Origin of the sequence: Bradyrhizobium huanghuaihaiense, from assembly GCF_007830635.1 — a bacterium.
Classification (GTDB): domain Bacteria; phylum Pseudomonadota; class Alphaproteobacteria; order Rhizobiales; family Xanthobacteraceae; genus Bradyrhizobium; species Bradyrhizobium huanghuaihaiense.
In genome coordinates, this window is the sequence record NZ_VLLA01000009.1 from 1 (window position 1) to 54,172 (window position 54,172).

Consider the following 54,172-nt stretch of genomic DNA (forward strand, 5'->3'; position numbering starts at 1 on the left):
GTTGCCGAGACACAGCGCAGACCTCCCGAGGTAAGACCGACCGCCTTCACCGCACGCCCGCCGAATTTACCACCCCGACCTTTGATGACCTTGGACTTCGCGATCAATTGCTCGCTCGTCCGGCCGGGTAGGCCTCGTTATCCGGTGTTTGTCCATCGGGCCGCGGCTTTGCTCCACGCTTTCTTCAGACCCCACCTCACGATGACGCCCTTGCGCTTCGCTAATCCTTCGCCGCCATCAGGCTGGATAGAGGACTTCCACCTCCAAGCTGTCGCTCATACTCGGCACACAACAAAAAGGCCGGCGCGAGGCCGGCCTTTCGTAACGCAAGAGCGTCGGAGACGAAGCTTAGTACTTCGCGACGATCGGGCCGCCGAAGTGATAGTTCACGCCGACCTGCACGGTGTGGAAGTTGAGCGTGCCGGACGCCAGCGGAGCGCCGAGGTTCGAGAAGTAGTTCTCGCTGCCGAGGCTGCGATAGAGGTACTCGCCCTTGACCGACCACTGCGGAGCAAAGAACGCCTCGACGCCGGCGCCGACGGTCCAACCGGAGTGGAACTTGCTGTCCGACACTGAAACGCCCAGCGCGGAGACGGTGATCTTGTTGTCGATCCAGGCGTAACCACCGGTGCCGTAGAACAGGACGTTGTTGACGGCCCAGCCGATGCGGCCACGGACGGTGCCGAGCGCGTCGGTCTTGGACGACACGGTGACGCCGAGAGCGGTCGCCGAGGCGCTGACGTCAGCCCAGGAACCATCGGCCTCGATACCGAACACGACGTTGCCGGTCTGCCAGTTGTAGCCGGCGGTGCCGCCGACGAAGCCACCCTGCATGCGGGGGCTATTGGCGTCTTCCCAAGCGCCGCCGCCGACGATACCGAGGTAGAAGCCGGTCCAGTTGTAGACCGAAGCCACAGCCACCGGAGCCTTGGTGTACGGGCGGGCCGCGAGATCAGCCGCCGACGCGGGGGCAGCCAGAGCGAACAAACAGGCCGAAGCCAACAAAACCTTCTTCATTTTCAACCTAATCCCAGTCCCAGTTTCTGTTGTTGCCTTCCGTGAACGGAAGGGCATCGGACGCCGTGGTCCAACTGGCGTCGTGCTTACACCAGCGAAGCCGCAAGTTGTGTACCCAAAAAGCCACAACAGTCACAAAACGTCATAATCGCTGACTGATTGTTTCCTTCGCTCGCACGCAGCAAAAAGGCCGGCACAAGGCCGGCCTTTCGTCAGATAAAGACTATGCTCGCGATCAGTACCTGGCGATCGCCGGGCCGCCCCAACGGTAGTTCAAGCGGATAAGGGCGAGATCGACGTCCTGACGGACGCGTTCGGTCTGAACGAAGACTCCGCCCAAGGTGAAGTCGACGTTTCGAGTGCCGAGGAAGATGTGATCGTACTCGAAGCCCACCGACCAGTTCGGAGCGAAGCCAAATTCGACGCCCGCGCCGACCGTTCCGCCCCAGCGTGTTCCGCTGGCCGAACCGAACGTCGTGCCAGCACCCACAAAGCCCGGCGCGATGCGGAGATCGTATCTGTCGTCCACGACGGCGCCGCCGCCCTTTACGTAGACCAAAACGTTATTCCAGGCATAACCGATCTGACCGGTAATCAAGCCGAAGGCATCGACCCGCGTACGGTTCTCCTGACCTGGCGCGGTCGGGCTGGTGTTTCTTCCGCTAAAATCGGCCCAGTTGCCCTGGCCTTCCACGCCAAACACCCAATTGGCCGACTGCCAGCGATAGCCGACCTGACCACCGATTGTGCCGCCCGTTGCGTTATGGCAGCCGTCGTTGATCAGCGTACCGGTGACTGGGGTCACGAAGTCCCAGCAATTGCGGCTGGAGCCCCAGCCCCCGTTGATGCCGATGTAGAAGCCGCTCCAGTCGTAGATGGTCGCGACCATCGGGGGCGGAGCCTTGGTGTAAGGACGCGCCGCCAGATCCGCCGCGCTCGCGGGAGCCGACAGGCCCAACGCCACAGCACCGATTGTACCAATTAAAATCTTATTCATTGCAGTCTCCCCGGGTAAGGTCCGCTTCTTGAGGGTCCCCCGAAGCGGCCGATCAGGCGCGACGCCCATTTGAACTCAATTCCGAGGCAACCGTAGCTTAAGCGGGAGGCAGAGTCCGTCTCCGAAATGCAACAGTCACAGGGCAAGTGCGAGGCAGCTAACATGATGAATGTTAAGTAGTTTTCGCCGATTTAGGGAACCCGAAAAAGTTCCATCCGGAGCGCATCATTTGATAGGCATGCAGGCACCGTCCGGGGCGAATATTCCGCAGCCACCCGGAAAGAACAAATCTGGAACAGACCGGCAGGCGATGCTATATGTGGGGATAACCCGAGCGCTGATGGGCTGATCGGTCCGCGCAAGCGTATAGGGTCGCGTCAAACAGGTTGCAGAGGACCGCGGGGCGCGGTGCGGCCTTGCGAATGCAGCCTTACGAATTCAGTGCATTTGGAGTGGAGAGCGGCGATGGCGGGAAGCGTCAACAAGGTCATTCTGGTTGGAAATCTCGGCAAGGATCCTGAAATCCGCCGCACCCAGGACGGGCGGCCGATCGCGAATCTGAGCATCGCGACCTCGGAAACCTGGCGCGACAAGAACAGCGGCGAGCGCAAGGAAAAGACCGAGTGGCACCGCGTCGTGATCTTCAATGAAGGGCTCTGCAAGGTCGCCGAGCAGTATCTGAAGAAGGGCGCGAAGGTTTACATCGAGGGCGCGCTCCAGACCCGCAAATGGACCGACCAGAGCGGCGTCGAGAAGTACTCGACCGAGGTCGTGCTCCAGGGCTTCAACTCGACGCTGACGATGCTCGATGGCCGTGGTGGCGGCGGCGGAGGCGGCAGCTTCGGCGACGAGCCGGGCGGCGATTTCGGCTCTTCTGGTCCGGTCAGCAGCGCGCCGCGCCGTCCCGTTGCCGCCGGCGGCGGCCGCAACAGCGACATGGACGACGACATCCCGTTCTGAGGGCTGCGGGAGAGCCGGCTAATCCCGGCGCAGATAACGGCCAACTCGGTTTTCAAGGATCCGGACCAGGGCAGGATCCATGAATTCGTAGTCGTCCGGAATGTCGAGGCAGATGACCCGCTTGTTGTTCAAGCTGGATCGGAATTTCCGGTTCAGCTTGTTGCGGTGGGTCTTCTCCATGACGAAGATGATGTCGGCCCATTCGACCTGCTCGGCGGACAGCAGCACGTCAGCGCCGTTTGCAATGCCGGCCGAGTCGGTCTCGATTCCCGGCCAAGTCGAAAACACCTGTTCGGCGGTAGGGCTGCGGAGGCGATTGGCGCTGCAGACGAAAAGGACGTTGGTCACTTACCGCTCTTGGTGATGATCGATCAGGTGTCCGTAGGAATGTCCGGCCGGTGCTTTGCGGGCAGGCTCCCCGAGTTCCTACATAAATACCCCTTGTTGGTCGATGGAATCGATGACGTCCGCTCTGACGCTGGTCGGGAACGCTCCTGTATCGCGTTGCCCGCTCGCGTGAAGTGGCAGGATTTCTTATCAATCAGCAGGCAAGGCTCGGGTTTTCCGCGCTTGCCTCACGTGCAACCTCAAGTCTTTGACGGGGTGCGATGTGAATGATATTAACTTCATGTTAATCCCATTCACATCGGTCGCCGTGCGACCTGAGGGAGCTCCGCATGAGCCTTGCGCCGCTGCTTGAGGCCGCGCCAGCGATCCCGCTGCATGCCTTTGCCGCCATGGCCGCCTTCGTGCTCGGCCTCGTCCAATTCTCCGCCCCCAAGGGCACGCTGCCGCACCGGACGATCGGCTGGATCTGGGTGGTCCTGATGCTGGTCGTGGCCGCCTCGTCGTTCTGGATCCACCAGATCCGTCTGGTCGGGCCGTTCAGCCCGATCCATCTCTTGTCGATCTTCACCTTGGTGGTTCTGCCGCTCGCGGTGTGGCGGGCGCGCACGCACCGTGTCGCCGACCACCGGCGGATGATGATCCTCATCTTCGCCGGAGCGCTGGTGGTGGCGGGCCTGTTCACGCTGGTGCCCGGGCGCGTCATGCACCGGGTGATTTTCGGCGCGTAAGGGGTGGTTCCGTCCGGTCTGTTCCGGCGCCGTCCGGGACAGTGTTGGGAGGGGCGTAAGTCTCTGGAAAAACAGTCGGAAAAAGCGCTTCCCGAGACCCGGCAAGGGTGGTTATCAGGGGTGTGATGCGCTATATGATTCCCAGACAAAAACTCACCGGATTCCCCCTTGGCTGACGACGACAACAAGCCCGGCGACCAGCCGGTGCATCCCTCGGACATTCGCCCCGTTTCCATCTACGAGGAGATGAAGAAGTCCTATCTCGATTACGCCATGAGCGTGATCGTGGCGCGTGCGCTGCCCGATGCGCGCGACGGGTTGAAGCCGGTCCACCGCCGCATCCTGTTCGCGATGCACAATCGCGGCGACACACCGGACAAGAAGCACAAGAAGTCCGCCGGTGCCGTCGGCGAGGTCATGGGTAAGTACCACCCGCATGGCGACCAGGCGATCTACGACGCCTTGGTGCGCATGGCGCAGGACTTCTCGATGCGCGCGCCGCTGATCGACGGGCAGGGCAATTTCGGCTCGGTCGACGGCGATCCGCCGGCGGCAATGCGCTACACCGAGTCCCGCCTGACCAAGATCGCGCTGAAGCTGCTCGAGGACATCGACGACGACACCGTCGACTTCCAGGACAATTACGACGGCTCCGAAAGAGAGCCGGTGGTTCTGCCGGCGCGGTTCCCGAACCTGCTGGTCAACGGCGCCGGCGGCATCGCGGTCGGCATGGCCACCAACATCCCGCCGCATAATCTCGGCGAGGTGATCGACGCCTGCGTCGCGCTGATCGACAATCCGTCGCTGACCATCGACGAGCTCATCAACATCATCCCGGGCCCGGATTTCCCGACCGGCGGCATCATCCTCGGGCGCCAGGGCATCCGCAGCGCCTACCATCTCGGCCGCGGCTCGATCGTGATGCGCGGCAAGGTCACCTTCGAGACGGTCCGGAAAGAACGCGAGGCGATCGTCATCACCGAGATCCCGTATCAGGTGAACAAGGCGACGATGGTCGAGCGCATCGCCGAGCTCTACAAGGAAAAGAAGATCGAGGGCATCTCTGACCTGCGCGACGAGTCCGACCGCGACGGCTATCGCGTCGTCGTCGAGCTCAAGCGCGATGCCGTGCCCGACGTCGTGCTGAACCAGCTCTACAAGTTCACGCCGCTGCAGACGAGCTTCGGCGTCAACGCCGTCGCGCTCGATTCCGGCCGTCCGCAGACCATGACCCTGAAGGACATGCTGACGATCTTCGTCGGCTTCCGCGAGCAGGTCGTCACCCGCCGGACCAAATACAAGCTGCGCAAGGCGCGCGAGCGCGCGCATGAGCAGGTCGGCCTCGCCATCGCGGTCGCCAACATCGACGAGATCATTCGCGTGATCCGGACCTCACCCACGCCGGCTGCAGCGCGCGAGACCCTGATGACGCGCGACTGGCCCGCCCGCGACGTCGAGGACATCATCACGCTGATCGACGATCCGCGCCACCGCATCAATGCCGACGGGACGATCCGCCTTTCGCTGGAGCAGGCGAGGGCGATCCTGGAGCTGCGCCTGGCGCGCCTCACCGCGCTCGGCCGCGACGAGATCGGCGACGAGCTCTCCAAGCTCGCCGGCGAGATCAGCGACTATCTCGAGATCCTGCGCTCGCGCGCGCGCATCCTCGACATCATCAAGAGCGAGCTTGCCGAGGTGAAGGCGGAGTTCGCGACGCCCCGCCGCACCGTGATCATGGAGCAGGAAGGCGAGGTCGAGGACGAGGACCTGATCCAGCGCGAGGACATGGTCGTCACCGTCTCGCACGCCGGCTACGTCAAGCGCGTGCCGCTGTCGGCCTACCGGGCGCAGCGCCGCGGCGGCAAGGGCCGCTCCGGCATGCAGACCCGCGACGAGGATTTCGTCAGCCGCCTGTTCGTGGCCTCCACGCACACGCCGGTGCTGTTCTTCTCCTCGCGCGGCCAGGTCTACAAGGAAAAGGTCTGGCGGCTGCCGATGGCCGCGCCGAATGCGCGCGGCAAGGCCATGATCAACATCCTGCCGCTGGAGCAGGGTGAGCGCATCACCACCATCATGCCGCTGCCGGAGGATGAATCGACCTGGGGCCAGCTCGACGTGATGTTCGCCACCACGGGCGGCAACGTCCGCCGCAACAAGCTGTCCGACTTCGTCGACGTCCGCCGCTCCGGCATCATCGCCATGAAGCTCGACGACAACGAGGCGATCGTCGACGTGCAGATCTGCACCGAGCGCGACGACGTGCTGCTGACGGCTGCCGGCGGCCAGTGCATCCGCTTCCCCGTCACCGACGTGCGGGTGTTCACCGGGCGCACCTCGATGGGTGTGCGCGGCATCGCGCTCGGCGAGGGCGACAAGGTGATTTCGCTGGCGATCCTGCGCCACGTCGAGACCACCTCGGACGAGCGCTCGGCGTATTTGAAGATGCGCCGCGCGGTCGCGGGTGAGGCCGCCTCGGAAGAGGCAGCCGCGGATGCCGAGGCCGAGGAGACCTCAGGCAGCTTCCAGCTTCCGCAGGAGCGCTATGTCGAGATGTCGGCGCAGGAGCAGGTCGTGCTGACGGTCTCCGTCAACGGCTATGGCAAGCGGACCTCGTCCTACGAGTACCGCACCACGGGCCGCGGCGGCAAAGGCATCGTCGCCATGAGCGTCAACAACCGCAACGGCAATCTCGTGGCGTCCTTCCCCGTGGAGGAGGCCGACCAGATCATGCTGGTGACCGACAAGGGCCAGCTGATCCGCTGTCCGGTCGAAGGCATCCGCATCGCCGGCCGCTCGACCCAGGGCGTGATCGTGTTCGATACAGCCGAGGACGAGCACGTCGTCTCGGTGGAGCACATCACGGAAGAGGCAGAGAGTGGCAACGGCGAGGGCGGGAACGGGGCGTGATGCCCTGTTCTATGCAGCGCTCGCGAGCTTCGTGGTAAGATCGGCAAGCATCTCTCGCTTGCCGATCTGGGCCATCCAGCACCAGAGCTCCAACGTGCAATACATGTGGTAGAGCGCGAGCGTCTGCTCCCAGTCGGGGTGCGCGATCGTGCCGTAGCCGGCGAGCAATCCGTCGCGCTTCGGCGCATCCTTCGGCGTGAAATAGTACAGCGCTTTCGCGATATCCATCAGCGGATCGCCGGATGTCGCATTCTCGAAATCGACGATACCCGTCAGATGCGGTTCGCCCTCCGGCGTCACCAGCACGTTGCCGGCATGGAAATCGTAGTGGCACAGGCGAGGGGTGACGGCTGCCTCGAACAGATGTTGCCGTGCTGCAACGCTGCCTCGCAGGCGCGCGGCCAGCGCGGGATCACCGCCGCGCGTGCAGAACTCCGTCAGCTTCCTCTCGAACTGCGCGGACATGTAGGCGTGGTTGCTCGGATACGCCGTCCACACACCGTTCGGGCCGATATAGCCAAAGCTGTCGAGGGCGACGTCGTTGATCCGGCGCAGCGCCGCGCCCATCTCGGCATAGATCGCAAACAACTCGGCCTCCGACAGCGTCGCCTCGCGCCGGCCGAGTATCGCGCCGTCGAGCCTGGTCATGAGCACGTAGTTGAGGTCGATCGCCGTTCGCGTGTCGTCGGCAAGCAGGATTTTGGGAATGGACGTGCTGAGGTCTCGCAGGAGTCCCAGGACGTAAACCTCCTTCGCCATCTTCCACTGCAGCGATGCAGGGTAGACCTTGAGGATGCAGGCGGGCGCATCCGCCAGCGTGATCTCGAGCACGGTGCTGATCTCCCCGCCATGCAGCTCGGTGATGCCGAGCACCGACGCGTGCGGAGCCATCCGACGGACGATCGATTGCGCCTGATCGACCGTGATTGCCAGCCGAGGTTTCAGTTGCAAGGGCGCATCGTTGGACATTTGGATTTACTTCGCGGGGGCCGCGGCGCCTAGATCTCCAGCTCCGTGCCGAACTCGACGACCTGCCTGGTCGGCACGCCGAAGAACGCGGCGGAGCGTTCGGCGTTGCGCTGGAGGAAGGCGAATACGCCTTCGCGCCAGACCCACATGCCCGGGACGTCCTCGCGCGGGATGATGGTCTCGCGGCCGACGTAGTAGGTGATGTCGGCGAGATCGATGCCGGGCAGCTTGCCCTGCCGGCACGTGAGAGTCAGCCCTTCGTAGATGGTCGGGTTCTGCATGAATCCGTAGCGCAGAACCACGCGGGTGATGCCCGGGATGATTTCAATCACCTCGGCGCGTTCCTCGTCGGGAATGTGCGGGGATTCCTCGATCAGCACGGTGACCAGCAGCACGCGTTCGTGCAGCACGCGATTGTGCTTGACGAACTGGGTCAGCGCGAGCGGCACTCCGCGCGCCGCCGACGCCAGGAACACGGCGGTGCCGGGGAGCCTTGCGCTGCATTTGTTGACCGCGGTCTCGATCAGGTCCTCCTCGGGCTGGCGCAGCCGGCCGCGTGCCGCTTCGACCAGCTTCACGCCGGCACGCCAGGTCAGCATCAGGAAGGCGACGAGGCCGGCGAGCAGCAGCGGAAACCAGCCGCCCTCGAACAGCTTGATCGAGTTGGCGGAGAAGAAGATCACGTCGATCACGAAGAAGAAGCCGTTGACCGCAACCACGAGCCACGGCGAATAGCCCCACTGGATCGCAACGAGGGCGGCAAGCAGCGTCGTGATCGCCATCAGCAGCGACACCGCGATGCCATAGGCGCCGGCGAGCGCGTCCGAGGTGCCGAAGCTCAAGACCGCCCCGAGCGTTGCCGCGGCGAGCAGCCAGTTCACCAGCGGCACGTAGATCTGGCCGATCGCGTGGCTGGTGGTATGCCGGATCTGCATGCGTGGCAGGAAACCGAGCTGGATCGATTGCTGGGTCAGCGAGAACACGCCGGAGATGATCGCCTGCGAGGCGATCACGGTCGCGACCGCCGAGAAGGCGACCAGCGGATAGTGCAGGGCGTCGGGGCAGAGCTGGAAGAACGGATTCTCGATCATCGAGGGATCGGTGATCAGCAGCGCGGCCTGGCCGAAATAATTCAGGACCAATGCGGGCAGGCAGATCGCGAACCAGGCCAGCCGGATCGGCATGCGGCCGAAATGCCCCATGTCGGCATACATGGCTTCGCCGCCGGTCACCGCGAGGAAGGCCGCGCCGAGGATTCCGAACGAGATGTGGAAGTCCTGGTGGATCAGGAAGTTGAAGGCATAGAACGGGCTGAGCGCGGCCAGCACCGCCGGCGCCTTGACGATGCCGTGGATGCCGAGGGCGGCGAGCACGACGAACCAGGCCAGCATGACCGGTCCGAAGATGCGGCCGATGAAGCCGGTGCCCTGCTTCTGCATCATGAACAGGCCGATCAGGATGACGACGGTCACCGGCACGACCACCGGCGCCAGCGAAGGCGCGTCGACCTTGAGGCCCTCAATGGCGCTGAGCACGGAGATCGCCGGCGTGATCGCGCCGTCGCCATAGAGCAGGGCGGCACCGACGAGGCCGACCACCAGGAGATGCGCCCGCCAGGTGCCAGGTTGGGCGTTGCGCGCGTGGAGCAGGGCCAGCAAGGCAACGATGCCGCCTTCGCCGCGGTTGTCCGCGCGCAGGATCAGCAGCGCATATTTCAGCGAGATGATCAGCAGCAGCGCCCAGAGGATCAGCGAGGCAACCCCCAGGACAGCGTCGTGACTCAGCGTGCCGCCATGGGCAGCCGCCTTGGCGGCTTCCTTCAGGGCGTAAAGGGGGCTGGTGCCGATATCGCCATAGACCACCCCGAGGGCGCCCATGGTCATGGCAAGCGGCAGCGGATCAGGGTGATGGCCGGAGGCGACTGCAGGCGTACTGGACAAAGGCACCCCCCGATGGGATCGCGCCCGCCGGGCCATTCCGACGGGCGCGAGCATCACGCAGTCTGCGACGAGACGTCGCAAATATCCATGGGGTTTATCCTGAGGGGCTTTCCTGACGCGAAACTGACAGGGCCGACTACGGCGTGCGGTCGGCGGTCACGAGGCGGGCCTCGCGGACATTGGCCTTGCTGCCGGCGCGGCGCAGGCAGGACGCCTCGAAATTCGGCCAGGCCTGCTGCGAGCAGTCACGGCCGATGGTGCGGATATCGAGCCGGTCGCTCTTGGCGAGCGGCTGCGGCACGCTGGCTTCGACCGTCGGGGCAAAGCCGGGCAGGAGGGTGAGGGCTGCGGCAACACACGCAGAGAGTGCGATCGCTGAAAGCGCCTTGATCATTGACTGTCCCCTGTGATGCGGCCGCCTACGCCCAGTCTGCGGCCCGTCGTTCGTTGGCCGGATTAGTAACCATGGCCAGTTTCCGGACGTCTTCGCGGAGGCTGGAAATGGTTTCGTTCGCACTCTGTTTTGTTTCGTGACCGCCCCCAGGACGAAACAAACCGGCCCCCGCCGACACCTCCAGCTGACATTTTTCGGCAAACGGGCAGAAACGGAGAAGGAACCTGCCCGGCTTGCCGGGCCGGGCCGGGCGCGGTAGGAGGGGGCCATGCCGCGCATCGCCTTCTATCCGGGTTCCTTCGACCCCATCACCAACGGCCATCTGGACGTGGTTCGCCATGCCGTTCCGCTGTGCGACAGGCTGGTGGTCGCGATCGGCGTCCATCCCGGCAAGAAGCCGCTGTTCTCGACCGAGGAGCGCCTGAAGATGCTCCAGGACGTCTGCGGCCCGATCGCGGCCCAGGCCGGCTGCGTGCTCGAAGCCGTGACGTTTGACGATCTGTCGGTGACCGCGGCGCGCAAGCACGGCGCCACCATCATGATTCGGGGCCTGCGCGACGGCACCGACCTCGATTACGAGATGCAGCTTGCCGGCATGAACGAGGCCATGGCGCCCGAGGTGCACACGGTCTTCCTGCCGGCCTCTCCCATGGTCCGCCCGATCACCGCCACTTTGGTGCGCCAGATCGCAGGGATGGGCGGAGATGTCTCGACCTTCGTGCCGCCGCTCGTTGACACCCTGCTCAAGGCCAAATTCGCCGGATAACGGCGCGCTTCCTCAATTCATCAGATCCGGAGTTTTCATGATCCGTCGTCTCGCAATTCTTGCAACGATCTTTGCCGCGCTCATTGGCGCGGCGCCGGCGATGGCGCAGCAGCTGCCGGCGAACCTCGACAAGGCCAATGCGCTGGTCATCGACACCACCAAGGGCCGCATCGTCATCAAGCTCAGGACCGATCTGGCGCCGCAGCACGCCGAGCGCCTCAAGACGCTTGCGCGCGAGGGCTATTACAACAACGTGCCGTTCCACCGCGTCATGGACGGCTTCATGGCGCAGACCGGCGACGGCGAGAAATTCAACGGCACCGGCGGCTCGAAATATCCGAACCTGAAGCAGGAATTCTCCAAGGTGCATTTTGCCCGCGGCATTGTCGGCATGGCCCGGCGCGGCGACAGCGTCGACACCGCCAATTCGCAGTTCTTCATCATGTTCGCGGATGGCGGCAGCCTCGATGGCCAGTACACCGTGATCGGCGAGGTCGTGCAGGGCATGGACGTCGTCGACAAGCTGAAGAAGGCGCCTCCCGGATCAGGCAGCGGCACCGTCACCGATCCCGACAAGATGGTGAAGGTGCAGGTCGCTTCCGACATCAAGTAGGGACACGCGATGGCGCGCTGCGGCAACAGGCTTCTGGTCGCTGCCGCGGTGCTGCTGCTCGGTGTCTCAGGCGCGAAGGCCGAGGGCGCACAGGTCAACACCATCCAGGACGTCTTCCGGCATCTGCACACCTGCTGGAAGCCGCCGCCGCCCGCCAGGGCCCGCCCACTCGACATCACCGTCGTCGTGAGCTTTAACCGGGACGGAAACATTCTGGGCCATCCGCGGATTACCTATGAATCCGCGGAGGCCTCCGACAATGACCGGCTGCAATACCGGATCGCGGTGATGGAGGCGTTGCAACGCTGCACGCCGATGCCATTTACCGATGCAATGGCCGGCGCCGCGGCGGGGCGTCCATTCGCGATCCAGTTCCGTAACCGCAAGACTTCACCCCCAACGCAAGAGAGACGAGTATGAGCGTCACCGAAAACACCTTGATCCTCGAAACCACGCAGGGCCCCGTCACCATCGAGATGCGGCCCGACCTTGCGCCCGGCCATGTCGCGCGCATCAAGGAACTGGTCCGCGAGGGCTTCTACGACGGCATCGTGTTCCACCGCGTGATCGAGGGCTTCATGGCCCAGACCGGCTGCCCGCACGGCACCGGCACCGGCGGCTCCGGCAAGAAGCTGAAGGCCGAGTTCAACAAGGAGCCGCATGTGCGCGGCACCGCCTCGATGGCGCGCGCCGCCAATCCCGATTCCGGCGACAGCCAGTTCTTCATCTGCTTCGACGACGCCCGCTTCCTCGACAACCAGTACACGGTGTGGGGCAAGGTCACCGAGGGCATGGAGAACGTCGACAAGATCAAGCGCGGCGAGCCGGTGCAGAACCCGGACAAGATCGTCAAGGCGCGGATGGCAGCGGACAAGGAATAGTCACCCGTCATTCCGGGGCGCGCGAAGCGCGAACCCGGAATCTCGCACCCCCATCTCGGGATTCCGGATCGCCGCGCTCGAGGCGCGGCGTCCGGAATGACGGTGCTAGTGAGACATGCGCACCGATCTCTTCGATTTCGACCTGCCCGCCGAGCGCATCGCGTTGCGCCCGGCGAGTCCGCGCGACTCCGCGAAGATGCTGGTCGTCGAGAACGGCGCGCTGCGCGATCAGGTCATTGCCGACCTGCCGCAATGGCTGAGGCGTGGTGACCAGCTCGTCGTCAACGACACCAAGGTGATCGCGGCGCAATTGAAGGGCCGCCGCATCGGCCGCGAGACCGAGCCGAAGATCGAGGCGACGCTGATCAAGCGGCTCGACGGCTCGCGCTGGCAGGCGTTGGTAAAACCCGCCAAGAAGCTCACAGCCGGCGACCGCATCCGCTTCGGCAATGAGGGCAAGGTCTGCCTGCTCGGCCATCTCGATGCCGAAGTCGAGGCCAAGGGCGTCGAGGGCGAGGTGACGCTGTCGTTCTCATTCCACGGCCCGGCGCTCGACCAGGCCATCGCCGATCTCGGCAACCCGCCGCTGCCACCCTACATCGCCTCCAAGCGCACGCCTGACGATCAGGATCTTGCGGATTATCAGACAATGTTCGCGGCGAACGAAGGCGCGGTTGCTGCCCCAACCGCGGGGCTGCATTTCACGCCCGCGCTGGAGCAGGCGCTGCGCGCGCGCGAGGTCGGCATCAACCGCGTCACACTGCATGTCGGGGCAGGGACCTTCCTGCCGGTCAAGGTCGACGACACCGAAGGCCACAAGATGCACGCCGAGTGGGGCACCATCCCGGCCGAGGTGGCCGAGCGGCTCAACAGCGCGAAAAGGAATGGCGGCCGCATCGTCGCGGTCGGCACCACGTCATTGCGTCTGCTCGAAAGCGCAGCGAGCGAAGACGGCACGATCCAGCCGTTCGCAGCCGAGACCTCGATCTTCATCACCCCCGGCTATCGCTTCCGCGCCGTCGATATCCTGATGACGAATTTCCACCTGCCGAAGTCGACGCTGTTCATGCTGGTGTCGGCCTTCTCGGGGCTCGAGACGATGAAGCAGGCCTACGCGCACGCGATCGCGAGCGGATACCGGTTTTATTCGTACGGCGATGCGTGCCTGCTGTTTCGGTCCTAGAAGCTGGCAGCAATCGCAAATCCATCACCGTCACCCTGAGGTGCTCGCCTCTTCGGCGAGCCTCGAAGGGCGACGGCCCGGCTGCTGCATCTCGGACGTACATCCTTCGAGGCTCCCCGTGCAGCGCCTCGCGCTGCACGGCTCGCACCTCAGGATGACGGGTCGAGAGCGCGTTACGCCATCACCCGCTGCGGCAAGAGCTCGGCGATCTGCACCGCGTTCAGCGCGGCGCCCTTGAGCAGCTGATCGGCCGCCACGAACATCGAGATCGAATGCCCTGAGGGATCGCTGAGGTCCTTGCGGATGCGGCCGACCAGGACGTCGTCCTGGCCCGAGGCGTCGATCGGCATCGGGAAGTAGTTCTTGACGCGGTCATCGACCACCTTCACGCCGGGGGCCTGCGCCATGATGGCGCGGACCTGGTCCTCCGTGATGGGCTTCTCGCATTCGAAGGTGATGGCCTCGCAATGGGCGCGCAGCACCGGCACGCGTACGCAGGTCACGCCGACCGCGATGCTCTCGTCCTCGAAGATCTTGCGGGTTTCCTTGATGACCTTGGTCTCTTCGTCGTTGTAGCCGGTCTCAGGATCGACCGCGGTGTTGTGGTTGAAGAGATTGAAGGCGTAGGGGTGCGGCATCACCTTCGGCGTATAGACCTGCCCGTTGAGATTGGCGCGGGTGGATTCGACGAGCTCCTCCATCGCGGCAGCACCGGCGCCGCTAGCCGCCTGGTAGGTCGAGATGATCACGCGCTTGATGCGGTTCTTCTGGTGGATCGGCCAGAGCGGCACCAGCGCGGTGATCGCGGCGCAGTTCGGGTTGGCGATGATGCCCTTGTGGTCGCGGATGCGGTTCGCGTTGATCTCGGGGATCACCAGCGGCACGTTGGGATCCATGCGGAAGGCGGAGGAATTGTCGACCACGACGGCGCCCGACTTGACCGCGATCGGTGCGAACTTCTTGGAGATGCTGCCGCCGGCGGAGAACAGGGCGATGTCGACGCCCTCGAAGGCGCGTTCGGTCAACTCCTCGATGACGACATCCTTGCCGCGGAACGACACCGTCTTGCCGGCCGAGCGGGCGCTCGCGAGCGCCTTGAGCTTGCCGACGCGAAAGCCGCGCTTGTCCATGGTGGCGATGAATTCGGCGCCCACCGCACCGGTGACGCCGACAATCGCGACGACGGGATCGTTACTCACTTTGTCCTCCATTGCATTTGAGATTCAGACAACAAAAAAGCCCCGGACCATCGAGGGCGGGGCTTCGGTAGAGCTGATGCGTTTAAGTCGACGACCTACGCGCGCACGCCTCCCCGGGCCCCTGGGGCCGTGGTGGTTTTGGTCGTGCGTTTGGTGGTCGTGAACATGGCGGCGACTTATGCGGGAGAGTTTTGCGCCCGTCAATGGCTTTTCGGCAGGAATGTGGCCGGCGACGGACCTGCCGCTATTTGGCGCGCGCGCCCGGCGGCTCCAGGATGACCTCCTTGAGGTCGTCGCCGCTGATCACGACGATCGCAAAACTAAGCCGGCCGCGCTCGCGCACGAGGCCGCCGCTGATGGCCTTGCCCGAGGCTGCGCGCTCGGCGACGCGCACAGCATCGGAAAGGCGGTGCCTGATCGCACCGAGCGCTGCGAGGTTGCTGCGATCGTCGTGGTCGAGCTCGGCGAGCGGCAGGGCGGCTTCGCCGCCGACGAGCTCGCCGGTCGCGGCGTTGATGGTGTGGCGCCAGATCCGGTCGTTGTGCAGGGTCTTCACCCGGTAGACCGGCACGCGGGCAGCCCCGTCGAAACTCACATCCGCCGTCGTGGCGCCGGCGTGGCGGGCCTCGGCAATCGCCATGGCCTGACTGATCGAAATCGACGAGCTGCGGAAGCGCTCGATCTCGCGGCTGACTGCTTGGCGGTCGGCCTCGGCATCACCATCTGTCTCGCTGTGAAGGGCGGTGGGTGTACTTCCGGCCGAGACGATCGCCTGCGCCGGCGCTGCGACGAGCAACGCCGACAGGGCGGTCGCGAAAAACGTCCAGGCGTATTGTCGTGCTGCCTTCATGCTCGAAACCCTCGGCACAGCGAGTGTGCCGGATGATCGTAAAGATTTCGCGGCCGACCTTGGGCAAGGCCGGCCGCGGAGCGTCGTAGCAGGTTGTGCCCGCCGCGGCGTTCGAAACAGCACGAACCTCTTTGGGGCTGGTGAAAAAGCGGTCAGTGCTGCTATAACTAAACCATACCGTATCGTTTTATTTTGGTCAATGCCGTCGCGCCGGCCCCCTTGGGGAAAGACCGCCAGCTCACGGAATTGTCAGCGGGAGGAACGGCGCCGCGGCGTGCCCTTGGCGGCCTCCTTGACGCGATCGGCGGGGCCCAGCGCACCGGCTAGGAACAGCTTGATCGCGGTGCGCATCCGCTTTTCCGCGGATTTCATCTCGAGCGCCGTTCCGAACGTCGCCATGCGGTGGGTGTGGCCGACGACGACGTCGAGAAACACCTCGGCTGCGATGGTGGTGTCTTCGATGTCCAGCGCGCCTTGCGCCACCAGATGGTCGAAGAAGCGCGCCGTGGTGGCGACGGCCTTGAGCCAGCCTTCCTCCTTGCCGAGCTTGGCGACGTCGGGGAAGTTGATGGCCTGCGACGTCATCATGCGGCTGAAGGCGACGGCATCGGGCCCGCAGGTGAAGGTCAGCATCTCGCGCCCGATCTCGACCAGCCGCTGCTCGACCGAAATGTCCGAGGCGCTGGAGAGCTGCGTTTCCGCGGCAGCCGACAGCGGCGCAAGCCAGCGTTCGATCTCGCGCCTCAGCACGGCCGCAAACAGGCCGCGCTTGTCGCCGTAGCGGGAATAGACGGTGGGCTTGCTGACCCGCGCCGCCTCCGCGACCGCATCGAGCGAGGTCGCGTCAAAGCCGCGGTCCAGGAACAGGCGGGTGGCGACCTCGATCAGCCGCTGGTCGCGCTCGATCGCGGCGGTCTTGGTCGGCCGCCCGCCGCGCGATTTCGGCACCTCGCGCCGCGGCGATGCCGATCGTGATTTGGTCGCAGTCAATCCCATGCCCAATGATTCCTGCGCGTTGCCTGTCATTCGCTCTATATCGCGCAGGAGCGGGGGCGTCATCGCGAATCTGGCCGAATTGGCCGTATCCTCAACGGTTTCGATAGGACCTCGTTCCGTCACGACGGGCTCATGGGAGCGCCGAGGTCCAGGCCTGGCCGGAGGCGGCCTTCTCATATCCGTACTGATAGAGCGCCCGCATATAGGCGGTGTCGAATCCTTCCGAGGGAGCCGCGGGATAGTCGCGCGCGATGTAGGAGAGATGGAAGCCCAGGCGGTTGCGTTTGGCGAAATCGTAGGTGGAGAAGATGATCGAGCGGGTCTGCGACTGCGTGATCGCCGACAAGCTGCGCGAGGCGACGTCGATCGTGCTGTTGGACACCAGCTCGAAATTGCGCTCGATCTTCTTGTTGACGAGGATGTAGATGTCCATCTTCGCGGTGCCCGGCAGGCGGCTGCCCTGGAACAGCAATGCTTCCGGAAGCGTCAGCACCGGTGCCGTCACGCCGCCATCGACATGCATCTCCTGGAATCTGCGGCCCTGGCCTTCGGCATCGATCATGATGGGCGGAAACACCAGCGGAATGCTGGCGGAGGCCGCCATCACGTCGCGAAACAGCTTGAGCGCCTCGGGCGTGCCGACGGCCGCGATCTTGCCCATGTCCCAAATGGCGGTCCGCTGGGTGTCGAGATCGGTCGTCACGATCAGCAGCCTGCGGCCCCTGGCGTTCTCGCGCGCGACCTGCGCCATGATTTCAGGCCCGACATAGCGGGCGACCAGCTCGCGCAGCCGCGTATTGCCGAACAGGCCGGAGCCGAACAGCACGCGCATGATGCTGGGATCGTTCAGGAGGCTCTCCGCGATTCCGCTGGTGTAGACCTCCTTCAGCGTGTCGTCATATTGGAAGCCGAGAAATGCAAACGGCGCGATCAGGCCGCCGGTGCTGACGCCCGAGACGACCGAGAAGGTGGGGCGAGTCCTGGCTGCGGTCCAGCCGTTGAGCACGCCGACACCGTAGGCGCCGTCGGCGCCGCCGCCGGACAGCGCCAGATAGGTCTTCGTCGCCGTACTGGTGTCTTTCTCGAAGCTGAACTTCGTGACCGGCTCGTCGGCGTAGCGGCGGAGGCCGTCGATATCGAGCACGCGCGATGCGCTGGCCTCGGCGGCGGTATAGGGCGTGCGGGGCAGGGAGGTGCAGCCGGCCAGGGCCAGACTTAAGGCCAGGACCAGAAGTCCGGTCAGGCGGGCGGCGGTCTGCCATATCCGGTCATGCGAAGGGCCGGACATTTCGGTCGAACATGAAGCGGAGGGCATTGTCGGCGGCTGGCGATCACACAAATACGGCCGCCGGCAGATTCACCGCGGCATCTCGTCCAGGCCCCACGGTAAAACTACACTGTATCGTTTTATTTGGCAAGCCGTGCGGAACATGAAAGTCCGCGTCAAATCTGTCCCAGTCTGACGCATCCTGTGGTTCGGGCGGGTTGATCGGCCTCGCCCGGCACGCAATAAGCACGCCATGAATCTCCCCGACACCAATCTTCCCAATCATTTCGAGCTGCTCGCCACCGATGGTGCCGCGCGCACCGGCCGCCTGACCACGCCGCACGGCGTGGTGCGGACGCCGGCCTTCATGCCGGTCGGGACCGCCGGCGCCATGAAGGGCATGCACTGGCGCGAGGTGCGCGAGGCCGGCGCCGACATCGTGCTCGGCAACACCTATCATCTGATGCTGCGGCCCGGCGCCGAGCGGATCGCAGCCCTCGGCGGCTTGCAGCGGTTCACCGGCTGGAACGGGCCGATGCTGACGGATTCCGGCGGCTTCCAGGTGATGTCGCTGGCGGACTTGCGCAAGGTCAGCGAGCACGCCGTCACCTTCCGCTCGCATATCGACGGCGCCAAGGTCGAGCTATCGCCGGAGCGCTCGATCGAGGTACAGCGCTTCCTCGGCTCCGACATCGCCATGCAGATGGACGAATGCGTGCGGCTGCCCGCCGAACGCGACGACATCGACCGCGCGATGCGGCTGTCGCTGCGCTGGGCCGAGCGCTCCAAGCGTGCCTTCGAGAGCGCGCCCGACGGCTACATGCTGTTCGGCATCGTGCAGGGCGGCGACATCCCGCAGCTTCGTCATGCCAGCGCCCAGGGCCTCGTCGAGATCGGCTTCCACGGCTACGCCATCGGCGGCCTTGCCGTCGGCGAGCCGCAGGAGGTGATGCTGGCCATGATCGACGAGACCGCGCCGATGCTGCCGAAAGAGCGGCCGCGCTATCTCATGGGCGTCGGCACGCCCGACGACATCCTCGAAGCGGTGAAGCGCGGCATCGACATGTTCGACTGCGTGATGCCGACGCGCAATGGCCGGCATGGCGTGGCTTTCACGCGCTTCGGTCAGGTCAATTTGCGCAACGCGCGCCACGCCGACGATCCGCGCCCGCTCGATGAAGAGAGCTCATGGCCGTCGACGCGCAACTGTGCGCGCGCCTATCTCCATCATCTCGTCAAGGCGGGCGAGACGCTGGGGGCAATGCTGCTGTCCGAGATCAACGTCGCTTACTACCAGTCCCTGATGCAGGGCATCAGGGACGCGATCGCACACGGAACGTTCGATGAGTTCTATCAGCGTACGCGTGAGGATTGGGCGAGGGGCGATATCGCCCCGCGCTGAGCAACGTCAATTGCAGACGATCCGCTGCTTGACGGCATGCTTGGTCACGAAACCGTAGCCGCAATTGTCGCAGGTCCAGAGATAGCTGATCATGTGGTCCGAGACGTAGGCGGATGCTTCGGCGGCGACCATGGAGTCGGCACAGACGGGACAGGTGGGCAACTCGCTGCAACGCGGATCGCGGTTCAGCGCGACGGTCGACATCACTTCAGCAACTGCTGACATCGTGGTGACCTCCCTGCTTTGAGACGTAAGTCTAACATAAGCAGAAGTACTTGACGAGGTCGCAACACAAACCCGCTGGCTTTTATAAAATTGCCGTCACCACGACGTGATTGCTGGCTTGCTCGCAGCCTTGGTATCGCAGCGCAAACAATCCCGTGTGCGTTGCGATAATTCGTTGCGCTGCTTCACGCGTCATGACGCTCGATTACTGCGCCGCACCCTGCCGGCCAAGAGCAGGCTCGAGCACGACCGGGGTGCTGTGGCCCGAGCGGAGCCTGCGTGCGAACGAAATCCAGGGTTTCTCGACGAGGGAATATGTCATCCAGCTGACAAGGATCGAGGACGTCACGACCTCGGCAACGAAGACGAGCCATGCCAGCGGCCCGTCGCCAGGCCACGCGTACTGATGAACCCAGACCATTGCGAACGGCGACATCAGGTAGACCGAGTAGCTGATGAGGCCGACGAACGCTAGCGGACGCCAGGCCATCCGCTCGCCGAATGCGGCAAACACAATGAAAACGACGGCAGCGCTGACATAGGCCGCCGCGATCGAATAGCTGTAGAAGAAATTGTCCTCATACGCCCCGCCATAGCGCCTGCCGGCCAGCGTGATCGCGAAGACTGCGTAGAGCGCCGTGCAGACGGCGACATGCCGCCATCGCAGCGTTCCGCCGACGACAGTGTCGCGAATGATCTTGCCGAGGAACATCGCCGAAAGGTTCAGTCCGATCTCCATCATCACCCAGGCTGCCCGGTCCTCCACCAGGACGGCGACCGCTGTCCCGGCCAGCGCGGTCGCAACGACGATCGCGACGGCGGTGAGGCGTCGGGTCAGCAGTCCTGCCGCGAAGAGAATGGTGCAGGCGACGTAGAACAGCAGCTCGATCGTCAGCGTCCAGTAGAAGTCCCAGAGGTGACGGACCTCCAGGAAGCTCTGGAGCATCGTGATGTTGGCGACGATCTGCGACAGGGGATAGGTCCTCAACTCCACCGCCTGCATCGTGACGAGCCCGATCGCGATCGAGGTCCAGTAGGCGGGATAGAGGCGGAAGAAGCGACTGACCGCGAAGTCGTTCACGGGAGACGCGCTGGCGGGAAAGCTGAAGGGAATGACGAAGCCGCTGACGAAGAAGAACAGCGCGACGCCGAACCGGCCGAAATTCATGTAATAGCCGATCGCGTCGTGGAAGATCGAATGGTACGCGCCGGTCTGATGTTCCCGCACGATCACCTCGAGCGCGTGCTGAACGACCACCGACAAGACGGCGATGCCGCGCAGGGTATCGATGATGGCGAGCCGTTGATGCATCAGGCGTTCTCTGCGCTCCCGCCGCCCGCAACGGACGTCGCCTGTCGGGAGGGTATTTGGCTAAGGCACAAGCGATGATCGGAAGGCTGGACGCTGGTCCGGCACTTCACCATGGCAATCGTGAACAGATTGACAACGGCAACGGGCAGGGCGGTAAAGTCGGGCCTCCTGCAAATGGCGGCCGGCCGGGTCACGGGATTGCCGCTTGCGTGTCGCCACAAGCTGTCTGTAACTGCGGAACAGCTGCGACAGCGGTCCAATTTGTCGCCAAAGGGAGTTCATGATGGACGCATCGTCCAAAACGAGTGCAGCGCACCAACCCGGCCGCGGCCGGATCTACGATTCAATCGTCGAGGCTTTTGGCGACACGCCGGTCGTGCGCTTGCGACGCCTGCCGGGCCAGCACGGGGTGAACGCGACGATTTTGGCAAAACTTGAATATTTCAATCCCGCCGCGAGCGTGAAGGACCGTATCGGTGCGGCCATGATCATCGCGATGGAGAAGGCCGGCATCATCAAGCCCGACACCGTGCTGATCGAGCCGACCTCCGGCAATACCGGCATTGCGCTCGCCTTCGTGGCGGCTTCGCGCGGTTACCGGCTCAAGCTGGTGATGCCGGAATCCATGTCGATCGAGCGCCGCAAGATGTTGGCCTTTCTCGGCGCCGAGCTGGTGCTGACCCCGGCTGCGCAAGGCATGAAGGGCGCGATCGCCGCCGCCGAGGAGCTTCTGAAGACGACGCCGAACTCGCTGATGCCGCAGCAGTTCAAGAATCTGGCCAATCCCGAAGTCCACCGCCGCACCACGGCCGAGGAGATCTGGAACGACACGGCCGGCAACATCGACTTTTTCGTCGCAGGCGTCGGCACCGGCGGCACCATCACCGGCGTCGGCCAGGTGCTGAAGCCGCGCAAGCCGTCGCTGCGGGTGATCGCGGTCGAGCCGGAGGAGAGCCCGGTGTTGTCAGGCGGCCAGCATACGCCGCACAAGATCCAGGGCATCGGCGCAGGCTTCGTGCCTGACATCCTCGACCGCTCGGTGATCGACGAGATCGTGAAGATCAACTCGACCACCGCGATCGACACCTCGCGCGCGCTGGCGCGGCATGAGGGCATTCCGGGCGGCATCTCCTCGGGCGCGGCGATCGCCGCCGCGCTCCAGATCGGCAAGCGGCCGGAAGCTGCGGGAAAGACCATTCTGGCCATCGTGCCGTCGTTCTCGGAGCGGTATCTTTCGACAGCTCTGTTCGAGGGAATCTAGGATATGGCGGATCAACCGAGACGGCCACGCACGCTTGGCGATGCCAGGACCGAGGCTGAGGCGGCGTTCAAGAAGGTGACGGCCAAGGTCGCGGCGGCGGCGCCGAAGCAGAACGCAGTTCCCGGCATCAAGGAGCAGGTCACGCTGCGCATCGACCAGGACGTGCTAGAGTTCTTCCAGGCGGGCGGCCCCGGCTGGCAGGACCGCATCAACGAAGCGCTGCGAAAGGCGGCGGGGAAGTAAGGGAGCTCGTCATTGCGAGCGTAGCGAAGCAATCCAGAATCTTTCCACGGGGACAGCCTGGATTGCTTCGCCGCAAGGGCTCCTCGCAATGACGGAGTTTGCTGCGACACTGTCCGCACCAACGAAAAAGCCCGGCGCGAGCCGGGCTTTTGTTTTTGAACCTGCCGTCCTGCCTCAACGGCGGAACATGCCGCCCATCATGCCGCCGACGACACCGCCGACGAAGGCCGCACCGGCGGCATCGCCGGGGCTGCTGCTGCGCTGTTGAGGTGCCGGTGCCGGCGCCGGCGCGCTGCTGGCTGCGGGGGCGCTGGCACGTCGGGCCGCCTTCTGGCTGCTGTCGCTTGCGGTCGGCGGTGCGGCCACGACCTCGGAGAGCAGGGCCTTGTGCTGGGGCTTGTTGAGGTAGCCTGACGACGGATAGCCGCGCGCAGCCTGCCAGCGCTTGAGCACCACGCGGGTCTCGTCGCTGAAGACGCCGGTCTGCTTGGTGTCGAAGCCAAGCCCGGTGAGGCGACGCTGCACGTCGCGGCGCTGGTTCTTGTCGAGGCCGATCTGGTCCTCGGTGAGCTGAGAGGCCTCATCGGTAAAGGCTGCGGGATCGACGCCGGAGTTGAGCGTGCGGGTCGCGGTCGAGGGGCCGCTCTTGATAGCCGCGAGACGTGCCAGCGCCAGCGCCTTGAACTGACCGTTGGGATAGGCGGAAAGGTAGGCGTTGAGCTCTTCCGGCTTGTTGCTCTCCTTCACCGAGCGCCAGTATTCGAGCTCGACACCGTCCGAGCTTCCATTCGCCGTCGACAAGATGCCAGAAGCGGTCGGCGCCGCGTTGGCAACCTGCGTGGTCGGAGCCTGGTTGAGATATACGGCGCCGATCAGGTTGGTGTGGCCCCAGGGCAGCTGGCCCTTGTGGGTCTCTTCATTGACCTGGGCACGGACCGACGTCATCGCCTGCTGGATCTCGACGCCGGGCTTGGTGATGTTGTCGATCAGCGCGCGGGTGAACGGGCTGTTATTGCCCTCCTGGCCGTCGAGCGCGGTCTGGCCCGGGCCGGTTGCGAACGCGATCAGCGTGCCTTCGCCGGACTTCATCTCGGCAAGACCGCTCTGCACGTTGACGCTGCGGGTCGCCGAGTTCGACTTGATCTTGGCGGCGAACGGATTGTCCCGGCAGGCATCGAGGAAGACGAGCTTGACCTTGGCATCGCCCATGGTCTGTTCGAGCGTCAGGTCGATGTTGATGGCAGCGCCCAGCTTGACGTCCATCTCCGTCTTGATGTCGGCATCGACCGGCAGCAGGTAGTTGGTGCCGCCGACGGCGATTCCGTGGCCGGCATAATAGAACAGCGCGATATCGGAGCCCTGCGCCTTGCGACCGAAGTCGAGCAGCTTCTCCGTCATCTGGTCGCGGGAGAGATTGGAGCCCTCGATCACCTCGAAGCCGACATTGCGCAGCGTCGCCGCCATCGTCTTGGCGTCGATCGGCGGGTTCGGCAATTGTGCGACGTTCTTGTAGGAGCCGTTGCCGACGACGAAGGCGACGCGACGGTCCGCCTTCGCGGCACTGACCGGCAGTGCCACGCACATGAGCGAGGCGAGCAGGGTGAGATAGCGCATTCTGAAATCCCCAGAATCGAATTGCAGGCAGCAACAAATTGGCGGCGAACCTACACGAAGTGCCCGACTTCGCGCCACCAAAACGGCGGTACGTCGCGTTCAACCCGCTGCTGTGTGGCCGAATGTGCACGATGGAGGGGCTCTCCAACGTGATCCAAATCACACGGCCACTTGGTTTTGTCGCGTGAGGCGGCGCGAGGTTCACTGCGCGCGAGCGGGAACCGGCGCCGGCTTCAAGTTCAGGAGATTGCCGCACAGGATCAGCGCCGCGCCGAGGACGGTCCAGGCGTCGAGCCGCTCCGAATACAGCAACCAACCTGCGGTTGCGGTCAGCGGAACCCGGAGGAAGTCCATGGGAACCACGATCGTCGCATCTGCATAGCGCATCGCGCTGGCGAGGCAGTAGTGCGAGAACGTGCCGCAGACGGCGATCACGCCGACCCAGGCCCAGGCGTAGGCCGACGGCCAGGTCCAGACCAGCAGCGTCGGCACGAAGCCCGCGACCGACTGCACCACCAGCATCCAGAACAGGATCGACAGCGCGCTTTCGGTGCGGGTCAGAGATTTGACCAGCGCCATCGACACGCCAAATCCCATGGCGGCCCCGAGCGCGATGAGTTGGCCCGGATTGATCTCGCCGGTGGCCGGCCGCACGATGACGATCACTCCGACGAGGCCGAGCACGATGGCGGCGATCTTCCACGGCGTCATGCGCTCGGAGAGGAAGCTCGCCGCGAGGATCGCGGTCCAGATCGGCATGGTGAATTCGATCGCCACGACCTGGCCGATCGGGATCAGCGTCAGCGCAAAGAACCAGCCGAGCTGGGCGACATAGTGCACGAGGTTGCGCGCGACGTGGTGTTGCAGGCGCGATGTCCTGAGCACCTTGAAGCCGCCGGCGCGATAGATGATCGGCGCCAGCAGGACGAAGCCCGCCAGCGACCGGATCTCCATGATCTCGAAAACGTTGAGCTCGCGTGTGGTCTCGCGCCCGGCCACCGCCATGATCAGCATCAGCGACAGCCAGCCGGCCATCCACAGTGCGGCCATCGTTTTGGACGGTGTCGTGCTCATTGCGGCGGACGCGGGAAGGGGTGGAATCCGAAGGGACGGCCGGTATCGGCGACATCGCCGCCGTTTGCAACGGCCAAATCTGCGGATGCAGCGATGCAGGCCGGCGTGTTAAGGCATCAGCGAACAACGAGAAAATCGGGAGATCTCGCTCATGCGCATCTTGCAGCCGGCCGAATGGAAAAAACCGCGCGGCTTTTCCCATGGCGTCGTGGTCGAGGGGCCGGGCCGGTGGGTGGTGCTCGCCGGCCAGACCGGCGGCGACGAGGTGGGCAATTACGCGCCTGACATGGCGGCGCAGGTCGGCGTAGCGCTGCAGCGGATCATCAAGCTGTTGGGCGAGGCCGGCGCGGGTCCCGAGCACATCGTCCGCCTGACCTGGTACCTGACCAGCCGCAGCGAATACGAGGCCGCAAGTGCCGGTATCGGTGCGGCCTGGAAGGAGACGCTCGGGCGTAATTTCCCGCCTTCAACGCTTCTCTATATCGGCGGCCTCGTGGACGAGCGGGCCAAGGTCGAAATAGAGGTCACGGCGTTCGTCCCGGGCACATAAAAAATCGACCCGGCGAGGCCGCCGGATCGATCGTCGTGTCGGCTGGTGGCTTACTTCGACAGCGAGATGTTGGCGCCGCGGAACTGGCTGTCCGCGCGCATCGAGACGCTCTGCTTGTTGCCCGATGTCTTCAGCGAGATGTTGGCGTTGAAGCCGGCGGTCGAGGCGACCAGATCGTAATTGCCGCCAGCGCCACGGCCCTGGAGCGATCCGGAGATGTTGCGGCTCGCCTCGGACCAGCTGCCGGCGATGGCGCCGCCCTCAGCCCTCACGTTGGCGCCGAGGTTGAACTTGTAGGCGTCGCTGGCACAGGTCAGCGACATCTCCATGGTCGGTCCGATCGGGGCGTATTTGGCCCGGCAGCGGATCCGCTCGGTCGAGCCGTCATCCAGCGTAACTGTGCCGCCGCCGCTCCAGCTGCCCGCCAGCGGGGCGAAGGGGCCGGACTGGGCCTTGCCTTCAGAGCTGGCAAGCCCCGCCGCAAACAAAACGGCGGCCGCAATCAGCAGCCGCCGGTTCCGGGCACGAGCCTCGATTGGTCTATTGGCGCGATGCTTCCCACCGCCCGCTGCACGGTATGCCTGCAGATGCTCCATTCCACTTCCCCGATCCGGCGTTGCCGTTGAGTTGACCGTTGGCATATGCACCATTGATCGAAACTTTCACAAGTCCCCCACTGCCGATGGTGCCGGAAACGTTAGCGCCGGGCGCGGTGATCTTGCCGTCGGCAACCGTCAGCATCGAGCTCGCGGTCGGCTCGCACGAGCCGCTCTTGGTCACGATGGTGACCTGCCAGTTGCCGTCATAGGGGCTCTGGGCGAAGGCGGGAGCGGCGAGGGTGCCGGTGAAAACTGAAGCGGCACAGAACGCCGCGATGCGAGCAAAACGCATGAATTCCGTCCTTGAATTTGTCTGATATGCTGACGCTTATTCGGACGAAATGTGACGGAAATTTGTTGCGATGCCAAATCGAAAATTGTTCCTGTGGAAACAATGGTTTATTTGCGTTCTCGACTCCAATTTTCGAAGCAGAATCAAGGCCCCCTCACGTTAAGGGTAAACGTCAGCAGAGACTCAGGACAGACTCGGCGCGGACGTCGAGAACTGCTCGTCCTGGACCTTGGACGGCAGTGCCTTGTGAACCTTGATATAATCGATCACGTCGGCCAGCAATTTGAGCCCGAGCGGCGCGAGCGCACGCTCCCAGAGGTCGCGGGCGGTCTCGCCCTTCTTGACGAAGCACCAGTCCTGGGCGGCGATGGCGCCGGCATCCATGCGGTCGGCGAGATGATAGATGGTGCCGCCCGCGATCGGATCGCCCTCCTTGATGGTCCATTCCACAGCGGCCTTGCCGCGGTGACGCGGCAGCAGCGAGGGGTGGTAGCCGATCCCGCCGTACGTGGCGGCGGCGAGCGCGTCCTTGCCGATCCGGGCATGGCTATGTGCGGTGATGATCAAATCGGTGTCAGGAGCGATCTCGGAGGCCACCACCAGCTTCGGATTGGCCTGGACCACGACCTCGATGCCGGCGGCCCTGGCCGCTGCAGCCAGGCGATCCTCGGCGTCGGCCACGACGACCCGTGCGATCGAGACGCTGTGCTCCCGGAGCATGTTGAGAGTGGTCACACCGAAATGGCGGGAGCCGACGAGGGTAATTCGCATGGGGGTCCGATCCGTTTCGCAACTGCGTCATACCCCCGATAACACGTCCGGGCGCCGTGTCACCACCCGCGGGCCGTTTGCAGCGGTTATCAACAATGCACCGGGCGCGGGACGTGCTGATTTCCGCGATTGCGCGGCCGCTCGTTCCGGTGCTTCCATAGGCGTATTGCAGCCTATCAGGAGCGAGTGCATGCGAAGCGCGTGGTTTTTTCTTCTCGCGACACTGCTTGCGGCCGCTCCAGCCCACGCCGGCGGGCCGTACCCGGCAGTGCCGCCCGAGATCGGGGTGGCGCCGTTTATCGGCCCGACCTGGGATGCCTATCGCTGTGCTGAAGGGCTGCCCTACAATTTCTACCACGGCGCCTATTACGGCGAGGAGCCGCCGGCGATCTATCGCGGCTATGCCTATCGGCCGTACTACCGTTACAGCGCCTATCGCAAACCGCTGCGGACATATTTCTGCGTGACGGATTAGCGTTGCCAGGGGGCCACGGTCGGACGGCAAATGGCGTCATGCGGTTCCTGTGTTTCATTCCGAACTGAAGCGATCCCCGTCTGCCGCTAGAACATACCCAACCGGGGCTGGCGACATTTCAGTCCGAATCCGTTTTCGAACCCGGCTGTGGCCGCTGGCGTAAATGCCAGCGGCTTTTTCATGCCGTGCGTCACGAAATCATCTGACGGTAATACGTTCTCAACCAGCTTGTCGTATCGACGAATCCGTCGCGGATTTGTATTGCGTACCGCGACACCGAAAATGTCCCGCCGGCGTGGGTGCGCCGTGCGGGCCTTTTCGCCGGGACCGATTTCATGCCGAGCGCGATTGAGCAGATCGTGGACGCCTATGTGCGTCTGAAGAACCGTCGCGGGCTCGACCAGCTGATGATGCACAGGCAGCGGCTCGCGGTCGATCTGAAGAGCAGGTCCGGCTACGATTTCAGCCTGCCGATCGGCCAGATCGACGAGGAGATCGCGATCATCGAGGCGGGTCTCAGCCGGCTGAAGGCGGCGAATTCCCCGGCAGCGTAGCGTGGCTCGGCGAGTGAACTCTTGCGCGGACCGAGGTGCTGCGCATCGTTGCTGGTCGCTTCCGGTTCATGCACGGTTCAGCCCGGCCATGTCTCTATCGGCAGGTCATTCCGTGGGACACGAATCCTGCTAGGCCTGTCCCGGTAATTTGGAGGAGACGTCATGATCGAGCTTGCGTTGGCCGGCCTGATTGCGTTTGCAAGCGCGCCTGCGGCATCGCCGGCGCCCATTGTGGAGCAGGTTCAGTTCCGCGGTGGTCCAGGTGGGCAATGCCCGGAGGGGTATGATTTCAACCACTCGAACGGCCGTTGCTATCCGAACAACTATCATGCGCCCGGCTACTACACGGCTCCCCAGCCGACGTACCGACGCGAACTCTGCCCGCAAGGGTACGACTACAATTATTCGAACGGCAATTGCTATCCGAACCGTGCGCGGGCGCCCGGCATGTACGGGCAACCCGAGTATGGGCGCCGCGGCGGACTTTGCCCCGAAGGCTACGACTACAATTACTCGAACGGCAATTGCTTTCCGAACCGCGCACACGCCCCCGGCCTGTACGGGCGTTAGGACTTCCCACCGTCGATCACCGTGAACAGCGGTCGGGCCTTGGTCGGCTCGACCAGCAGCTCCTCGACCATGGCACTCGCGGCCTCGACATATTTCCGCGTGGGCTTGTCCAGGGGCCGCTGCGCCTCGTCGTCGTCGAGCGCGACCTTGGCGGCTTCAACCAGCTTGCGCATGCGCTCGGCATGATCGTCGCCTGCGGTCAGCGTCGCGCGCGCCAGCGAGCGCAGCACGAACAGCTCGCCCTCGAGGCGGAGCAGGCGGTCGTTGAGACGGGCAAGGATGGCGTTGAGGTCGGCCATGTCAGGTGTTCAGCGCAGAGGATCCGTCCCGATCTAGCGGCGATCGGTGAACGGAGTCCAAACGGCATCGGCGCAATTGGGCTGATCGTCCGCCTGTCGCGGTGCCGCCGTTGTGACCGGTCGTGACGGCGCGTATGCGTGGGCCCAGCATGGTTCCCGCACCACATGTCAGCCTGGGCGGACGTTTGGAGCCCATGCGATGCGGTTTATCCCGATTGTGATCCTCTTGATGTCGGCATGCACGGCTGCCGTCGCCGCGCCGGCGCACCGCGCCCGTCCGCACCACCCCGTTGTCGCCCGTCCGGCCGAGGACGCGCCGGTGCCGCCCGGCTGGTACAAATTTCCCGGGTGGCCGCCGATCCCGCCGTCGGAGAACAGGAATCTCGATCCCTCCAATTTCGGCGGAGGCTGATCGACACTACGCCGCGGTCCGCGCCAGATAGTCGCGGGCGAAGGCGAGGTACCAGTCGAGGCAGGCGGGGTTGGCCATCGCCTCCTTGTTGATGACTTTCTCGACCGGCTGGCCGAGCAACAGCTTCTTGATCGGCAGCTCCTGCTTCTTGCCGGACAGCGTGCGCGGGATCTCGGCGACTGCGAAGATTTCATTCGGCAGGAAGCGGCGTGACAGGCCGGCCTCGATCGCCTTGTTGATCTTGGCCTGCATCGCGCCGTCGAGTGCGACACCTTCGCAGCACCACGAACAGCGGCATGTAGCTGTCGCGGCCGAGATATTCGAGGTCGACGACGAGGGAATCGAGCACCTCCGGCAGCGCCTCGATCGCGGAATAGAGCTCGCTCGTGCCCATGCGCAGGCCGTGGCGGTTGATGGTGGCGTCGCTGCGGCCATAGATGATGCAGGAGCCGTCTCGATTGACCTTGAGCCAGTCGCCGTGCCGCCACACCGGCCCGCGGCCGCTGCCGTCGAAATTGTCAGGATAGGTTTCGAAATAGCTGGCGCGATAGCGCGCGCCGTCTTTGTCGTTCCAGAAATAGAGCGGCATCGAGGGCATCGGTTCGGTGCAGACGAGCTCACCGACCTCGTCGATCACAGCGCGGCCCTGTTCGCTGAAGGCTTCGACGGCCGCGCCCAGCAGGCGGCACTGCATCGCGCCCGGCGTCTGCGGCAGCTCGCGGTTGCCGCCAATGAAGGCGCCGGCGAAATCGGTGCCGCCGGAGATGTTCGCCCACCAGATGTCGGCCTGCGCCTTGCTGCCGTTGGTCTTCGAGAGGCCTGCGAAGCGCGCGTTGAACCAGGCTTGCGTGTCGGCGCTGAGCGGCGAGCCGGTCGAGCCGAGGCAGCGCAGCCGCGACAGATCGCCGGCAGCGGTCAGATCGATCTCGGCCTTGGCGCAGTTGGCAAAGAACGCCGCGCCGGCGCCGAAAAAGCTCGCTTTCGACTGCGCCACGAAGCGCCACAGCGTGGTCCAGTCCGGCTTGTCCCGGGTGCCGCCGGGGCTGCCGTCGAAGATGCAGCAGGTGGTGCCGCTGAGCAGGCCGCCGACTTGCGAATTCCACATGATCCAGCCGGTCGAAGAGTACCAGTGGTAGCGCTCGCCGAACGAGTTTGGGTGATAGGAGCAGCCGACGTCGTTGTGCAGGCCGAGCAGCGCCAGCACCACGATGACGATGCCGCCATGGCCGTGCACGATCGGTTTCGGCAGGCCGGTGGTGCCGCTGGAATAGACGATCCAGAGCGGATGATCGAACGGCAGCCACATCGGCTCGAACGCGTCGATCGCGGCGCCCGTCCTTGCCAGGATATCGGCGAGCAGAGCGTCCGGCGCGGCGGGCGCGTGGGCCTCGCTGTGCAGGATGACGTGCTCGACGGTGGGGAGCGATCCTCGGAGCTCGGCCAGCACATAATGCCGGTCGTGCCGCCGGCCGGCATAGGTGACGGCGTCGCAGGCGATCAGCACTTTCGGCTCGATCTGCTTGAAGCGGTCGATCACGGCGGGCGCGGCCATGTCGGGCGCGCAGACACTCCAGACCGCGCCGATGCTGGCGCTGGCGAGAAAGCCGATGATGGTCTCGGGGATGTTGGGCAGATAGGCCGCAACGCGGTCGCCTGGCTTGACGCCTTTCTCCTTCAGATGCAGCGCGAGCGCCGCGGCCTTGCGCCGCAGCTCCGGCCAGCTGGTTTCCCTGAGCTTGCCGTCCTCGCCGCCGCTGACGATCGCGGGCAGGCCGGCGGCATCGGCCGCCTCGACATGCCGGAACACCTGCCGGGCATAGTTGACCTGCGCACCCGGAAACCAGACCGCGCCCGGCATCTTGCGCTCGGTGATGACGGCCGCAAACGGCGTCGGCGATTGCAGATCGTAGTAATCCCAGATGCTGCGCCAGAAGCCGTCGAGGTCGCGCACCGACCATTGCCGCATGTCCTCGTAGCTCGCGAAGGACAGGCCGCGCTGTTCGGCGAGCCAGTTGCGGTAGAGGGTGATCTGCGGAATGAAAGGAGCGGTCATCGCGTGTCGGCTTCGATTGCGGGGAGGGAAGTGTAGCTCGCACCGCAGACGAGCAGAAGCCATCGTTCGTGCAGACCGCAATGGCTGCCTTCAGCCTACCACTCCACGCCCGCCCAGCGGCGTCCGAACACCGGCGGCTTCGTCTTCACCGCCTGCCAGCCGAAGAAGTGATGCTTGCCGGACCAGCTGTGCACCACACTGCTGCAGATGTTGCACTTGAAGTGGCCGACATGCTCCTCAGCATGCTCCTCCCTTGTCGCGGTGTAGTTCATGCTGCAACCGGTGCAGGTGAATTCTTCGATCGTCCAGATGCTGTTGGCCATTGCACGCGCTGTTTCTTGGGACCTCGATGCAGGGTAGAAGCGGGCGTTTGCATCGGCGTAAACCGGTCAGGGAAAATCCGGTTAATCGCCGTTAGCCAAGCCGCGCCGGCGTCACGGCAGGATCAGCCCTCGGTCCGGCCCGGCCGCATGTCCCGGTCGATGCGCATCTGCACGCGCCGGATGGCGAGCAGCGGCAGCCTGCCTTGCACCCGGCCGGCGCGGACCTTGTCATCGATCGCGTAGGCATAGTGCCAATAGCCGGGAGCCCGTTTCGCTTGACCGAAAAGCGGATGCCGCGGTGAATTCCCGCATGCTGATCGGGCTCTCGGGGGCGGTGCGGCATTGTCTCGGAATGCTTTTTCGGCCGATGCGTTCCTAATCCGGCGGTCGGCGGGTCCGAAGCGAATGGCGGTCGTCTTGACGCCCGCCCCGGGGCTGGCAATAACGGCCCGTGCAAGTGCCGGAACCCGCGTCGATGCCGCAAGGAAGGTCGTGCCCGTGAAAAGCCTCCGTCAGCTCCTCACGGGAGAGGACATCATCCAGCTCGTGATCCGGCTCGGCCTGCTCGCCCTGCTGATCATCTGGACCTTCCTGATCATCCGTCCGTTCGTGCCGATCCTGGCCTGGAGCGGCGTGCTTGCGGTTGCGTTCTATCCGGCCTTCAGCTGGGTCGCCAAGATCCTCGGCGGACGCCCCAAGACCGCGGCGGCGATCCTCACCCTCATCACGCTCGGCATCGTCATTGGCCCCGCGACCTGGCTCGGCATCAGCGCGGTGGACGGCGTGCGCGAGCTGGCGCACCAGCTCGGCACCGGCGACCTCGCGCTGCAGTCGGCGCCGGAGCAGCTCAAATCGTGGCCGCTGGTCGGCCCCTGGCTCTATGAGCTCTGGGACCAGGCCTACACCAACATCCGCGCGGTGCTGCGCGAGGTGGCGCCGTATCTTCAGCCGCTGGCGGGGCCGCTGCTGTCGCTCGCGGGCGATGCCGGCGTCGGGACGCTCCAGTTTCTGGTCTCGGTGTTCGTGGCCGGCTTCCTGTTCCCGCATGGGCCGCGGCTGGTCGCGGCCGGGCGCAGCTTTTTGTTCCGCATCGTGCCCGAGCAGAGCGAGCATTTCCTGGGGCTCGCGGGTGCGACCATCCGCGCCGTGGCGCAGGGCGTGATCGGCGTCGCGATCGTACAGGCGCTGCTGGCCGGCATCGGCTTCAAGCTCGCTGCCGTGCCGAGCGCGGGCCTGCTCGCCTTCATCGTGCTGCTGCTCTCGATCGTGCAGATCGGCGCCTTCCTCGTGCTGCTGCCTGTCATCATCTGGATCTGGACCGCCAAGGACGTCACCACGGCGCTGGTGCTGACGGTCTTTCTGGTCCTGGTCGGCTTCATCGACACCATGCTGAAGCCGCTGGTGATGGGGCGCGGCCTGAGCACGCCGACCATCGTGATCTTCGTCGGCGTGATCGGCGGCACGCTCGCCCATGGCATCGTCGGCCTGTTCATCGGGCCGATCATCCTGTCGGTGGCCTGGGAGATGATGATGGCCTGGATCAGGACGGAGGACCGGGCGGACGCAGGGGCGGGCGCCAGCGAAGACTGATATCGCAGCCTGTGATCAAGATGCGGCCCGAACTTGTCTATCCAACTAGACAAGTTACGATCGGGACGATTCTATTCTCGATTGCGACAGCAATGGCAAAGTCTTCCAAGCTGGTTGCCGCAAAGCGCGGCAAGGTATTGTTGGTCAGACGCCGGTCGGACGGCCTGTGGATGTTCCCGGGCGGCCGCAAGCGCGCGCGCGAGTCCGATAAGGATTGCCTGCGGCGGGAGATCAAGGAGGAGCTGCCCAAGCTGAAGCTCGGCAGGGTCAGCCTCTGGAAGGAAGTGAAGGCCAGGAACAAGCGCTCCGGCCGCAAGATGAGCGATGCGATCTTCATCGCCAAGGGTGCCAAGGGCAGGCTGGCGATCGGCGACAAGAAGGAGATCGACCGCGCCGCCTGGCAGAAGCCGCGCGGCATCCGCCTGACGCCGACCTCGCGCTACATCCGCGACCGCCTGTTTCCGAGGAAGCGGCGGCGCACCTAGTCCTCTCGCTCCGCCGATTGCGTCCGGCCGGCGAACGACCTCGACCGCGCCAGGCGCGGCTCCGGCGCGGCGCGCCTCACCGCCTCGGCCTCGCGCTGCTCCTTGCGGACCTTGCGCGCATTGCGCATCGCGCGCTTGACGAAGGGGTGCATGGAATCCTCGGCGAAGAACAGCACCACCTCGCAACTCGGACATTGCCGGGAATAGCCGTCCTGCAACCGCATGGCGCGATCGCGGAACATGACCTTGCAGCGCGTGCACTGAATCTGGACGAAACTCATGCGCGACCGACGATGACTGATGGAAATGGACCATCAGCTGATCGCAAATGTCTGAAGAAAGCCTGAAACGCTTTTGCGAATTCACCGCCAGCTTGCCGCAAGCCGATGCAGCGGGCGCGAGCATGTCGGCGATGCTCGCGTCACGCGCGCGGCGAAGCTATTGCTTGGCCGCCATGGTCTCCAGACAATGATTGAGAAAAGCGGTGCGATCTCTCGGCAGCACCTTCTCGAGATCCGCCTTGAGCGCGCATTCGCGCTGCCGGATCTGCTCGGCACGGCGCTTCTCGGCGGCTTCGCGGAATTCGGGGGCGACCTTGCTGGGATCGACCAGCGCCTGCGAGCGGGCGGGCGGGGTTGCAAGCAGCACGATGGCGGCGATGAAAATGAATGGTCTCAAATAAGCCTCCATAAAAAAAGGCATCCTAGCGCGCGGCGTGCCGACGCTCAAACCGGAGTCCCGCGGTACCCCGTTCCGCCGCAGCTGCGCTGACAGGGCGTGTGAACCAGTTCACAAGCGCTCGACCAGTTCGCTGCTATGAAAGTGTCATTGCCTGACCGAATCATTTTCAACGAAACGCCCCGGCGTCCAAGCGCCGGGGTTTTTCGTGCTGGCGATGCGGTCCTCGATCGCATCAGCCTTTGTTCAAGTGAGACACGATCCCACGCTGCGTTGTAAGGTTCGGACGGGACCCGGTTCCCCTCTGTCGATGCACGGAACGTTGCCGCGAGGCGTGCGTTCGCCGGGCAAATCCCATATGCATGGCGGCGCGTCGCCGAATCGAAATGCGGGCGGCGCGCGTTCAGTTGCGGCGGTTTACGACCAGAAACGGATTCACGTGAGGCTTGCAAAGAAGGCGCGGGCGGCCAAGGCATCGCTAAAGAAGGCATCGCCAAAGACCAGCATATCGCCCAAGACCAGGACATCGCTCAAAGCCAAGACATCGCTGAAGACCAAGGCGTCGCTCATGACCAAGGCGTCGCCAAGGAAGAGCGAGGGGGCGCAGCGCGCCACGATCTCGTCGTCGTCGCCCCTCGGTTCGATGGCGCTTCATCTGCTCGCGCAATGGAAGCAGTCCGGACCCAGCGGCATCGTGTTTCTCGCCGAGAACGAGAGCAGGGCGGAGCGGCTCGGCAGCGTCATTCACGCGCTCGATCCGACCTGCGAGGTGCTGGTTTTTCCGCGGCTGAACACCTTGCCGTTCGACCAGCTCGAGCCTTCGCACGAGCTTGCGGGGCGCAGGGCCTCCGTGCTGCGGCGCCTCGCAAGATCCAGGAAGCCGCTGTTTCTCGTCTCGACCGCGGAGGCGGTGATGGAGCGCCTGCCGCCGCCGGCGAGCCTGTTGCGCCTCAGCGTCAGCCTGAAGGTGGGCGGCGCGTTTTCGGAGCGGGAGCTCGAGAGCCGCCTCGAGTCCCTCGGATACGATCTCGACGACGAGCCGGACTATCCGGGCGGGGCGCTGTTTCATGGACAGACCTTCGAGATATTTCCCGCAGGCGCGCTCGGTCCGTTCCGGATCGAGCATTCTGATCGCGCGATCGACCGGATCGTGGCGTTCGATCCGAAAGAGCACGACATCATCTTCGAGACGAAGGAGCTCGTGGTCGATCCGATGTCGGAGCGGCTTGGCTTTGCCGGCAAGGGCGGCAAGCGCGCGAGCCTGTTCGACTATTGCGGACGCGCCAAATGGATCGCCGATGCAGGGGTCCCTGCGCATGCCGATGGCTGGCTCGATACGATCGAGGAGGCTGCGCCGCGCGCGGAGCGGGAGCGCGAATATCTCGGACGCCGCGACTGGAAGCAGCTCTCCAGGGGCATGAAGGTGCTGCCGCGGACCGCATCGTTCCAGGCCGTGCCCGAATTCTCGAAGCTGACATCCGCAAGGAAAGCGCTGCGCGCCTTCGTCGAGGAGACGCGGCGGGCCGGTTCGCGGCTGATCCTCGTCGCCGCGCAAGCGGACGATCTGCGCGTGATGGAGCGGATGAGCGGCGTCAAGGCGCAGCGCTGCGAGGATTGGGACGAGGCGGCGGCGCGCGGGGGAAGCGGCGAGGCGGCGCTTCTGGCCGATCTCGATGCGGGCTTCGTCGTGCCGGGACGAAAGCCTCTCGTCGTCGTGACGGCGTCCGACGTGCTCGGCAGCCGGGCGCATCATGCGCAGCCGATGGCACGCGCCTGGAGCGCGGCCTTCGACCATGCTGATGTCCCGGAGCAGGGCACGGTGGTGGTTCATCTCCAGCGCGGCCTTGCCGTGCTCGACGGCCTGCAGACCGTCAACACCGGCGGCGGGGCCATGCGGGAGATGATCCGCCTGAAGTACGCGGGCGACAATGCCGTTCTGGTGCCGCCGACCGATCTGGCGCTCATGTGGCCTTACGCCGCCGAGCTCGGCAAGCTGGCGCTCGACAAGGCCGACGGCAGCACATGGTGGGCACGGCGCAGCGAGGCCGAGCGCGAGATCCAGATCGCCGGCAAGGTGCTGGCCAAGCACATCAGCCAGCGCCGCCGGCGGCGCGCGGACAAGCTGGTGCCGCCGGGATCGGCCTACGAGAAGTTCGTCGCGCGGTTTCCCTATTTCACGACGACCGACCAGGCCAAGGCGATCCACGACGTGCTGGATGATCTTGCCTCCGGTCACCCGATGGACCGCGTGGTCTGCGGCGACGTCGGCTTCGGCAAGACCGAGGTGGCGCTGCGCGCGGCGGCCGCTGTGGTGCTGTCCGGCAAGCAGGTGGCGATCGCGGTGCCGACGACGGTGCTGGCCCGGCAGCATGTCGCAACCTTCCAGAAACGCTTTGCGCCGTTCGGCATCGAGGTCGGGAATTTGTCGCGGGCCACGTCCGGCGCGGAGCTGCGCGAGACGAGAGAGGGCCTGCGCAGCGGCCGGATCAAGGTCGTGGTCGGCACGCAGGCGCTCACCGCCAAGGACGTGAAGTTCGACGATCTCGGCCTCGTCATCATCGACGAGGAGCAGCATTTTGGCGCGGCCGAGAAGGCAAAGCTCGCCGGCCTCGCCAAAAATGTCCATGTGCTGATGATGAGTGCGACGCCGATCCCGCGGACGCTCGCCGCGGGCCTTGCCGGCTTCCGCGATCTCAGCGTGATCGCCTCGCCGCCGGTGCACCGGCTTCCGGTCGCGACCAGGATCGCGCCGCTGTCGGATGCCGCCATCGCCTCCGCGCTGTTGCGCGAACAGCGCCGCCACGGGCAGAGCTTCCTGATCTGTCCGCGCATCCAGGACCTCGACCCGATGCTGGCCCGGGTGCAGGCGGTGGCGGGCGACCTTCGCATCGTCTGTCTGCACGGCAGGCTGGCGGCGGACGAGATCGACGACCGCATGATGAGCTTCGTCGAGGGCAGGGCCGACGTCCTGCTCGCGACCAACATCGTCGAGAGCGGCCTCGACATTCCCCGTGCCAACACCATCGTTGTGTGCTGGCCCGAAAAATTCGGCCTCGCCCAGCTGCACCAGCTGCGCGGACGGGTCGGGCGCGGCGGCATTCGCGCCTTCGCCCATCTCTTGACCGAGACGGAGTCCGGGCAGTCCGAGAAGCGGCTGGCCGTGCTCGAGGAGTTCAGCCGGCCGGGCGCCGGCTTTGCCATCAGCGAGCGCGACCTGGATCTGCGAGGCGCGGGCGATCTGTTCTCGGAGCAGCAGTCCGGCCATGTCCAGGTGTTCGGGCCGGTGCTCTACAGCCACCTCCTGAAAATGGCTTCGGAGAAGCTCGACGAGGAGCGCGCCGCAGTGTGGGTGCCCGACCTCAACCTGCCGGTCGGGGACATGCTCCCCGAGACCTATGTGCAGTCCGAGCCCGTGCGGCTCGAGCTCTATGCGCGCGCCGCACGATGCAGCAACGAGGACGATCTCGAGGACCTCGAGGAGGAAACCTCCCGCCGCTTCGGACCTTTGCCGAAGATCGCCCGCGACTTCTTTGACGCAGCGAAACTCAGGATCGAGTGCAAGCGCCGCGGCATCATCCGCCTCGACGTCGGCCCCGGCGCGGTGGCCGCGACGTTCCTGCCCGGACGGTTGCGGAAGTCGAGAGGAAAGTCCCTCCAGCGCGACGGCGACCGCGTCGTCTATCACAGCCCGATGCGCGATGCGCCGTTCGAGCGGGTGGAGGAGTTGTTCGAGGCGCTGGACGAGGGGTAGGGCGGCCCCCTAAAAATTTGAAAACAACCCCATGCACAGTAGCCAAGTGCTGCTGGCACAATGTGTTCTGCAGCCGGCGCAAGGGCCGGCGCGGGCCCATGATCAGGTTCAACTGCTCTCCGTCGCGTCGCATCGTTCGACGCCATGCTTCCGGCTCGCAGCCGGTTTGACCCGTCGGGCAAAACAGTGGCATTCTGTCACCTTCGGAAAATCCGCCGCGGAGAAGGCAGCTTCGTGCGGAGCCGGCTGTTCGGTGGGCCGCAGCGACACCCATTGTCAGCTTAGCCCCAGCTATTTGAGTCATCCCGTCGCATGGGCCCCGTATTCGGCCGGAGTGACCGGGCCCGCCCGCTAACGTGGAATTAATCCAAAAAGCTCACAATTTTAGGCAGTTGTGTATGGGTGCTGCGTAAGGGAGGCGTCGCGACGACGTTCCGGCGACGGCTTCCTTTTGCTCGCTCATGAGGTCAATGCAGATGACCACGACATCCGAAGCGCAAGGCCTCGTCGAACAACTCGACCCCGCAGCCCTTGCGGCCGCCGCAGCACCCGAACCCGAACCCGAAGCTCCGGAAGCTCCCGTGCCGACCAGGCGGTCCAGCCGGAAATCGGTCCTGGCGCTCTCGGTATGTGCCCTCGCCATCAACGGTTCGGCGGCCATCTATACGTGGCCGTCCGAGCTTCCGTCGCTCAATGTCCGCAAGTTGGCTGAACTGTTTCCGCGCCCGGAATCGCCCGCGCCAAAACCGGATCCGGTCGTCGCCGCCTTGAAGGATATCCAGTCGGCCCAACAGCAACACACGGCTTCGCTGCAGGAGAACAACGCCTTGGTGCAGCAAAATGCAGTTCTGCAGCAGCAGGATACATTGGTGCTCCTGTCCCTGCGACAGAGCATCACAGACGAACGGGTCGATGTGAGGAAGATATCGTCGCAGCTGTCCACGCTGATCGCGAAGGTCGACGCGCTACAGAATACGATGATGTCGGACGTTACGTCCTCCGTCCGGAGAGCGAATGCGCGCTTTGGACTGTCCGCAACGATGCGCAGGCGGATGGCGCGGGAATCGAAGCCTGTAGGGCCTATAGGGCCTACAGGGCCTGTAGGGCCTATGTCGGTTGGGGGAGCTCCGCTGAGCGTGCCGGCTACGGCGTCGGCTCCGGAGAGCTGAAGGCGTTAACTCCCTGACTGAACAAGGTTGGACGAGTGCAGCCCGTCACTTCGAGGCGTGGTCGATCTTGTGCTGCAAATGCCCGGTGTCGTGATCGCGACGTAACTGGCTCAGCGATGTCTCGTTCAACTGAAGCAGCACCTCGCTGAGTTGGGTCGTGTCGGGATAGCCGGCCGCAAAACCCTTTCCGTAGATCTTGCGCAACGTGCCGACCAGCGTGCTGCCATGCTTCTTGCTGATCCCACCATCCTTGTCGCGGTGGCGGCCATCCAGGCCATGTTCCTTCATGTGTTTCTCCCTGTGCGGCGTCTTGAGCGCCTGGAGAGAGCGTGCTCCTAAACGAGTTGATTGGCAACGGCATGGCGCGCGGCAGTTGAGGGCTGGTCCGGGCCGCCGCAACAGTGTTGCCGTCACGTGTCCATCGCTGAGCTGTGATGCCGCGTTGGATTGCGGCGGGATCGTTGACGCATCACATCAACCCGGGCGGCGTTCGATTGGAACTGGTATGATGCGCTCTGTTCTGGCCTTGGGTCTGTTGATTGTCCTGTGCGCAGCTGCGAACGCTGCGACGGCGCATCGCTCCCGCACACATCATCCGCGCTATCCCGCGGTCGATCGTTTCGGCGCAGACGAAGATCCTCGGGCACGCTTCGCGGTCCCCGGCTGGAGCGATGAAGCAACGCAGCGCTGGCTGAACAGTGCCTCGTCCAATGTCGGCCGAGGCGGATAGCCACCGCGATCGGTCGTGGTGTCAGCCCGCGGCGGCGATCTGATGGAGGACTGATTTCCTAAGAGTGGCTAGGCGGCCTGCTCCTCGAATGAGGTGTAGACCCGACCCGTGGGATCAACGACCTGAACGTCCCAGCACCCGTCCTCGACCAGTTCCCTAGCCTTCTTGAGGGCGGCCGCAAGCGACAGCCGCTTGAGGCTGACGACGCCTGCCGTGTCGAAACCGTTGATTTCAAACATGCCGCTCCCTCCTGTTTCTCGAATCCTACACTTTTCTTGCGTGTTGTCTCGCGGCGTTTTGGGGGAGGCCTCCTCCGCAAGCTGGATTGACTCTGCAGCTTCCCCGTCGAATTATTCGGGAAAAAGTGGCAATCGGGCGATGAGCGATGAAAGACTACAAGGCTCAGCTGGAGAAGTTGCGCACGGACGCTGCCGAGTGTGCACTGATCCGCGATCTTGCGAGCGACAAAGCCAAGCGCGAGCTATTTGATCGGCTGGCCAATCATCTGACCGTGCTCGCGGAACAGGTCGAGCTGGCGATGCTGGAGCGAGACAAAGGCGCTGGAACGTAAGGCCCCTTCGGCAGCCGAGTGACGGCCGAGGCGAGCGCGGGGGTTACCGGGTCGGAGGCGCCTTCCATCCATAGGACTGACGCGCGATTTGGCCGGTGACGTCGAGATCCTTCTCGTCAGAGAGGCGCCAGGCCGCCACGCCGAAGCAGACGGTCAGAACGACGGCGGTCACTAGCAGCAGCATCGATAGAAACTGGCTCACACCTACACCCCTGAACGCGACGCATGAGCGGAGCGACCATGGAATGTCGATTCGGAAAATGCAGACGCACTGACCCAACGCCGATTTTCCCCATCACTCACGCCGGACCAAAAGCGCTCACGAGTCCAATCGTGATCGGGACCAGCGCCACGACGGTCCAAAGGACGGGCGAGCCAGAGGAAAGGCCAGCGATCAGTATCCAGGCACCGAAGCCCACGAGGAGCACTGAGATGGCATAGGCAACAGCTTTGTCCATCGTTCGATCCACGAGCAACAAAAGGATCGATTGCGACTGTAAGATTCCCCGCGTTTGGAAAGGTTCCTATGCGCCGCGGCGAGCGCGTTGGATGGGGCCGACATAGTCCTCCCTCATCAGTGCGTAGGATGGGTTGAGCTCTTGCGAAACCCATCGCCGGCAAACCGGTCGAGGCCCTCCGCGGCTCTTGAGGATCGCTCCGATAATCGATCGCGGATCGCAGCGGCGCTGATCGCAACGAGTGATGGGTTTCGCAAGAGCTCAACCCATCCTACGGGCTGATGAATGAAGCCGACGACGGCGCCAACGATAAGCTAGTCTTTGCCGTGTACCACCTAGAGGAGATGATCGAGAGCCTGGAAGAGCGATATAGGGCAGATTTCGGCGAGGCGACGATAGACAGCGCGGAGAGCACCGCATGAAGCGCCGGCGCCGAGCACGCCGGAAGCTCAACCGGCCCACGATCGCCGATTGAGGCAGTGAACGACAAGGGCGCGGGGCTTCGGTCCCGCGCCTATATTGAAGGGCTGACGGACCCGCAGGGCTCGTGGGTTTTTTTGAGCACGTGCCCGTGCCAAGTTTGGAAAATGTACCCGTTCCGACATTCACGGTGCTTTTGGGCGAAGCCAATCAAGGCCAGGATAATCAAAGCCCCTGCGACGCATCCGGCTACAACGTTCTTCATCATGGCGGCCACTCCAGCTAAACTGTGACTGGCTACTCGGCCAAGTATAGGCCACCAGGCTTCCGAAGTCCGCTTCGGCAGCGGCTAGGCTGCGACCATCGACCTCGATTGGCTCCTCGAAAGGCCGCCCCCAGCCCTTGGTCATCGTGTGTTTCGGTATCCCCTGATAGCCAGCCGCAAGTCGCCACGCTTGAAGTCGGGGCGCACCTCGGCGCCGCGATTGCCGCACCCCTGACACACGAAGCGCGGCTCGATGTCAGACAGCCGTACCTCATCCGGCCTGCGATCGGCTCCCAGCGCGACTTGGCGGCCGCAATGGCAGTAGACCAGGACGCCGCGCAAGCCCATCTCGCGCATCTCTCCGAACGTGATCTTGAGCGGACGGCCGTCGGCGTGCGTAGGCGTGTAGCGTCGGGGAGGGCGAGGCATGCACCCATCAGAGCGGCTTCGTAAGTACCTCGCAAATTATCAATCCCTTGGGCCTCGGAGCGCGTGCGAGCTACTGCGTGTCGTGGGTGTGGAAAAGCACGGCCCGCCGGTTCGCGCTGGCGGGCCGTGGGCTCTATTCAGCCAATGGCGGACTCAATCAAGCGCAATCTGTTCCGTGATTTCCGCTGATTGGTGCGCTACGCCACCATGGAGTTTGATCTCCTTGATCGTCAAACCAACGATCACGGCTCCCAGAAGAATAAGCACCGGTTTTAGCTCGTCTCGGAGAAGCATGTAGACCAACGCCATCCCTAGCTTTCGCGTTCCGCCTCCTCGGCAAGACAGGCTGGGACCCCTAGTTGGAACCCGCGCTGGCGGGCCTACTCCAACACCTCATATTCGAACGCCACGCCCTCGGGGTCGTTCTCCTCGAACCATTTCTCTGCGGCATCCTGGTTGGCGAACACCTTGATGTGGTCCTTATCGCCAACCTGCTTTGCGGTGTTGACGTAGACGAAGACTGTCATCGGATCACCCTATAGGCCTTGGTCTTCTTGCGTCGTGGTCCAGAATCTGGAGGCGGCTTGCCGCGGTTCAAGGCTCGCATGATGCCGATCCGGGCGAACATCGTGGGCCCGGCGAACTCGACCACCAGGAGCAGCGCTTCCATTGCGGCTCGCCATTCCGGCGCGGTGTGCTCTTTCTTCGGCAGTGCGGCGATGTACTCGCCGGCATCGAGCGCGTAGGATGGGTTGAGCTCTTACGAAACCCAGCGCCGGCAATTCGGTCTGACTGCCGCTGCTTTGAGGGCTGCTCCGAAAGTCAATCGCGGATCGCAGTGGCGCTGATCGCAACGAGTGATGGGTTTCGCAGAGCTCAACCCATCCTACGTGCTGGCTTGATGCCCCTACTCAGTCGCTCATCTGTCGTCAGTGGCCTAAGCGGTTTTTTGAAGAATCCAAGCATGAACTTTATCGTCCTTTGCGGTCTTCAAGATTACCCATAGTTGATAGTCCGGATCGCTAAGTTGAATTTGATGGTGGTTGAGAAGGGTGACGATCCTCGTCGTCGTGTGGAGAATCTTGTCAAAGTCGCGAGAGGTTCGAGGCTTGTAGTTGCGCAACGTGCCTCGGTGTAGGAGGCCTCCGGTTTCGTGATATAGAGCAATCAACTCATCTTTAGACAGAAATCCGATTTCGATCTTCTCGACGCTAATCACTCTGGCGGCTTCATCGTGAATTTGCCTGCCCGGCATCGGGGCATCTAGCGCCGATTCATCCGAAGCCGATCGCGCCTGGCTTGGGAATTGCTGCTAACTTCCGCTCTGCGCCTGATTTCCTCTCAGATAGCTGCTTTAGTCGTTGTTGACCTTCTTGTGACGTTAGATCGAGATCTTTCATTTCGGCAGCAAGTTGAACTATCTGCGCCTCTAGCTGATCTCTTTGCTGTTTGAGAGCTTGCTGTTCTGCTCGATAGTGCCGTCTACCCTCGGGGAAATAGAGCGGGCTCAACCCGACCGTTGGCTTTTGATCCTCGGGAAGCGTGCGGAATGTCCAAAGGTAGACGATTGGCAAAATTAGCGCGAAGGCAATCACTGCCGACGCGGCTTTAGCCCAATGATCGCCAAACTCCTTCGGGAAGAACACTACGAACATGACTAGCGCCAAGGCGGGTGGCCCCAGGCGAGCGAAAGCCTTCTGAGGGGTATCGATGCGATAGACTGATAGAAGAACGCTGAAGGCTCTTACCCAGCGCGAGGATGCCAATGCTATTTTCTCCTATCCGAGCCTCAACGAAGACGGCGAATTCTCTCGTCAGATGATCTGCATTAGCGGTTTAGGATCGTTACGTTATGGGAAATCTGAGAGCCGGGATTTGTGCCGGCTGACAGATTGTTGAATTTCCGCTCATCAGTTTCCATCGCGAGCCGTAGGCCTTCGCAGTTTTGGGGCGCGGCCGGATTGGCAGTGAGACAGGCCTTGTACTGATCAGCCGAGGTTCGGTAATCGTTTCTCGCTTCGATCTTGGCCGCGACCCCACAGCCGCCTAGAAGGCTAACTAAAGATAGTGCGGCAAACGTGCGCGAGCCGATCCTAACTATGGTTTGCATGGCATCCCCTCCCTTGATCATACAACCGTAGCGGGCGCGCAAAGGCAATCGCCATTTTCCGCAACTAACAAGCCGAAGACCCGTAGCGGGGGGAAGTGCGTAGGATGGGTTGAGCTTTTGCGAAAGAAACCCATCGTCGGCAAACCGGTCGAGGCCCTCCGCGGCTCTTGAGGGTCGCTCCGAAGGCGATGACGGATCGCAGCAACGAGTGATGGGTTTCGCAAGAGCCCAACCCATCCTACGCACTCTGCATCGGATCGTCGAAGGGCTGCCTCCAGCCTCGTTCGGTCATTCGTTGCGCAAGAGTTTGCTATTCCTGTCCGTAACAGTACCGACAATGTTGTGAAGCGAACAGAACGCGCTTCGATCTGTGAGTAGGCTCGAAGTCGCTTGAGCTTCCCCAAGGTCCAAGCACCCCACGGCCCCGGCCTCAACGCCCACCACGAAACCCCAGCCGGGGCCGTTTTTCTCCCGCTATCGATATCCCCATCGCCGGCGAACCGGTCGGGGGGGCCTCCGCGGCCCTTGAGGATCGCTCCGAAAGTCGATGACGGATCGCAGCAACGAATGATGGGTTTCGCAAGAGCTCAACCCATCCTACGTCCTCCTTCGCACATGACAGCCAGGTTTAAGGTCGTCGCCCTGACCGAGGACAGATCCGTCGATGTGATTTGAATGTTGGGCTCATTGTCATTGAGCTGGCTGTGGTGAGCGCGCTGGGGCTCGAACCCAGGACCCCGTGATTAAAAGTCACGTGCTCTACCGGCTGAGCTACGCGCTCCCATGGCCGCTGATGGCTTCGAAAAGAGATCGCCATCGTCTTCGGACATTCGAGAAGCATGTCTTGCCGCCACGCTGAACTCGCGTTGCGGGGAAAACCGGCTGTTTCCGGATCATGCTTTCGGCCCGCGCTGTGTAGGGGGAGTGGCTGCGGAGGTCAATAGCGGGGTGGCTGCCGAAACTCTTGGCAGGAGCGGGGATTTGCTTACGGTGCCCGCAGCTTAAGGCGGGATTTTCAACCCGATTGGCGGGGCGCCATCCACGCCGAACTGCCGTATGGGACGCCGGCGCGGGGGGCTCGCCCGCGCCGCGATGTCTTCGGCTCGTCAGTTCGCTTCCCGCCGGACCTCGTTCGGCACCGGCTGCGGCGTGCCGGCGGGGGTCGGCAGGGCGACCGGGCGCAGGCCGATCAGCTCGGCGGTGCGGATCGCGCTGTCGCGCCAGAACTGGAACGAGTTGATGCGGCTGAGCTCGAGGATGGCGATCGCGACCGCCGCCAGGAACGGCAGGCTTTGCAGCACCAGGACGCCGGCGAAGATGTAGATCTCGGTGATCTGCCGGAAACTGTTGGAGGCGACCAGCACGCCGGCGCCGACCAGGAGCAGGATGCCGATCACGGCCTCCCAGAACGCCTGGAACTCGATCGACATCCTGCTGAGGCCGCCCTTGGAGGTGCGGGCGAAGGCGATGTGCTCGGTGATCAGGCCCTGCGCCACCGCGCGCGACACCGTCCACTGCACGCTCATCGCCGCGATCATGGCGCCCAGCATCTGGCCGGGTTTGATCGCGACACGGGCGCGGTACATCGACAGGAAGTGCGCGAGCGAGACGATGAAGGCGCCGATGATCGGCAGCGTCAGGATCTTGTCGGGAATGGCGATGTCGGCAAAGGCGACGATCGGCACCCAGACGAGGTTCAGCAGCGCCACGACCACGCCGAGGCTTTCGGCGCCGAGCCAGTTCAGCCAGCCGAGGCCGTATTCGCGCTTCTGGTCGGAGGTCAGCCGGCTCTTGCCGGGCAGGAAGTTCCGCCAGTGCTTCTTCACGATCTGGAGGCCGCCATAGGCCCAGCGGTGACGCTGCTTCTTGAAGGCCTCGTAGGTGTCGGGGAGCAGTCCCTTGCCGTAGCGGTGGCGAGTGTAGTGCGTGGTCCAGCCGAGCTCCTGGATCGCAAGGCCGAGATCGGAGTCCTCGCAGATCGTGTCGCTTGACCAGCCGCCGGCCATGTCCATCGCGGCGCGGCGGATCAGGCACATGGTGCCGTGCACGATGACGGCGCCCACCTCATTGCGCTGGACCATGCCGATGTCGAAGAAGCCGGCATATTCGCCGTTCATGATGTAGTGCATGATCGACAGGTCGCCGTCGCGATGCTCCTGCGGCGCCTGCACCAGGCCGACGCGCGGGTCGGCGAACGCCGGCACCAGGTCCTTCAGCCAGTCGGGATCGACGACATAGTCGGCATCGAGGATGCCGATGATCTCGGCATCGACGGCGGTGCGGTCCATCGCGATGCGCAGCGCGCCGGCTTTGAAACCTTGCACCTTCTCGGCGTTGATGAACTTGAAGCGTTCACCGAGCGCGCGGCAATGATCCTGGATCGGCTGCCAGAATGCGGGATCGGGCGTGTTGTTGATGATGACGACGCATTCGTAGTTCGGATAGTTCAGCCGCGACAGCGCATCCAGCGTCTGCTTGAGCATGTCGACCGGCTCGAAGTAGGCGGGGATGTGGATCGAGACCTTCGGGTAGTAGTTCTCCGGCACGTTCTCGACCGGCTTGCCCTTGGCGAGCAGCCGCTGCGGCGGGCGGCCGAAGGCCACCGCCGCGATCTCGTCGATGCGCGCCATCGCGATCAGCACCAGCGGAACAAGCAGGATCATGCCGAGCGTCAGCGCGAAGGCCGAGCCGAAGATGAAATAGTGGCTGTTCCAGAACGCGAACACGGTCGCCGCCCAGGCGCCGACGCCGTTGGCGGTCGCCGACAGCAGGAAGGCCTGCTTTGCGGTCGGCTTTTCAAGCCGCAGGATCGGCAGCGACAGCAGGACGCCGACCAGGAGCGCGATTCCCATCAGCTTCCAATAGTCGGGGTTCTCCACCGGGCCGGTCCAGGCGAATTTCGGCTCGCGGCTGGCGTTGAGAATGCCCCAGTACGGACCGACGCCGCCTTCGAAGAATTTCCAGGGCTGATCGATGGCCTCGACGATGTTGTATTCCATGCCGATGGCTTCGGCGCGGCTGACGAAGTTGCGCAAGGTCAGCGCCTGCTGGAACGGACCGGGGTCGGCGTTGCGTAAGTTGTAGCCCTGGCTCGGCCAGCCGAACTCGGCGATTACGATGCGCTTGCCGGGGAACAAATTGCGCAGCAGGTTGTAGCGGTCGACGGCTTGGTCGACCGCCTGGTCCGAGCGGAAGTTTTCCCAGTAGGGCAGCACGTGGGCGGCGATGAAATCGACGTTGGAGGCAAGGTCGGGATTGTCGCGCCAGATGTTCCAGATCTCGCCGGTCGTGACGGGCACGCGGACCGAGCCCTTCACCTTCTTGATCATGTCGATGAGGTCTTCGACCTTCTGCTCGCCGCGGTAGATCACCTCGTTGCCGACCACGACGCCGACGACGTTGCTGTTCTTGCGGGCGAGCTCGATGGCGGCCTTGATCTCGCGCTCGTTGCGATCCTTGTCCTTGTCGATCCAGGCGCCGACGGTGACCTTGAGGCCGAACTCGGCCGCGATCGGCGGCACCAGCTCCACGCCGCCCGTCGACGAATAGAGGCGGATCGCACGCGTCATCGTCGACAGCGTCTTCAGGTCGGCGCGGATTTTCTCCACGCTCGGGATGTTGTCGATGTCGGGGTGGGCCGAGCCTTCGAACGGCGCATAGGAGACGCTGGGGAGCAGCCCCCTGAAATCGGGAGCGGGTTCCTTGTCGCGCAAGACTCCCCACAGCCCAGCATGAAGCACGGACACGAGCAACAGAACGGCGGCGACAACGCGCATCGCGGCTAAACCAAAAGGGGCTGAGGTGGCAGGGAAGCGGACCCGACCCCGAGATCCGACCAAGTCCGCGGCAAATGGAGCATACCTCTGCCGCGCGGTTTCACAACTGTCATGGGCTCATGTCCTTATGAGGGCATGGGCTTTTCGAACGACGCGCGGCAGTGCCAACCGCGTCTATGGCCGATCGTTCCTGAACGAGAGCTGAAACGATCGCGACTATTTCTGGGGCGCCGGTGTCGGGCTTGCCGCAGGCGAGGGGCTCGCGGCCGGCTGCGGAGCAGGCGCATTGCCGGCGGTCGGCGCTGCCGGCTGGGACGCGCTAGCTGCTGCCTGCTGCGGCTGGGAGGCCGGGTTGATCCAGCAAGCGTGCACGCGGCTGTCCAGGGTCTCGGCGACCTTGGGATCGATCTGGCCGCCGAAGCGGGTCAGGCAGCGGAACGCCGCCTGGATATGGCCGCCGGGGCAACCGAAGCGGTCGTAGAGGTCGAGATGGCGGAACGCGGTATCGAGGTCATCCCGCCACATCAGCCGCACCACGCGCCGGCCGAGCCAGACGCACTCAGGATTGCCGGCCGGGCCGTTGATGACTTGGGCGGCTTCGGCGAATTCGTCGGTGCGGCGCTGGTTCTGGGCGGCGTCCTTGGCGGCGTCGGCGGGCTGGGCGGCGGCCTTGCCCTGGTCGGGGGCCGGCGTGCCGCTCTGGGCGGAGGCAGCATTAAGGCCCGCCAGACCAAGAAGGGCGGAGACGGCCAAGGTGGCGGCGAACTGCCGCAGGACCGCATTTCGTGACTGACGCACCCGTTGCCGCATGAATTCCCCAACTTCTCCACTGACCGCCCGCGTCAGGATCCCGCGGACGCGCCGTGATGGCGTCCAAATGGGTCTCCAATGCGGCGGAAAAATCCCGCCGAGTCCCATGACCTGTATTTCGAATTTTGTCCAGCAAAGTCACAATCCTAGGCCTCTGTCGAACGGCCGCAGGTAAATTCCTTGGGGGCGCGGAGGATCCACCTGGAGTGCCCCCTTGGCAGACGGCGTGCGAGCAGGTAATCGACGGCCCTTCGCGGAGGACGGAACCGATTTCTCTTCGTACGCCACTGGCGCTTCTGCTCGTTTCACTGGGTGCGATTGCTGCCGTGTGGTGGTGGCTGGCCACGCCAATCACGCTCGCGCGCGCGCCGATCGATCCCGCCGAGAAGGTTCAATGCGTCTCCTATGCGCCGTTCCGCGGCGAGCAGTCGCCGCTGAACGCATGGACCCATATCGAGGCCGACCAGATCGAGCAGGACCTGCGCCAGCTCAAGGAGATCACCGACTGCGTCCGCACCTATTCCATGGAGAATGGGCTCGACCAGGTTCCGGCGATCGCCGCCAAGGTCGGCGGGATGAAGGTGCTGCAGGGCATCTGGCTCTCCAGCAACCGCACCAAGAATTTCGAGCAGGCCGCGCTCGCCGTCCGTCTCACCAAGGACTTTCCCAACGTCATCACCGCGGTGATCGTCGGCAACGAGGTGCTGCTGCGCGGCGAGATGACGACCGCCGATCTCGTCTCCATCATCCGCTCGGTGAAGGCGCAGGTCAGCGTGCCCGTCACCTATGCCGATGTCTGGGAGTTCTGGCTGAAGAACCGCGAGGTCTACGACGCCGTCGATTTCGTCACCATCCACATCCTGCCCTATTGGGAGGACTTTCCGGTCAAGGCGAAATTCGCCGCCTCCCATGTCGAGGCGATCCGCGAGCGCATGGCGGTGGCGTTCCCCGGCAAGGAGATCCTGATCGGCGAAACCGGCTGGCCGAGCGCGGGGCGCATGCGCGAGGGCGCGCTGCCGTCACGCACCAACCAGGCGCGCGTCGTTTCGGAAATCCTCAGCCTTGCAAAGGCGAACAAGTTTCGCGTCAACCTGATCGAGTCCTACGACCAGCCGTGGAAGCGCAAGCTGGAAGGGACCGTTGGCGGCTATTGGGGACTCTATGACTCCGTGCGCCGGAACCTGAAATATCCGCCGGGCCAGCCGATCAGCAATTTCCCGTACTGGAAATGGTACATGAGCGCCGGCATGGGCCTGTGCGTGCTGGTGTTCGCGGTGGCGCTGATCACGCTGCGCCGGCGGCCGTGGACGCCGCGCTTCTCGGCCTGGCTCGGTGTCGCGATCTCGGCAACGACGGCGGGGAGCCTGCTCGGGATCGGCGCCGACAAGATGTTCTATGAGAGCCTCGGCCTCGGCGGCTGGGTGCATTGGGGCGCGCTGCTGCTCGCCGGCATCCTGTCGCCGATCTTCTGCGCGCAGGCGATGGTGATCGGCCGCAGTCTGCCGACCTTCCTCGATCTGCTCGGTCCGCGCGAGGGCCGGAAATGGTCGAAGCTCACCGCCGTGCTCGGCCTGACGCTGGCGGTGACCGCGGTGATCGCGGCCGAGACCGCGCTCGGCTTCGTGTTCGACCCGCGCTACCACGACTTCCCCTACGCCTCGCTGACGATGGCGGTGGTGCCGTTCGCGCTCTTGATGCTGAACCGTCCGCAGATCGGCCAGCGTCCGATCGCGGAAGCGGTGTTCGCCGGCGTGCTCGCGCTGTCGGCGATCTATGTGCTCATCAACGAGGGGCGCGACAACTGGCAGTCGCTGTGGACCTGCGCGATCTATCTCTTGCTTGCGCTCACGCTGTGGCGGGCGCGGGCCGAGCAAATCCAAGAATGAGCAGGCCGATCGCAAGGCCCGACAGCACGACATTGTAGAGCACGATGCCGAGGCCGGCGGCGATGATGCCGACGGTCAGCAGCACGATCGACGGCCGCATCAGGTTGAGCGTCGCCACCACCAGCGCGACGATGCCGAACACCGAATTCTTGAACAGCACGGTCGACACCGCGCGCGCCTTGCAGATCAGCGTCTGCAGGCCGGCGTCGCAGGCAAGGCCCACGGTCGAGAGCTCGATGCCGAGATAGCGCAGGTAAAGCGCATAGCCGACGGATGCGAAGCCGACGACGATCAGGAACTGCACCTGGTAGGGCGTGAGGCGGAAGGGCTTCTTTGTCATGGCCGCAATATGGTCGGGATGGGGGAAGGGGGCAACAGGGCAGGTGAAGGTTTTTCGGCAAGTCTGCTTGAGAAAATCGGGAACGGGATTCACCGCGAGAATACTTGCCGACCACCAGTGCTTCGATTTTCTGCTTCCCGAGAGGGAAGCCCTACCGCCTGAAGAACGACGTCAGCGTCGATCCCGCCGACGCCGCCTCCGGCTTAGCCTGCTGCGCGGGCTGCTGCGGCGCCGGTGCAGGCGCGGGCTCCTCGCGCTTCGACGAGCGCTTGGAAGAGTAGCTGCGGCGGCGCTTGTCCGGTTTTGCGTTTGGTGCGGGCGCGGGTGCAGTCTCGGCTTGAGGCGCCGCGTCCTGCGTCTTCTCGGCGTTGTTCTCCTGAACCCGGTCCTGAGACTTCTCTTGTCCCTTCTCTTGCCCCTTCTCTTGCGCCTTCTCCGAACCGCCACGCATCGACAGCCGCTGGCCGTCGAACACGGTGGTCTCGCAGTGGCGGCTGCTCTCGGATAGTCCGGCGCAGAGCTTTGCGGCGGCGGCGGCGTTGATCAGCGGACCGGCCCCCAAGCGCAGCTGCATGCCGTTGCCACCTTCCTTGATCATGATGATCGGACGTAGCGCGGCGACTTCCGGATTGGATTTGGTCAAGCCGCGCCAGAGCGCGCGCAGGCCGTCGATCGAGTTGGCGCCGCCGAGGTCGATCGCAAAGCGTGTCTGCTGGACCGCGATCGCCGGCGCCTCGGCTTCGGCTGCCTCCGGCGCCTTGGCTGGTGCGGCCGCGGCGACTTCGGTCGGGGCGGGCGTGGGCTCCGGCTTCTTCTCCGTCTCGGGCTGAACCAGTCTGGATGCGGCGGGATCGGGCGGCGCCATGATCGACTTGGACGGCACCAGCGGAAGCATCGGCAGCGCCGAGGTCGTTGCCGGCGCCTGCGAGACCAGGGAGGCGGCAGCAGCGGTCTGCGGCGGCGGATTTGCCGGCTCCTTCGCTGCGTCCTTTGCGGGCTCCTTCGCCTGGTCCTTGGCGGCCGCGCGCGGCTTGTCGTTAGGGGCCGCCGGCACCGAGGCCACCGGCCCGACGCTGGGCGCAGCCGCCGCGGGCTGTGCGTCAGGGGCCGGCGTGTCCTGCGGCTTTGCGCTCTGCCGGGCGATGGCGCCGGTGACGGAATCGAGTCCTTGCTCCAGCACGGTGACGCGTGAATAGAGCCGGTCGCGATCGGTGTTCAGCGTCTCGATGGCGGCGGCGAGGCGGCGGGCCTCGTTCTGGCTTTCCTTGGTCAGCAACTGCAGCCGGTCGGCCTGGCGCGCGAGATCGGCTGAGGCGACCTGGTCACGGCGCCAGCCGAGCTGGGCCTGGTTGGCCATCACGGCAACGACGACGGCGCCGACGGCGGCCACGCCCCACGAGCCCAGCCGCCACATCATGCGGCGGTCGAACGCGCTTTCCTCGGCCAAAAGTCCGGAGAACAGCCCGCCGGTCTCCTTGGTGCCGAAGGCGTCCGCCAGTGGGTCGGAATCCTTTGCCATGAACGTTAAATGCCCAGCCCTGTCCGGCTTCCCCGAATCAATCAGGGAACATTAACAGGAAAACTCGGTCGCACTTGAATTCCGGGCGTTTGCGGGGGTAGCAAGGCGGCAGCTCACGAGGGCGGCGCGCCGCCTGCCGCGCCAATCGATTCGGCCGTATCTGACAGGATTGCGATGACCGCCCGTTCCAGCCTCACGATCGTGCTCGCCGCCGGTGAAGGCACGCGGATGCGATCGAACCTGCCGAAGGTGCTGCATCCCGTAGCTTCCCAGAGCCTGCTCGCCCATGTGCTCGCCGCCGCACCGAAGGGAACCGGCACCTCGCTCGCCGTCGTGATCGGACCGGATCATCAGGCGGTGGCGGATGAGGCGAAGCGCATCCGCCCCGACGCGCTCACCTTCGTGCAGAGCGAACGGCTCGGCACCGCGCATGCGGTGCTGGCGGCGCGCGAGGCCATCGCGCGCGGCGCCGACGATCTCCTGATCGCGTTCGGCGATACGCCGCTGATCTCGGCCGAGACGTTTGCGCGGCTGCGCGCGCCGCTCGAAAGGGGCGCGGCGATTGCCGCGCTCGGTTTCCGCGCCGCCGATCCGACCGGCTATGGCCGCTTCATCGTCGAGGGCGACCGCCTGGTCGCGATCCGCGAGCAGGCCGATGCCAGCGCGGAGGAGCGCAAGATCGATCTGTGCAATGCCGGCGTCATGGCGATCGACGGCCGCCGCGCGCTCGACATCCTCGACAAGATCGGCAATGCCAATTCCAAGGGCGAATATTATCTGACGGACGCGGTCGAAATCGTCCGCAAGCAGGGATGGGAGTCCGTGGTGATCGAGACCAGCGAAGACGAAGTGCGCGGCATCAACACCAAGGCGCAGCTCGCCGAGGCCGAAGCCGTGATGCAGGCGCGCTTGCGGAAGGCGGCGATGGAGGCCGGCGTCACGCTGATTGCTCCCGAGACCGTTTATCTGTCCGCCGACACCGTGTTCGGCAAGGACGTCACCATCGAGCCGTTCGTGGTGATCGGGCCGGGCGTGTCGATCGCCGACGGCGCCGTGATCCATTCCTTCTCGCACATCGTCGAGACCACGCTCGGCAAGAAGGTCTCGATCGGCCCCTATGCGCGGCTTCGTCCCGGCACCA

General features: G+C 64.3%; 60 protein-coding genes, 1 tRNA gene and 1 pseudogene (1 of these 62 cut by a window edge). 24 read left to right on the plus strand and 38 right to left on the minus strand.

The features are described from left to right. Positions 1-348: 348 nt before the first annotated feature. Positions 349-1,017 (minus strand): outer membrane protein, encoded by a 669-nt coding sequence (locus tag IQ16_RS19230; protein ID WP_018642153.1) that lies wholly within the window; start codon positions 1,015-1,017, stop codon positions 349-351. Positions 1,018-1,252: 235 nt separating this feature from the next. Further along, entirely contained in the window at positions 1,253-2,014 is a 762-nt protein-coding gene (locus IQ16_RS19235) for an outer membrane protein (RefSeq protein WP_026311861.1), read from the minus strand. Between the two features lie 465 nt (positions 2,015-2,479). On the opposite strand from IQ16_RS19235, the gene IQ16_RS19240 reads away from it, so the two are divergent. Continuing rightward, entirely contained in the window at positions 2,480-2,974 is a 495-nt protein-coding gene (locus IQ16_RS19240) for a single-stranded DNA-binding protein (protein ID WP_018642151.1), read from the plus strand. A gap of 18 nt (positions 2,975-2,992) precedes the next feature. On the opposite strand, the gene IQ16_RS19245 is transcribed toward IQ16_RS19240, so the two are convergent. Beyond that, a complete protein-coding gene (locus IQ16_RS19245; protein ID WP_018642150.1) occupies positions 2,993-3,322 on the minus strand; it encodes a low molecular weight protein tyrosine phosphatase family protein in 330 nt (109 codons plus the stop codon). Between the two features lie 329 nt (positions 3,323-3,651). Between IQ16_RS19245 and IQ16_RS19250 the strand changes: the two genes are divergently transcribed. After that, positions 3,652-4,050 carry a DUF2306 domain-containing protein gene (locus IQ16_RS19250; RefSeq protein ID WP_018642149.1) on the plus strand — a complete coding sequence of 133 codons (399 nt, stop codon included), beginning with the start codon at positions 3,652-3,654 and terminating at the stop codon, positions 4,048-4,050. A gap of 168 nt (positions 4,051-4,218) precedes the next feature. Then, on the plus strand, positions 4,219-6,957 hold the full coding sequence (gyrA, locus tag IQ16_RS19255; RefSeq protein WP_018642148.1) for a DNA gyrase subunit A: 2,739 nt from the start codon (positions 4,219-4,221) through the stop codon (positions 6,955-6,957). A 9-nt stretch (positions 6,958-6,966) separates the two neighbouring features. Here the strand turns inward: gyrA and IQ16_RS19260 are convergent, their stop codons facing one another. From IQ16_RS19260 to IQ16_RS19270, 3 genes are all read right to left on the minus strand, one after another. Further along, positions 6,967-7,908 carry a phosphotransferase family protein gene (locus IQ16_RS19260; RefSeq protein ID WP_145831680.1) on the minus strand — a complete coding sequence of 314 codons (942 nt, stop codon included), beginning with the start codon at positions 7,906-7,908 and terminating at the stop codon, positions 6,967-6,969. 47 nt (positions 7,909-7,955) lie between these two features. Continuing rightward, the gene (locus tag IQ16_RS19265) at positions 7,956-9,809 is read right to left on the minus strand and encodes a potassium transporter Kup (protein ID WP_018642146.1); all 1,854 of its coding nucleotides are present in this window, start codon (positions 9,807-9,809) and stop codon (positions 7,956-7,958) included. 193 nt (positions 9,810-10,002) lie between these two features. Beyond that, complete coding sequence (locus IQ16_RS19270) at positions 10,003-10,260, minus strand: hypothetical protein (protein ID WP_018642145.1); 258 nt, start codon at positions 10,258-10,260, stop codon at positions 10,003-10,005. Between the two features lie 268 nt (positions 10,261-10,528). On the opposite strand from IQ16_RS19270, the gene coaD reads away from it, so the two are divergent. From coaD to queA, 5 genes are all read left to right on the plus strand, one after another. After that, on the plus strand, positions 10,529-11,026 hold the full coding sequence (coaD, locus tag IQ16_RS19275) for a pantetheine-phosphate adenylyltransferase (protein ID WP_018642144.1): 498 nt from the start codon (positions 10,529-10,531) through the stop codon (positions 11,024-11,026). Positions 11,027-11,063: 37 nt separating this feature from the next. Continuing rightward, positions 11,064-11,639, plus strand: a complete 576-nt coding sequence (locus tag IQ16_RS19280) for a peptidylprolyl isomerase (protein ID WP_018642143.1) — start codon at positions 11,064-11,066, stop codon at positions 11,637-11,639. 9 nt (positions 11,640-11,648) lie between these two features. Next, positions 11,649-12,059, plus strand: coding sequence for a hypothetical protein (locus IQ16_RS19285; RefSeq protein WP_018642142.1), 411 nt, complete (start codon positions 11,649-11,651; stop codon positions 12,057-12,059). Further along, the gene (locus IQ16_RS19290; protein ID WP_018642141.1) at positions 12,056-12,520 is read left to right on the plus strand and encodes a peptidylprolyl isomerase; all 465 of its coding nucleotides are present in this window, start codon (positions 12,056-12,058) and stop codon (positions 12,518-12,520) included. Before IQ16_RS19285 ends, IQ16_RS19290 begins: the two co-directional genes overlap by 4 nt. A 115-nt stretch (positions 12,521-12,635) precedes the next feature. Next, positions 12,636-13,703: a tRNA preQ1(34) S-adenosylmethionine ribosyltransferase-isomerase QueA gene (gene queA, locus IQ16_RS19295; RefSeq protein WP_018642140.1), complete on the plus strand. Its 1,068-nt coding sequence runs from the start codon at positions 12,636-12,638 to the stop codon at positions 13,701-13,703. Positions 13,704-13,876: 173 nt separating this feature from the next. Here the strand turns inward: queA and IQ16_RS19300 are convergent, their stop codons facing one another. From IQ16_RS19300 to IQ16_RS19315, 4 genes are all read right to left on the minus strand, one after another. Next, the gene (locus IQ16_RS19300) at positions 13,877-14,914 is read right to left on the minus strand and encodes an aspartate-semialdehyde dehydrogenase (protein ID WP_018642139.1); all 1,038 of its coding nucleotides are present in this window, start codon (positions 14,912-14,914) and stop codon (positions 13,877-13,879) included. Positions 14,915-15,146: 232 nt separating this feature from the next. Beyond that, positions 15,147-15,752: a PepSY domain-containing protein gene (locus IQ16_RS19305; RefSeq protein WP_026311860.1), complete on the minus strand. Its 606-nt coding sequence runs from the start codon at positions 15,750-15,752 to the stop codon at positions 15,147-15,149. A gap of 249 nt (positions 15,753-16,001) precedes the next feature. Next, a complete protein-coding gene (locus tag IQ16_RS19310; RefSeq protein WP_018642138.1) occupies positions 16,002-16,748 on the minus strand; it encodes a TetR/AcrR family transcriptional regulator in 747 nt (248 codons plus the stop codon). Between the two features lie 130 nt (positions 16,749-16,878). After that, positions 16,879-18,036, minus strand: a complete 1,158-nt coding sequence (locus IQ16_RS19315) for a patatin-like phospholipase family protein (protein ID WP_018642137.1) — start codon at positions 18,034-18,036, stop codon at positions 16,879-16,881. 232 nt (positions 18,037-18,268) lie between these two features. Here IQ16_RS19315 and tgt point away from each other — a divergent pair, with 232 nt between their 5' ends. Beyond that, complete coding sequence (tgt, locus tag IQ16_RS19320; RefSeq protein WP_018642136.1) at positions 18,269-19,417, plus strand: tRNA guanosine(34) transglycosylase Tgt; 1,149 nt, start codon at positions 18,269-18,271, stop codon at positions 19,415-19,417. Between the two features lie 6 nt (positions 19,418-19,423). On the opposite strand, the gene IQ16_RS19325 is transcribed toward tgt, so the two are convergent. After that, positions 19,424-19,642: a hypothetical protein gene (locus tag IQ16_RS19325; protein WP_018642135.1), complete on the minus strand. Its 219-nt coding sequence runs from the start codon at positions 19,640-19,642 to the stop codon at positions 19,424-19,426. 205 nt (positions 19,643-19,847) lie between these two features. After that, a complete protein-coding gene (locus tag IQ16_RS19330; protein WP_018642134.1) occupies positions 19,848-20,954 on the minus strand; it encodes an acyltransferase family protein in 1,107 nt (368 codons plus the stop codon). A 283-nt stretch (positions 20,955-21,237) separates the two neighbouring features. Between IQ16_RS19330 and cysK the strand changes: the two genes are divergently transcribed. Both cysK and IQ16_RS19340 read left to right on the plus strand, forming a co-directional pair. Continuing rightward, positions 21,238-22,215, plus strand: a complete 978-nt coding sequence (gene cysK, locus IQ16_RS19335; protein WP_026311857.1) for a cysteine synthase A — start codon at positions 21,238-21,240, stop codon at positions 22,213-22,215. 3 nt (positions 22,216-22,218) lie between these two features. After that, positions 22,219-22,458: a BrnA antitoxin family protein gene (locus IQ16_RS19340; protein ID WP_018642132.1), complete on the plus strand. Its 240-nt coding sequence runs from the start codon at positions 22,219-22,221 to the stop codon at positions 22,456-22,458. A 174-nt stretch (positions 22,459-22,632) separates the two neighbouring features. Here the strand turns inward: IQ16_RS19340 and IQ16_RS19350 are convergent, their stop codons facing one another. Next, positions 22,633-24,072 carry a caspase family protein gene (locus IQ16_RS19350; RefSeq protein ID WP_018642131.1) on the minus strand — a complete coding sequence of 480 codons (1,440 nt, stop codon included), beginning with the start codon at positions 24,070-24,072 and terminating at the stop codon, positions 22,633-22,635. Positions 24,073-24,273: 201 nt separating this feature from the next. Beyond that, positions 24,274-25,146, minus strand: a complete 873-nt coding sequence (locus IQ16_RS19355; RefSeq protein ID WP_018642130.1) for a DMT family transporter — start codon at positions 25,144-25,146, stop codon at positions 24,274-24,276. Between the two features lie 151 nt (positions 25,147-25,297). Here IQ16_RS19355 and IQ16_RS19360 point away from each other — a divergent pair, with 151 nt between their 5' ends. Beyond that, positions 25,298-25,696, plus strand: coding sequence for a RidA family protein (locus IQ16_RS19360; RefSeq protein WP_018642129.1), 399 nt, complete (start codon positions 25,298-25,300; stop codon positions 25,694-25,696). Positions 25,697-25,746: 50 nt separating this feature from the next. Here IQ16_RS19360 and IQ16_RS19365 read toward each other — a convergent pair whose 3' ends face one another. The 3 genes from IQ16_RS19365 to IQ16_RS19375 form a co-directional block, all read right to left on the minus strand. Continuing rightward, positions 25,747-26,292, minus strand: coding sequence for a hypothetical protein (locus IQ16_RS19365; protein ID WP_018642128.1), 546 nt, complete (start codon positions 26,290-26,292; stop codon positions 25,747-25,749). After that, complete coding sequence (locus IQ16_RS19370; protein WP_080648034.1) at positions 26,237-26,587, minus strand: hypothetical protein; 351 nt, start codon at positions 26,585-26,587, stop codon at positions 26,237-26,239. The genes IQ16_RS19365 and IQ16_RS19370 overlap by 56 nt, the downstream gene beginning before the upstream one ends. Before the next feature lie 183 nt (positions 26,588-26,770). Next, on the minus strand, positions 26,771-27,358 hold the full coding sequence (locus IQ16_RS19375) for a formyltransferase family protein (protein ID WP_018642126.1): 588 nt from the start codon (positions 27,356-27,358) through the stop codon (positions 26,771-26,773). 190 nt (positions 27,359-27,548) lie between these two features. Between IQ16_RS19375 and IQ16_RS19380 the strand changes: the two genes are divergently transcribed. From IQ16_RS19380 to IQ16_RS19390, 3 genes are all read left to right on the plus strand, one after another. Then, positions 27,549-27,833 (plus strand): hypothetical protein, encoded by a 285-nt coding sequence (locus tag IQ16_RS19380; protein WP_018642125.1) that lies wholly within the window; start codon positions 27,549-27,551, stop codon positions 27,831-27,833. Positions 27,834-28,168: 335 nt separating this feature from the next. Continuing rightward, positions 28,169-28,387: a hypothetical protein gene (locus IQ16_RS19385; RefSeq protein WP_026311856.1), complete on the plus strand. Its 219-nt coding sequence runs from the start codon at positions 28,169-28,171 to the stop codon at positions 28,385-28,387. A 162-nt stretch (positions 28,388-28,549) separates the two neighbouring features. After that, positions 28,550-28,957: a hypothetical protein gene (locus IQ16_RS19390; RefSeq protein ID WP_018642124.1), complete on the plus strand. Its 408-nt coding sequence runs from the start codon at positions 28,550-28,552 to the stop codon at positions 28,955-28,957. On the opposite strand, the gene IQ16_RS19395 is transcribed toward IQ16_RS19390, so the two are convergent. Then, positions 28,954-29,256 (minus strand): hypothetical protein, encoded by a 303-nt coding sequence (locus tag IQ16_RS19395; RefSeq protein WP_145831684.1) that lies wholly within the window; start codon positions 29,254-29,256, stop codon positions 28,954-28,956. The two genes, IQ16_RS19390 and IQ16_RS19395, sit on opposite strands and share 4 nt — an antisense overlap. Positions 29,257-29,455: 199 nt before the next feature. Here IQ16_RS19395 and IQ16_RS19400 point away from each other — a divergent pair, with 199 nt between their 5' ends. Continuing rightward, positions 29,456-29,668, plus strand: coding sequence for a hypothetical protein (locus IQ16_RS19400; RefSeq protein WP_018642122.1), 213 nt, complete (start codon positions 29,456-29,458; stop codon positions 29,666-29,668). 6 nt (positions 29,669-29,674) lie between these two features. Here IQ16_RS19400 and IQ16_RS19405 read toward each other — a convergent pair. Together IQ16_RS19405 and IQ16_RS19410 are read right to left on the minus strand one after the other, a co-directional pair. Continuing rightward, positions 29,675-31,721, minus strand: a pseudogene (locus IQ16_RS19405) (acetoacetate--CoA ligase). A gap of 95 nt (positions 31,722-31,816) precedes the next feature. After that, positions 31,817-32,044, minus strand: coding sequence for a hypothetical protein (locus IQ16_RS19410; protein ID WP_018642121.1), 228 nt, complete (start codon positions 32,042-32,044; stop codon positions 31,817-31,819). A 498-nt stretch (positions 32,045-32,542) separates the two neighbouring features. Between IQ16_RS19410 and IQ16_RS19420 the strand changes: the two genes are divergently transcribed. Both IQ16_RS19420 and IQ16_RS19425 read left to right on the plus strand, forming a co-directional pair. Continuing rightward, positions 32,543-33,634 (plus strand): AI-2E family transporter, encoded by a 1,092-nt coding sequence (locus tag IQ16_RS19420; RefSeq protein ID WP_018642120.1) that lies wholly within the window; start codon positions 32,543-32,545, stop codon positions 33,632-33,634. A 92-nt stretch (positions 33,635-33,726) separates the two neighbouring features. After that, positions 33,727-34,119, plus strand: a complete 393-nt coding sequence (locus tag IQ16_RS19425; RefSeq protein WP_018642119.1) for an NUDIX hydrolase — start codon at positions 33,727-33,729, stop codon at positions 34,117-34,119. On the opposite strand, the gene IQ16_RS19430 is transcribed toward IQ16_RS19425, so the two are convergent. The 3 genes from IQ16_RS19430 to IQ16_RS47330 all read right to left on the minus strand — a co-directional run bounded on the left by IQ16_RS19430 (position 34,116) and on the right by IQ16_RS47330 (position 35,367). Next, positions 34,116-34,400, minus strand: coding sequence for a hypothetical protein (locus tag IQ16_RS19430; RefSeq protein WP_018642118.1), 285 nt, complete (start codon positions 34,398-34,400; stop codon positions 34,116-34,118). The genes IQ16_RS19425 and IQ16_RS19430 overlap by 4 nt on opposite strands. A 157-nt stretch (positions 34,401-34,557) precedes the next feature. Further along, positions 34,558-34,797, minus strand: coding sequence for a hypothetical protein (locus IQ16_RS19435; protein WP_026311855.1), 240 nt, complete (start codon positions 34,795-34,797; stop codon positions 34,558-34,560). 435 nt (positions 34,798-35,232) lie between these two features. Continuing rightward, positions 35,233-35,367: a hypothetical protein gene (locus IQ16_RS47330; RefSeq protein WP_283812187.1), complete on the minus strand. Its 135-nt coding sequence runs from the start codon at positions 35,365-35,367 to the stop codon at positions 35,233-35,235. A 73-nt stretch (positions 35,368-35,440) separates the two neighbouring features. On the opposite strand from IQ16_RS47330, the gene IQ16_RS19440 reads away from it, so the two are divergent. Both IQ16_RS19440 and IQ16_RS19445 read left to right on the plus strand, forming a co-directional pair. Further along, a complete protein-coding gene (locus tag IQ16_RS19440) occupies positions 35,441-38,548 on the plus strand; it encodes a DEAD/DEAH box helicase (protein ID WP_018642115.1) in 3,108 nt (1,035 codons plus the stop codon). A 470-nt stretch (positions 38,549-39,018) separates the two neighbouring features. After that, positions 39,019-39,717 carry a hypothetical protein gene (locus tag IQ16_RS19445; RefSeq protein WP_018642114.1) on the plus strand — a complete coding sequence of 233 codons (699 nt, stop codon included), beginning with the start codon at positions 39,019-39,021 and terminating at the stop codon, positions 39,715-39,717. Between the two features lie 45 nt (positions 39,718-39,762). Here IQ16_RS19445 and IQ16_RS19450 read toward each other — a convergent pair whose 3' ends face one another. Then, on the minus strand, positions 39,763-40,005 hold the full coding sequence (locus IQ16_RS19450; protein WP_018642113.1) for a hypothetical protein: 243 nt from the start codon (positions 40,003-40,005) through the stop codon (positions 39,763-39,765). Positions 40,006-40,515: 510 nt separating this feature from the next. Continuing rightward, positions 40,516-40,686 (minus strand): hypothetical protein, encoded by a 171-nt coding sequence (locus IQ16_RS45675; RefSeq protein ID WP_018642111.1) that lies wholly within the window; start codon positions 40,684-40,686, stop codon positions 40,516-40,518. A gap of 146 nt (positions 40,687-40,832) precedes the next feature. Here IQ16_RS45675 and IQ16_RS19460 point away from each other — a divergent pair, with 146 nt between their 5' ends. Next, positions 40,833-41,018 carry a hypothetical protein gene (locus tag IQ16_RS19460; RefSeq protein ID WP_018642110.1) on the plus strand — a complete coding sequence of 62 codons (186 nt, stop codon included), beginning with the start codon at positions 40,833-40,835 and terminating at the stop codon, positions 41,016-41,018. A 43-nt stretch (positions 41,019-41,061) separates the two neighbouring features. Here IQ16_RS19460 and IQ16_RS45190 read toward each other — a convergent pair whose 3' ends face one another. Beyond that, positions 41,062-41,220: a hypothetical protein gene (locus IQ16_RS45190; protein ID WP_158646941.1), complete on the minus strand. Its 159-nt coding sequence runs from the start codon at positions 41,218-41,220 to the stop codon at positions 41,062-41,064. 97 nt (positions 41,221-41,317) lie between these two features. After that, positions 41,318-41,476, minus strand: a complete 159-nt coding sequence (locus IQ16_RS45680) for a hypothetical protein (RefSeq protein WP_018642108.1) — start codon at positions 41,474-41,476, stop codon at positions 41,318-41,320. Positions 41,477-41,757: 281 nt separating this feature from the next. Between IQ16_RS45680 and IQ16_RS45195 the strand changes: the two genes are divergently transcribed. Continuing rightward, positions 41,758-41,898, plus strand: coding sequence for a hypothetical protein (locus tag IQ16_RS45195; protein ID WP_018642107.1), 141 nt, complete (start codon positions 41,758-41,760; stop codon positions 41,896-41,898). A 404-nt stretch (positions 41,899-42,302) separates the two neighbouring features. On the opposite strand, the gene IQ16_RS19465 is transcribed toward IQ16_RS45195, so the two are convergent. The 9 genes from IQ16_RS19465 to IQ16_RS19495 form a co-directional block, all read right to left on the minus strand. Beyond that, entirely contained in the window at positions 42,303-42,590 is a 288-nt protein-coding gene (locus tag IQ16_RS19465) for a hypothetical protein (RefSeq protein ID WP_018642106.1), read from the minus strand. 153 nt (positions 42,591-42,743) lie between these two features. Then, on the minus strand, positions 42,744-42,899 hold the full coding sequence (locus IQ16_RS45200; RefSeq protein ID WP_018642105.1) for a hypothetical protein: 156 nt from the start codon (positions 42,897-42,899) through the stop codon (positions 42,744-42,746). A gap of 71 nt (positions 42,900-42,970) precedes the next feature. Next, a complete protein-coding gene (locus IQ16_RS45685) occupies positions 42,971-43,117 on the minus strand; it encodes a hypothetical protein (RefSeq protein ID WP_018642104.1) in 147 nt (48 codons plus the stop codon). Beyond that, on the minus strand, positions 43,114-43,311 hold the full coding sequence (locus IQ16_RS19470; RefSeq protein ID WP_244635765.1) for a hypothetical protein: 198 nt from the start codon (positions 43,309-43,311) through the stop codon (positions 43,114-43,116). The genes IQ16_RS45685 and IQ16_RS19470 overlap by 4 nt, the downstream gene beginning before the upstream one ends. 216 nt (positions 43,312-43,527) lie before the next feature. Then, positions 43,528-43,845, minus strand: a complete 318-nt coding sequence (locus IQ16_RS19475) for a hypothetical protein (RefSeq protein ID WP_018642102.1) — start codon at positions 43,843-43,845, stop codon at positions 43,528-43,530. A 19-nt stretch (positions 43,846-43,864) separates the two neighbouring features. Next, complete coding sequence (locus IQ16_RS19480) at positions 43,865-44,245, minus strand: hypothetical protein (RefSeq protein ID WP_145831687.1); 381 nt, start codon at positions 44,243-44,245, stop codon at positions 43,865-43,867. A gap of 1,160 nt (positions 44,246-45,405) precedes the next feature. Continuing rightward, positions 45,406-45,481 (minus strand) — tRNA-Lys (locus tag IQ16_RS19485). A gap of 325 nt (positions 45,482-45,806) precedes the next feature. Further along, positions 45,807-48,476 (minus strand): glycosyltransferase, encoded by a 2,670-nt coding sequence (locus tag IQ16_RS19490; RefSeq protein WP_018642076.1) that lies wholly within the window; start codon positions 48,474-48,476, stop codon positions 45,807-45,809. A 216-nt stretch (positions 48,477-48,692) separates the two neighbouring features. Next, positions 48,693-49,286: a hypothetical protein gene (locus tag IQ16_RS19495; RefSeq protein ID WP_018642075.1), complete on the minus strand. Its 594-nt coding sequence runs from the start codon at positions 49,284-49,286 to the stop codon at positions 48,693-48,695. A 326-nt stretch (positions 49,287-49,612) separates the two neighbouring features. Here IQ16_RS19495 and IQ16_RS19500 point away from each other — a divergent pair, with 326 nt between their 5' ends. After that, a complete protein-coding gene (locus IQ16_RS19500) occupies positions 49,613-51,172 on the plus strand; it encodes a glycoside hydrolase family 17 protein (RefSeq protein ID WP_035666023.1) in 1,560 nt (519 codons plus the stop codon). Here the strand turns inward: IQ16_RS19500 and IQ16_RS19505 are convergent. Both IQ16_RS19505 and IQ16_RS19510 read right to left on the minus strand, forming a co-directional pair. Then, a complete protein-coding gene (locus IQ16_RS19505) occupies positions 51,132-51,512 on the minus strand; it encodes a hypothetical protein (protein ID WP_018642073.1) in 381 nt (126 codons plus the stop codon). The genes IQ16_RS19500 and IQ16_RS19505 overlap by 41 nt on opposite strands. Before the next feature lie 151 nt (positions 51,513-51,663). Then, positions 51,664-53,031, minus strand: coding sequence for a hypothetical protein (locus tag IQ16_RS19510; protein WP_018642072.1), 1,368 nt, complete (start codon positions 53,029-53,031; stop codon positions 51,664-51,666). A 174-nt stretch (positions 53,032-53,205) separates the two neighbouring features. Here IQ16_RS19510 and glmU point away from each other — a divergent pair, with 174 nt between their 5' ends. After that, on the plus strand, positions 53,206-54,172 hold the 5' portion of the coding sequence (gene glmU / locus IQ16_RS19515) for a bifunctional UDP-N-acetylglucosamine diphosphorylase/glucosamine-1-phosphate N-acetyltransferase GlmU (protein ID WP_018642071.1). 401 nt of this gene lie beyond the right edge of the window; 967 of the gene's 1,368 nt are visible here — the first part of the coding sequence; its start codon is at positions 53,206-53,208; the stop codon falls past the right edge of the window.

Excerpts from the sequence above, each read along its gene's own strand:
- IQ16_RS19230 (WP_018642153.1), bottom strand. The coding sequence starts at position 1,017 with ATGAAGAAGGTTTTGTTGGCTTCGGCCTGTTTGTTCGCTCTGGCTGCC.
- IQ16_RS19235 (WP_026311861.1), bottom strand. The coding sequence starts at position 2,014 with ATGAATAAGATTTTAATTGGTACAATCGGTGCTGTGGCGTTGGGCCTG.
- IQ16_RS19240 (WP_018642151.1), top strand. The coding sequence starts at position 2,480 with ATGGCGGGAAGCGTCAACAAGGTCATTCTGGTTGGAAATCTCGGCAAG.
- IQ16_RS19250 (WP_018642149.1), top strand. The coding sequence starts at position 3,652 with ATGAGCCTTGCGCCGCTGCTTGAGGCCGCGCCAGCGATCCCGCTGCAT.
- IQ16_RS19265 (WP_018642146.1), bottom strand. The coding sequence starts at position 9,809 with ATGACCATGGGCGCCCTCGGGGTGGTCTATGGCGATATCGGCACCAGC.
- IQ16_RS19270 (WP_018642145.1), bottom strand. The coding sequence starts at position 10,260 with ATGATCAAGGCGCTTTCAGCGATCGCACTCTCTGCGTGTGTTGCCGCA.
- coaD (WP_018642144.1), top strand. The coding sequence starts at position 10,529 with ATGCCGCGCATCGCCTTCTATCCGGGTTCCTTCGACCCCATCACCAAC.
- IQ16_RS19280 (WP_018642143.1), top strand. The coding sequence starts at position 11,064 with ATGATCCGTCGTCTCGCAATTCTTGCAACGATCTTTGCCGCGCTCATT.
- IQ16_RS19285 (WP_018642142.1), top strand. The coding sequence starts at position 11,649 with ATGGCGCGCTGCGGCAACAGGCTTCTGGTCGCTGCCGCGGTGCTGCTG.
- IQ16_RS19290 (WP_018642141.1), top strand. The coding sequence starts at position 12,056 with ATGAGCGTCACCGAAAACACCTTGATCCTCGAAACCACGCAGGGCCCC.
- queA (WP_018642140.1), top strand. The coding sequence starts at position 12,636 with ATGCGCACCGATCTCTTCGATTTCGACCTGCCCGCCGAGCGCATCGCG.
- IQ16_RS19300 (WP_018642139.1), bottom strand. The coding sequence starts at position 14,914 with ATGGAGGACAAAGTGAGTAACGATCCCGTCGTCGCGATTGTCGGCGTC.
- IQ16_RS19305 (WP_026311860.1), bottom strand. The coding sequence starts at position 15,752 with ATGAAGGCAGCACGACAATACGCCTGGACGTTTTTCGCGACCGCCCTG.
- IQ16_RS19310 (WP_018642138.1), bottom strand. The coding sequence starts at position 16,748 with ATGGGATTGACTGCGACCAAATCACGATCGGCATCGCCGCGGCGCGAG.
- IQ16_RS19315 (WP_018642137.1), bottom strand. The coding sequence starts at position 18,036 with ATGTCCGGCCCTTCGCATGACCGGATATGGCAGACCGCCGCCCGCCTG.
- tgt (WP_018642136.1), top strand. The coding sequence starts at position 18,269 with ATGAATCTCCCCGACACCAATCTTCCCAATCATTTCGAGCTGCTCGCC.
- IQ16_RS19325 (WP_018642135.1), bottom strand. The coding sequence starts at position 19,642 with ATGTCAGCAGTTGCTGAAGTGATGTCGACCGTCGCGCTGAACCGCGAT.
- IQ16_RS19330 (WP_018642134.1), bottom strand. The coding sequence starts at position 20,954 with ATGCATCAACGGCTCGCCATCATCGATACCCTGCGCGGCATCGCCGTC.
- cysK (WP_026311857.1), top strand. The coding sequence starts at position 21,238 with ATGGACGCATCGTCCAAAACGAGTGCAGCGCACCAACCCGGCCGCGGC.
- IQ16_RS19340 (WP_018642132.1), top strand. The coding sequence starts at position 22,219 with ATGGCGGATCAACCGAGACGGCCACGCACGCTTGGCGATGCCAGGACC.
- IQ16_RS19350 (WP_018642131.1), bottom strand. The coding sequence starts at position 24,072 with ATGCGCTATCTCACCCTGCTCGCCTCGCTCATGTGCGTGGCACTGCCG.
- IQ16_RS19355 (WP_018642130.1), bottom strand. The coding sequence starts at position 25,146 with ATGAGCACGACACCGTCCAAAACGATGGCCGCACTGTGGATGGCCGGC.
- IQ16_RS19360 (WP_018642129.1), top strand. The coding sequence starts at position 25,298 with ATGCGCATCTTGCAGCCGGCCGAATGGAAAAAACCGCGCGGCTTTTCC.
- IQ16_RS19365 (WP_018642128.1), bottom strand. The coding sequence starts at position 26,292 with ATGGAGCATCTGCAGGCATACCGTGCAGCGGGCGGTGGGAAGCATCGC.
- IQ16_RS19370 (WP_080648034.1), bottom strand. The coding sequence starts at position 26,587 with ATGCGTTTTGCTCGCATCGCGGCGTTCTGTGCCGCTTCAGTTTTCACC.
- IQ16_RS19375 (WP_018642126.1), bottom strand. The coding sequence starts at position 27,358 with ATGCGAATTACCCTCGTCGGCTCCCGCCATTTCGGTGTGACCACTCTC.
- IQ16_RS19380 (WP_018642125.1), top strand. The coding sequence starts at position 27,549 with ATGCGAAGCGCGTGGTTTTTTCTTCTCGCGACACTGCTTGCGGCCGCT.
- IQ16_RS19385 (WP_026311856.1), top strand. The coding sequence starts at position 28,169 with ATGCCGAGCGCGATTGAGCAGATCGTGGACGCCTATGTGCGTCTGAAG.
- IQ16_RS19390 (WP_018642124.1), top strand. The coding sequence starts at position 28,550 with ATGATCGAGCTTGCGTTGGCCGGCCTGATTGCGTTTGCAAGCGCGCCT.
- IQ16_RS19395 (WP_145831684.1), bottom strand. The coding sequence starts at position 29,256 with ATGGCCGACCTCAACGCCATCCTTGCCCGTCTCAACGACCGCCTGCTC.
- IQ16_RS19400 (WP_018642122.1), top strand. The coding sequence starts at position 29,456 with ATGCGGTTTATCCCGATTGTGATCCTCTTGATGTCGGCATGCACGGCT.
- IQ16_RS19410 (WP_018642121.1), bottom strand. The coding sequence starts at position 32,044 with ATGGCCAACAGCATCTGGACGATCGAAGAATTCACCTGCACCGGTTGC.
- IQ16_RS19425 (WP_018642119.1), top strand. The coding sequence starts at position 33,727 with ATGGCAAAGTCTTCCAAGCTGGTTGCCGCAAAGCGCGGCAAGGTATTG.
- IQ16_RS19430 (WP_018642118.1), bottom strand. The coding sequence starts at position 34,400 with ATGAGTTTCGTCCAGATTCAGTGCACGCGCTGCAAGGTCATGTTCCGC.
- IQ16_RS47330 (WP_283812187.1), bottom strand. The coding sequence starts at position 35,367 with ATGAGCGACGCCTTGGTCTTCAGCGATGTCTTGGCTTTGAGCGATGTC.
- IQ16_RS19440 (WP_018642115.1), top strand. The coding sequence starts at position 35,441 with ATGGCGCTTCATCTGCTCGCGCAATGGAAGCAGTCCGGACCCAGCGGC.
- IQ16_RS19445 (WP_018642114.1), top strand. The coding sequence starts at position 39,019 with ATGCAGATGACCACGACATCCGAAGCGCAAGGCCTCGTCGAACAACTC.
- IQ16_RS19450 (WP_018642113.1), bottom strand. The coding sequence starts at position 40,005 with ATGAAGGAACATGGCCTGGATGGCCGCCACCGCGACAAGGATGGTGGG.
- IQ16_RS45675 (WP_018642111.1), bottom strand. The coding sequence starts at position 40,686 with ATGTTTGAAATCAACGGTTTCGACACGGCAGGCGTCGTCAGCCTCAAG.
- IQ16_RS19460 (WP_018642110.1), top strand. The coding sequence starts at position 40,833 with ATGAAAGACTACAAGGCTCAGCTGGAGAAGTTGCGCACGGACGCTGCC.
- IQ16_RS45680 (WP_018642108.1), bottom strand. The coding sequence starts at position 41,476 with ATGGACAAAGCTGTTGCCTATGCCATCTCAGTGCTCCTCGTGGGCTTC.
- IQ16_RS45195 (WP_018642107.1), top strand. The coding sequence starts at position 41,758 with ATGAATGAAGCCGACGACGGCGCCAACGATAAGCTAGTCTTTGCCGTG.
- IQ16_RS19465 (WP_018642106.1), bottom strand. The coding sequence starts at position 42,590 with ATGCCTCGCCCTCCCCGACGCTACACGCCTACGCACGCCGACGGCCGT.
- IQ16_RS45200 (WP_018642105.1), bottom strand. The coding sequence starts at position 42,899 with ATGGCGTTGGTCTACATGCTTCTCCGAGACGAGCTAAAACCGGTGCTT.
- IQ16_RS45685 (WP_018642104.1), bottom strand. The coding sequence starts at position 43,117 with ATGACAGTCTTCGTCTACGTCAACACCGCAAAGCAGGTTGGCGATAAG.
- IQ16_RS19475 (WP_018642102.1), bottom strand. The coding sequence starts at position 43,845 with ATGCCGGGCAGGCAAATTCACGATGAAGCCGCCAGAGTGATTAGCGTC.
- IQ16_RS19480 (WP_145831687.1), bottom strand. The coding sequence starts at position 44,245 with ATGTTCGTAGTGTTCTTCCCGAAGGAGTTTGGCGATCATTGGGCTAAA.
- IQ16_RS19490 (WP_018642076.1), bottom strand. The coding sequence starts at position 48,476 with ATGCGCGTTGTCGCCGCCGTTCTGTTGCTCGTGTCCGTGCTTCATGCT.
- IQ16_RS19495 (WP_018642075.1), bottom strand. The coding sequence starts at position 49,286 with ATGCGGCAACGGGTGCGTCAGTCACGAAATGCGGTCCTGCGGCAGTTC.
- IQ16_RS19505 (WP_018642073.1), bottom strand. The coding sequence starts at position 51,512 with ATGACAAAGAAGCCCTTCCGCCTCACGCCCTACCAGGTGCAGTTCCTG.
- IQ16_RS19510 (WP_018642072.1), bottom strand. The coding sequence starts at position 53,031 with ATGGCAAAGGATTCCGACCCACTGGCGGACGCCTTCGGCACCAAGGAG.